Annotated in this window: 52 protein-coding genes and 1 other RNA gene (2 of these 53 only partly in view); 24 read left to right on the forward strand and 29 right to left on the reverse strand. The window is 72.0% G+C overall.

Going from position 1 to position 55,786, the window contains the following annotated elements; translation table 11 throughout:
* The 4 genes from ACIQMR_RS01515 to ACIQMR_RS01530 form a co-directional block, all read left to right on the forward strand.
* Positions 1-667: the 3' portion of an ABC transporter substrate-binding protein gene (locus ACIQMR_RS01515; protein ID WP_401381571.1), read on the forward strand. 365 nt of this gene lie to the left of the window's left edge; the window shows 667 of its 1,032 coding nt (coding positions 366-1,032); its start codon lies off the left edge, out of view; its stop codon occupies positions 665-667.
* A 439-nt stretch (positions 668-1,106) separates the two neighbouring features.
* Positions 1,107-1,922 (forward strand): Nif3-like dinuclear metal center hexameric protein, encoded by an 816-nt coding sequence (locus ACIQMR_RS01520; RefSeq protein WP_401381575.1) that lies wholly within the window; start codon positions 1,107-1,109, stop codon positions 1,920-1,922.
* A complete protein-coding gene (locus tag ACIQMR_RS01525; protein WP_401382623.1) occupies positions 1,919-2,662 on the forward strand; it encodes a zinc ribbon domain-containing protein in 744 nt (247 codons plus the stop codon). Before ACIQMR_RS01520 ends, ACIQMR_RS01525 begins: the two co-directional genes overlap by 4 nt.
* A complete protein-coding gene (locus ACIQMR_RS01530) occupies positions 2,662-3,912 on the forward strand; it encodes a bifunctional RNase H/acid phosphatase (protein ID WP_401381577.1) in 1,251 nt (416 codons plus the stop codon). The genes ACIQMR_RS01525 and ACIQMR_RS01530 overlap by 1 nt, the downstream gene beginning before the upstream one ends.
* Before the next feature lie 141 nt (positions 3,913-4,053).
* Here ACIQMR_RS01530 and eda read toward each other — a convergent pair whose 3' ends face one another.
* Positions 4,054-4,671 carry a bifunctional 4-hydroxy-2-oxoglutarate aldolase/2-dehydro-3-deoxy-phosphogluconate aldolase gene (gene eda / locus ACIQMR_RS01535; protein ID WP_401381580.1) on the reverse strand — a complete coding sequence of 206 codons (618 nt, stop codon included), beginning with the start codon at positions 4,669-4,671 and terminating at the stop codon, positions 4,054-4,056.
* Between the two features lie 564 nt (positions 4,672-5,235).
* Positions 5,236-6,018 carry a peroxide stress protein YaaA gene (yaaA, locus tag ACIQMR_RS01540; protein WP_401381582.1) on the reverse strand — a complete coding sequence of 261 codons (783 nt, stop codon included), beginning with the start codon at positions 6,016-6,018 and terminating at the stop codon, positions 5,236-5,238.
* Between the two features lie 123 nt (positions 6,019-6,141).
* Between yaaA and ACIQMR_RS01545 the strand changes: the two genes are divergently transcribed.
* Positions 6,142-7,584: an RNB domain-containing ribonuclease gene (locus tag ACIQMR_RS01545; RefSeq protein ID WP_401381584.1), complete on the forward strand. Its 1,443-nt coding sequence runs from the start codon at positions 6,142-6,144 to the stop codon at positions 7,582-7,584.
* On the opposite strand, the gene ACIQMR_RS01550 is transcribed toward ACIQMR_RS01545, so the two are convergent.
* A complete protein-coding gene (locus ACIQMR_RS01550) occupies positions 7,535-8,362 on the reverse strand; it encodes a hypothetical protein (RefSeq protein ID WP_401381587.1) in 828 nt (275 codons plus the stop codon). The two genes, ACIQMR_RS01545 and ACIQMR_RS01550, sit on opposite strands and share 50 nt — an antisense overlap.
* The gene (locus ACIQMR_RS01555; protein ID WP_401381590.1) at positions 8,359-9,144 is read right to left on the reverse strand and encodes a MerR family transcriptional regulator; all 786 of its coding nucleotides are present in this window, start codon (positions 9,142-9,144) and stop codon (positions 8,359-8,361) included. The genes ACIQMR_RS01550 and ACIQMR_RS01555 overlap by 4 nt, the downstream gene beginning before the upstream one ends.
* Before the next feature lie 208 nt (positions 9,145-9,352).
* Here ACIQMR_RS01555 and ACIQMR_RS01560 point away from each other — a divergent pair, with 208 nt between their 5' ends.
* Positions 9,353-9,922 carry a Uma2 family endonuclease gene (locus ACIQMR_RS01560; protein WP_401382626.1) on the forward strand — a complete coding sequence of 190 codons (570 nt, stop codon included), beginning with the start codon at positions 9,353-9,355 and terminating at the stop codon, positions 9,920-9,922.
* Positions 9,923-9,974: 52 nt separating this feature from the next.
* An RNA gene (gene rnpB / locus ACIQMR_RS01565) (RNase P RNA component class A) lies at positions 9,975-10,379 on the forward strand.
* Positions 10,380-10,453: 74 nt separating this feature from the next.
* On the opposite strand, the gene ACIQMR_RS01570 is transcribed toward rnpB, so the two are convergent.
* A complete protein-coding gene (locus ACIQMR_RS01570) occupies positions 10,454-10,864 on the reverse strand; it encodes a peptidoglycan-binding protein (protein ID WP_401381592.1) in 411 nt (136 codons plus the stop codon).
* A gap of 56 nt (positions 10,865-10,920) precedes the next feature.
* Complete coding sequence (locus tag ACIQMR_RS01575) at positions 10,921-11,316, reverse strand: peptidoglycan-binding protein (protein WP_401381595.1); 396 nt, start codon at positions 11,314-11,316, stop codon at positions 10,921-10,923.
* A 184-nt stretch (positions 11,317-11,500) separates the two neighbouring features.
* On the opposite strand from ACIQMR_RS01575, the gene ACIQMR_RS01580 reads away from it, so the two are divergent.
* Positions 11,501-12,550 carry a DUF2690 domain-containing protein gene (locus ACIQMR_RS01580; protein ID WP_401381597.1) on the forward strand — a complete coding sequence of 350 codons (1,050 nt, stop codon included), beginning with the start codon at positions 11,501-11,503 and terminating at the stop codon, positions 12,548-12,550.
* 87 nt (positions 12,551-12,637) lie between these two features.
* On the opposite strand, the gene ACIQMR_RS01585 is transcribed toward ACIQMR_RS01580, so the two are convergent.
* Both ACIQMR_RS01585 and ACIQMR_RS01590 read right to left on the reverse strand, forming a co-directional pair.
* Complete coding sequence (locus tag ACIQMR_RS01585; protein WP_401382629.1) at positions 12,638-14,422, reverse strand: glycoside hydrolase family 15 protein; 1,785 nt, start codon at positions 14,420-14,422, stop codon at positions 12,638-12,640.
* 406 nt (positions 14,423-14,828) lie between these two features.
* Positions 14,829-15,293 (reverse strand): hypothetical protein, encoded by a 465-nt coding sequence (locus ACIQMR_RS01590; RefSeq protein ID WP_401381600.1) that lies wholly within the window; start codon positions 15,291-15,293, stop codon positions 14,829-14,831.
* A 304-nt stretch (positions 15,294-15,597) separates the two neighbouring features.
* Between ACIQMR_RS01590 and ACIQMR_RS01595 the strand changes: the two genes are divergently transcribed.
* Positions 15,598-15,921: a nuclear transport factor 2 family protein gene (locus ACIQMR_RS01595; RefSeq protein ID WP_401381603.1), complete on the forward strand. Its 324-nt coding sequence runs from the start codon at positions 15,598-15,600 to the stop codon at positions 15,919-15,921.
* A gap of 157 nt (positions 15,922-16,078) precedes the next feature.
* Here the strand turns inward: ACIQMR_RS01595 and ACIQMR_RS01600 are convergent, their stop codons facing one another.
* Both ACIQMR_RS01600 and ACIQMR_RS01605 read right to left on the reverse strand, forming a co-directional pair.
* On the reverse strand, positions 16,079-16,936 hold the full coding sequence (locus tag ACIQMR_RS01600) for a PhzF family phenazine biosynthesis protein (RefSeq protein ID WP_401381605.1): 858 nt from the start codon (positions 16,934-16,936) through the stop codon (positions 16,079-16,081).
* A gap of 104 nt (positions 16,937-17,040) precedes the next feature.
* Positions 17,041-17,799, reverse strand: a complete 759-nt coding sequence (locus tag ACIQMR_RS01605) for an SDR family oxidoreductase (protein WP_401381608.1) — start codon at positions 17,797-17,799, stop codon at positions 17,041-17,043.
* 134 nt (positions 17,800-17,933) lie between these two features.
* Here ACIQMR_RS01605 and ACIQMR_RS01610 point away from each other — a divergent pair, with 134 nt between their 5' ends.
* Complete coding sequence (locus ACIQMR_RS01610; RefSeq protein WP_401381610.1) at positions 17,934-19,673, forward strand: alkaline phosphatase D family protein; 1,740 nt, start codon at positions 17,934-17,936, stop codon at positions 19,671-19,673.
* On the opposite strand, the gene ACIQMR_RS01615 is transcribed toward ACIQMR_RS01610, so the two are convergent.
* Entirely contained in the window at positions 19,660-20,673 is a 1,014-nt protein-coding gene (locus tag ACIQMR_RS01615) for a Gfo/Idh/MocA family protein (RefSeq protein ID WP_401381613.1), read from the reverse strand. The genes ACIQMR_RS01610 and ACIQMR_RS01615 overlap by 14 nt on opposite strands.
* Positions 20,674-20,753: 80 nt before the next feature.
* On the opposite strand from ACIQMR_RS01615, the gene ACIQMR_RS01620 reads away from it, so the two are divergent.
* Positions 20,754-22,202 (forward strand): Bcr/CflA family efflux MFS transporter, encoded by a 1,449-nt coding sequence (locus ACIQMR_RS01620; protein ID WP_401381615.1) that lies wholly within the window; start codon positions 20,754-20,756, stop codon positions 22,200-22,202.
* A 139-nt stretch (positions 22,203-22,341) separates the two neighbouring features.
* Here ACIQMR_RS01620 and ACIQMR_RS01625 read toward each other — a convergent pair whose 3' ends face one another.
* Positions 22,342-22,776, reverse strand: a complete 435-nt coding sequence (locus tag ACIQMR_RS01625) for a cupin domain-containing protein (protein WP_401381617.1) — start codon at positions 22,774-22,776, stop codon at positions 22,342-22,344.
* A 326-nt stretch (positions 22,777-23,102) separates the two neighbouring features.
* Positions 23,103-24,431, reverse strand: a complete 1,329-nt coding sequence (locus ACIQMR_RS01630; protein ID WP_401381619.1) for a hypothetical protein — start codon at positions 24,429-24,431, stop codon at positions 23,103-23,105.
* A 154-nt stretch (positions 24,432-24,585) separates the two neighbouring features.
* Between ACIQMR_RS01630 and ACIQMR_RS01635 the strand changes: the two genes are divergently transcribed.
* Complete coding sequence (locus ACIQMR_RS01635; RefSeq protein ID WP_401381621.1) at positions 24,586-25,569, forward strand: small ribosomal subunit Rsm22 family protein; 984 nt, start codon at positions 24,586-24,588, stop codon at positions 25,567-25,569.
* A 53-nt stretch (positions 25,570-25,622) separates the two neighbouring features.
* Here the strand turns inward: ACIQMR_RS01635 and ddaH are convergent, their stop codons facing one another.
* Complete coding sequence (ddaH, locus tag ACIQMR_RS01640; protein ID WP_401381624.1) at positions 25,623-26,468, reverse strand: dimethylargininase; 846 nt, start codon at positions 26,466-26,468, stop codon at positions 25,623-25,625.
* A 232-nt stretch (positions 26,469-26,700) separates the two neighbouring features.
* Between ddaH and ACIQMR_RS01645 the strand changes: the two genes are divergently transcribed.
* Complete coding sequence (locus ACIQMR_RS01645) at positions 26,701-27,306, forward strand: TetR/AcrR family transcriptional regulator (RefSeq protein WP_401381627.1); 606 nt, start codon at positions 26,701-26,703, stop codon at positions 27,304-27,306.
* Between the two features lie 127 nt (positions 27,307-27,433).
* Complete coding sequence (locus ACIQMR_RS01650; RefSeq protein ID WP_401381629.1) at positions 27,434-28,195, forward strand: bifunctional DNA primase/polymerase; 762 nt, start codon at positions 27,434-27,436, stop codon at positions 28,193-28,195.
* 109 nt (positions 28,196-28,304) lie between these two features.
* Here the strand turns inward: ACIQMR_RS01650 and ACIQMR_RS01655 are convergent, their stop codons facing one another.
* From ACIQMR_RS01655 to ACIQMR_RS01685, 7 genes are all read right to left on the reverse strand, one after another.
* Complete coding sequence (locus ACIQMR_RS01655; protein ID WP_401382631.1) at positions 28,305-29,285, reverse strand: hypothetical protein; 981 nt, start codon at positions 29,283-29,285, stop codon at positions 28,305-28,307.
* Complete coding sequence (efeU, locus tag ACIQMR_RS01660; protein WP_401381632.1) at positions 29,173-30,138, reverse strand: iron uptake transporter permease EfeU; 966 nt, start codon at positions 30,136-30,138, stop codon at positions 29,173-29,175. Before efeU ends, ACIQMR_RS01655 begins: the two co-directional genes overlap by 113 nt.
* A gap of 16 nt (positions 30,139-30,154) precedes the next feature.
* Positions 30,155-31,438 carry an iron uptake transporter deferrochelatase/peroxidase subunit gene (efeB, locus tag ACIQMR_RS01665; protein ID WP_401381634.1) on the reverse strand — a complete coding sequence of 428 codons (1,284 nt, stop codon included), beginning with the start codon at positions 31,436-31,438 and terminating at the stop codon, positions 30,155-30,157.
* A 15-nt stretch (positions 31,439-31,453) separates the two neighbouring features.
* Entirely contained in the window at positions 31,454-32,605 is a 1,152-nt protein-coding gene (gene efeO / locus ACIQMR_RS01670; RefSeq protein ID WP_401381636.1) for an iron uptake system protein EfeO, read from the reverse strand.
* A 180-nt stretch (positions 32,606-32,785) separates the two neighbouring features.
* Positions 32,786-33,619: a heme ABC transporter ATP-binding protein gene (locus ACIQMR_RS01675; protein WP_401381639.1), complete on the reverse strand. Its 834-nt coding sequence runs from the start codon at positions 33,617-33,619 to the stop codon at positions 32,786-32,788.
* A gap of 47 nt (positions 33,620-33,666) precedes the next feature.
* Positions 33,667-34,743: a FecCD family ABC transporter permease gene (locus ACIQMR_RS01680; protein ID WP_401382634.1), complete on the reverse strand. Its 1,077-nt coding sequence runs from the start codon at positions 34,741-34,743 to the stop codon at positions 33,667-33,669.
* A gap of 41 nt (positions 34,744-34,784) precedes the next feature.
* Positions 34,785-35,822 (reverse strand): hemin ABC transporter substrate-binding protein, encoded by a 1,038-nt coding sequence (locus ACIQMR_RS01685; RefSeq protein WP_401381641.1) that lies wholly within the window; start codon positions 35,820-35,822, stop codon positions 34,785-34,787.
* A gap of 167 nt (positions 35,823-35,989) precedes the next feature.
* Here ACIQMR_RS01685 and ACIQMR_RS01690 point away from each other — a divergent pair, with 167 nt between their 5' ends.
* From ACIQMR_RS01690 to ACIQMR_RS01700, 3 genes are all read left to right on the forward strand, one after another.
* The gene (locus tag ACIQMR_RS01690) at positions 35,990-37,441 is read left to right on the forward strand and encodes an HtaA domain-containing protein (RefSeq protein WP_401381644.1); all 1,452 of its coding nucleotides are present in this window, start codon (positions 35,990-35,992) and stop codon (positions 37,439-37,441) included.
* Positions 37,442-37,516: 75 nt separating this feature from the next.
* Positions 37,517-39,037 (forward strand): HtaA domain-containing protein, encoded by a 1,521-nt coding sequence (locus ACIQMR_RS01695; RefSeq protein ID WP_401381647.1) that lies wholly within the window; start codon positions 37,517-37,519, stop codon positions 39,035-39,037.
* Between the two features lie 91 nt (positions 39,038-39,128).
* On the forward strand, positions 39,129-39,791 hold the full coding sequence (locus tag ACIQMR_RS01700) for a PhzF family phenazine biosynthesis protein (RefSeq protein ID WP_401381650.1): 663 nt from the start codon (positions 39,129-39,131) through the stop codon (positions 39,789-39,791).
* A gap of 50 nt (positions 39,792-39,841) precedes the next feature.
* Here ACIQMR_RS01700 and ACIQMR_RS01705 read toward each other — a convergent pair whose 3' ends face one another.
* Both ACIQMR_RS01705 and map read right to left on the reverse strand, forming a co-directional pair.
* Positions 39,842-40,510, reverse strand: a complete 669-nt coding sequence (locus tag ACIQMR_RS01705; RefSeq protein ID WP_401382637.1) for a heme oxygenase (biliverdin-producing) — start codon at positions 40,508-40,510, stop codon at positions 39,842-39,844.
* A gap of 174 nt (positions 40,511-40,684) precedes the next feature.
* Entirely contained in the window at positions 40,685-41,542 is an 858-nt protein-coding gene (gene map / locus ACIQMR_RS01710) for a type I methionyl aminopeptidase (RefSeq protein ID WP_401381652.1), read from the reverse strand.
* Positions 41,543-41,629: 87 nt separating this feature from the next.
* Here map and ACIQMR_RS01715 point away from each other — a divergent pair, with 87 nt between their 5' ends.
* Positions 41,630-41,875, forward strand: a complete 246-nt coding sequence (locus tag ACIQMR_RS01715) for a hypothetical protein (protein WP_401381653.1) — start codon at positions 41,630-41,632, stop codon at positions 41,873-41,875.
* 19 nt (positions 41,876-41,894) lie between these two features.
* Here ACIQMR_RS01715 and ACIQMR_RS01720 read toward each other — a convergent pair whose 3' ends face one another.
* Together ACIQMR_RS01720 and ACIQMR_RS01725 are read right to left on the reverse strand one after the other, a co-directional pair.
* Positions 41,895-43,193, reverse strand: a complete 1,299-nt coding sequence (locus ACIQMR_RS01720) for an MFS transporter (protein ID WP_401381655.1) — start codon at positions 43,191-43,193, stop codon at positions 41,895-41,897.
* 104 nt (positions 43,194-43,297) lie between these two features.
* Positions 43,298-43,903, reverse strand: a complete 606-nt coding sequence (locus ACIQMR_RS01725; RefSeq protein WP_401381657.1) for a hypothetical protein — start codon at positions 43,901-43,903, stop codon at positions 43,298-43,300.
* 106 nt (positions 43,904-44,009) lie between these two features.
* Here ACIQMR_RS01725 and npdG point away from each other — a divergent pair, with 106 nt between their 5' ends.
* Together npdG and ACIQMR_RS01735 are read left to right on the forward strand one after the other, a co-directional pair.
* Complete coding sequence (npdG, locus tag ACIQMR_RS01730) at positions 44,010-44,720, forward strand: NADPH-dependent F420 reductase (RefSeq protein ID WP_266374597.1); 711 nt, start codon at positions 44,010-44,012, stop codon at positions 44,718-44,720.
* A 13-nt stretch (positions 44,721-44,733) separates the two neighbouring features.
* Entirely contained in the window at positions 44,734-44,967 is a 234-nt protein-coding gene (locus tag ACIQMR_RS01735; protein ID WP_401381659.1) for a hypothetical protein, read from the forward strand.
* Positions 44,968-44,996: 29 nt separating this feature from the next.
* On the opposite strand, the gene ACIQMR_RS01740 is transcribed toward ACIQMR_RS01735, so the two are convergent.
* Complete coding sequence (locus ACIQMR_RS01740; protein ID WP_401381662.1) at positions 44,997-45,803, reverse strand: site-2 protease family protein; 807 nt, start codon at positions 45,801-45,803, stop codon at positions 44,997-44,999.
* Positions 45,804-45,923: 120 nt separating this feature from the next.
* Between ACIQMR_RS01740 and ACIQMR_RS01745 the strand changes: the two genes are divergently transcribed.
* Positions 45,924-49,310 carry a BTAD domain-containing putative transcriptional regulator gene (locus ACIQMR_RS01745; protein ID WP_401381664.1) on the forward strand — a complete coding sequence of 1,129 codons (3,387 nt, stop codon included), beginning with the start codon at positions 45,924-45,926 and terminating at the stop codon, positions 49,308-49,310.
* Positions 49,311-49,328: 18 nt separating this feature from the next.
* Here the strand turns inward: ACIQMR_RS01745 and ACIQMR_RS01750 are convergent, their stop codons facing one another.
* From ACIQMR_RS01750 to panB, 3 genes are all read right to left on the reverse strand, one after another.
* The gene (locus ACIQMR_RS01750; protein ID WP_401381667.1) at positions 49,329-50,156 is read right to left on the reverse strand and encodes an ABC transporter permease; all 828 of its coding nucleotides are present in this window, start codon (positions 50,154-50,156) and stop codon (positions 49,329-49,331) included.
* Positions 50,153-51,151, reverse strand: coding sequence for an ATP-binding cassette domain-containing protein (locus ACIQMR_RS01755; protein ID WP_266374602.1), 999 nt, complete (start codon positions 51,149-51,151; stop codon positions 50,153-50,155). The genes ACIQMR_RS01750 and ACIQMR_RS01755 overlap by 4 nt, the downstream gene beginning before the upstream one ends.
* 276 nt (positions 51,152-51,427) lie before the next feature.
* Positions 51,428-52,291 carry a 3-methyl-2-oxobutanoate hydroxymethyltransferase gene (gene panB, locus ACIQMR_RS01760; RefSeq protein ID WP_401381670.1) on the reverse strand — a complete coding sequence of 288 codons (864 nt, stop codon included), beginning with the start codon at positions 52,289-52,291 and terminating at the stop codon, positions 51,428-51,430.
* A gap of 192 nt (positions 52,292-52,483) precedes the next feature.
* On the opposite strand from panB, the gene ACIQMR_RS01765 reads away from it, so the two are divergent.
* The 3 genes from ACIQMR_RS01765 to ACIQMR_RS01775 form a co-directional block, all read left to right on the forward strand.
* Positions 52,484-54,103, forward strand: coding sequence for an MFS transporter (locus ACIQMR_RS01765; RefSeq protein WP_401381673.1), 1,620 nt, complete (start codon positions 52,484-52,486; stop codon positions 54,101-54,103).
* Between the two features lie 23 nt (positions 54,104-54,126).
* Positions 54,127-54,813, forward strand: a complete 687-nt coding sequence (locus ACIQMR_RS01770; protein ID WP_401381674.1) for a TetR/AcrR family transcriptional regulator — start codon at positions 54,127-54,129, stop codon at positions 54,811-54,813.
* A 172-nt stretch (positions 54,814-54,985) separates the two neighbouring features.
* Positions 54,986-55,786: the 5' portion of an endonuclease/exonuclease/phosphatase family protein gene (locus tag ACIQMR_RS01775; protein WP_401381676.1), read on the forward strand. 225 nt of this gene lie beyond the right edge of the window; 801 of the gene's 1,026 nt are visible here — the first part of the coding sequence; the start codon lies at positions 54,986-54,988; its stop codon lies beyond the right edge, outside the window.

Raw genomic sequence — 55,786 nt, forward strand, 5'->3', positions numbered from 1 at the left:
CCTGGAGAAGGCCGCCGGCAGCCCCAGGAGCGTCGGCACCATCAACAACCTCAACCTCGAGGCGATCGCGCAGCTCAAGCCCGACCTGATCCTCGGCAGCCAGCTCCGGGCCGCTGACAAGTACAAGGAGCTCGCGCAGATAGCCCCGACCGTCTTCTCCATCCGCCCCGGCTTCACCTGGAAGGAGAACTACCTCCTGAACGCCTCCGCGCTGGACAGGACGGCGGAGGCGAAGGCGAAGCTCGACGCGTACGAGAAGAAGGCGGAGCAGCTCGGCACGGACATCGGCGCGGACAAGCCGACGGTCTCGATGGTGCGCTACATGCCCGACCGGACTCGTCTGTACGCCAAGGCGTCCTTCATCGGCACGATCCTCGACGACGCCGGACTGCCGCGGCCCAAGAACCAGCAGGTCAACGACCTCGCCACGGAGGTCGGCCCGGAGAAGATCGACGAGGCCGACGCCGACTGGATCTTCACCGGTGTCTACGGCGACCCGTCGAAGACCAAGCGGGACACCGCCCGGGCCAACCCGCTGTGGAAGAACCTGACGGCGGTCAAGGCGGGCCGGGCCAAGGACGTCCCCGACGAGACCTGGTACCTCGGCCTCGGCGTCACCGCGGCCGACAAGGTCCTCGACGACCTTCGCGGCCACCTCGTCAAGTAGGCGACGAACGCGGCGACCGGTCCCCGGGCCGAACGGCCCCGGGACCCGGTCGCCCCGGGACGCGGATCCCGCAGAGGGATCACGGCAACTGTCGGTCGAGCGACCCTTACGGGACCGGCCCGGCGACCGGCATGGGACCGGCCCGGCGACCGCGACGGTGAGCGCGAGGGCGACTGGCCCGGCGACCGCTATGGCGACCGTCAGGGCGACTGGCCCGGCGAGTGCCACGGCACCGCCAGGGGGACCGGCCCGGCGACCGCCAGGGGACCGGTCCGGGGATCGTCAGGGCGATCGGTCCGGCGAGTGCCACGGGAACTGGTCCGGGGACCGCCACGGGGACCAGTCCGGGGAGCGCCAAGGCGACCGGTCCGGCGACCTGCCCGCTCCGCGAGAGCGGCGCCGGTTCAGCCGCACAAGGGGGCCAGGTAGCCTTTGCTCCGTGCCCCGTCTGTCTGAAGTCACCGCCGCGCTCGACGCTCTCTGGCCCCCCGAGCGGGCCGAGGGGTGGGACGCCGTCGGCACGGTCTGCGGCGAGCCCGACGCGGACATCACCCGCGTCCTCTTCGCCGTCGACCCCGTCCAGGAGATCGCCGACGAGGCCGTCGCGCTCGGCGCGGACCTGATCGTCACCCACCATCCGCTCTATCTGCGCGGTACCACGACGGTCGCCGCCTCCCATTTCAAGGGCCGGGTCGTGCACTCCCTCATCAAGCACGACATCGCGCTGCACGTCGCGCACACCAACGCCGACACGGCCGATCCCGGAGTGTCCGACGCCCTCGCCGGCGCCCTCGACCTGCGTGTCGTCGGCCCCCTCGTGCCGGAGAACGGTCTGGGTCGGATCTGCGAGCTGGACCACCCCGAGACGCTGCGCGAGTTCGCGGCCCGCGCCGCCAAGCGGCTGCCCGCCACCGCGCAGGGCATCCGGGTCGCCGGCGACCTCGACGCCACCGTCCGCAGGGTCGCCGTCAGCGGCGGCTCCGGCGACGGCCTCTTCGACGCCGTACGGGCCGCGGGCGTGGACGCGTTCCTCACCTCGGACCTGCGGCACCATCCCGTGTCCGAGGCCACCCAGCACTCACCGCTCGGTCTGGTCGACGCCGCCCACTGGGCCACGGAATGGCCGTGGTGCGAGCAGGCGGCATCCCAGCTCGACGAGATTTCCGACCGCCACGGCTGGGGCCTGAGGGTCCATGTCTCGAAGACGGTCACCGACCCCTGGTCCTCCCACCACACCTCTGGAGCCCCCAACTGAACGCCGCGCCCGCCGACCAGATCCGACTCCTCGACGTCCAGGCCCTCGACGTCCGCCTGTCGCAGATCACGCACAAGCGCAAGTCGCTGCCCGAGCACGCCGAGATCGAGTCGCTGAACAAGGACCTCACGCAGCTGCGCGATCTGCTCGTCGCCGCGCAGACGGAGGAGAGCGACTGCGCCCGCGAGCAGACCAAGGCCGAGCAGGACGTCGACCAGGTCCGTCAGCGCTCGGCGCGCGACCAGCAGCGTCTCGACTCCGGCGCCGTCACCTCCCCGAAGGACCTGGAGAACCTCCAGCGGGAGATCGTCTCCCTCGCCAAGCGGCAGGGTGACCTGGAGGACGTCGTCCTGGAGGTCATGGAGCGCCGCGAGTCCGCGCAGGAGCGCGTCACCGAGCTGACCGGACGCGTCGGCTCCGTCCAGGCGAAGGCCGACGACGCCACGGCCCGCCGGGACGCGGCGTACGAGGAGCTCGACGGCGAGGCGGCGTCCACGGGCAAGGAGCGCGAGGTCGTCGCCGGGTCCGTGCCCGCGGACCTGATGAAGCTGTACGAGAAGCTCCGCGGGCAGCAGGGCGGAGTGGGCGCGGCCCGGCTGTACCAGCGCCGCTGCGAGGGCTGCCACATCGAGCTGAACATCACCGAGCTGAACGAGGTGCGGGCGGCGGCGCCCGACGCGGTCGTCCGGTGCGAGAACTGCCGCCGCATCCTGGTCCGTACGTCGGAGTCCGGTCTCTGATGCGCGAGTTGCTCGTCGAGGCCGACGGGGGCTCCCGGGGCAACCCGGGGCCGGCGGGGTACGGCGCGGCCGTCCTCGACCCGTCGACGGGGGAGACGCTCGCCGAGCGGGCGGAGTACATCGGCGTCGCGACGAACAACGTCGCCGAGTACCGGGGGCTCATCGCGGGCCTGAAGGCGGCGAAGGAGCTGGCACCGGACGCCATGGTCCGTGTCCGTATGGACTCCAAGCTCGTCGTCGAGCAGATGTCGGGCCGCTGGAAGATCAAGCACCCGGACATGAAGCCGCTCGCGGCGGAGGCCGGCCGGGTCTTCCCGGCCGCGCAGGTGACGTACGAGTGGATCCCGCGCGAGAAGAACAAGCACGCGGACCGGCTGGCCAACGAGGCGATGGACGCGGGCAAGCGCGGCAAGCAGTGGGAGCCCTCGGCGTCCTCCGCGGCGCTCGTGCCGTCCGCGGAGGACGTACGGGCGGCCCGGGTCGTCGGCGATGCCGCCGCGGGCGCGGCCAAGGCGCGAGCCGCACTGGCCGGAGCGGTGGCCCCCGGCGCGCAGGCGGTCCCGACGGCGCGGGCGCCGCTCGCCATGAGCACGGAGGTGCCGGGGGCCGGCTGGGGGCCGGACCTCGGGCCGCCCGCGACGTTCGTCCTGCTCCGGCACGGCGAGACGGCGCTGACCCCGCAGAAGCGCTTCTCCGGCAGCGGCGGCACCGACCCGGATCTGTCGGAGGTCGGTGAGCGGCAGGCGGAGGCCGTGGCGGCGGTGCTGGCCGCGCGCGGGACGATCCAGGCGGTCGTCTCCTCGCCGCTGAAGCGCTGCCGGCAGACCGCGGCGGCGGTGGCGGCGCGCCTCGGGCTCGACGTACACATCGACGAGGGTCTGCGCGAGACCCACTTCGGCGCCTGGGAGGGCCTGACGTTCGGAGAGGTCCGCGAGCGGTACGGGGACGATCTGGACGCCTGGCTCGCCTCCCCGAAGTCGGCGCCCACGGGCGGCGGCGAGAGCTTCGCGACGGTGGCGCGGAGGGTCGCGGCGACGCGGGACCGCCTCGCGGAGGACTACCGGGGCCGAACGGTCCTCCTGGTCACGCACGTCACCCCGATCAAGACCCTGGTCCGCCTGGCCCTCGGCGCACCCCCGGAGGCACTGTTCCGTATGGAGCTCTCGGCGGCTTCGCTGTCGGCGGTGGCGTACTACGCGGACGGCAACGCCTCGCTGCGTCTCCTGAACGACACGTCCCACCTGCGCTGAGCCCGGGTCTCTCGCGGGTGGCGGGGCGTGGTGTCCGTCCTGTGCCCCGCCGCCGCACCGCGCTGCGGCGGGGAGGGGAGGGGACGGCGGGCGAACGCCCACCGTCCCGCACCGGGGGCCCGGTTTCGCGCGGAGCCCCGGTTACGCGCGGAGCGCCGACGCCTCGCGGGCCAGGGACTCCACGCGGTCCCAGTCCCGTGCGGCCAGCGCGTCCGGCGGGAGCATCCACGTACCGCCCACGCACCCCACGTTCCGCAGCGCGAGATACGAGGGCGCCGACGCGAGCGAGATGCCGCCCGTCGGGCAGAAGCGGGCCTGCGGCAGCGGGCCCGCGAGGGACGTGAGGTACGGGGTGCCGCCGGAGGCCTCCGCGGGGAAGAACTTCATCTCGGTCACGCCGCGTTCCAGCAGCGCCACCACCTCCGACGCCGTCGAGACGCCCGGCAGGAACGGCACCCCGGACATCGCCATCGCGTCCAGCAGCGCCTCGGTCCAGCCCGGGCTGACCAGGAACCCCGCGCCCGCCGCGGCCGCGTCGGCCACGCTCCGCGGTGAGATGACCGTGCCCGCGCCGACCACCGCGTCCGGAACCTCGTCCGCGATCGCGCGGATCGCGTCGAGCGCGGCCGGCGTGCGCAGGGTCACCTCGATCGCGGGCAGTCCGCCCGCGACGAGGGCGCGGGCGAGCGGTACGGCGTCGGCGGCGTCGTCGAGAACGACGACGGGCACGACAGGGGCGAGGTCGAGGACGGAGGTCATGCCCGCCATCCTGCCCAAGCGAACCGTCCTGTGCAACGAGCGTTGCGCAGGACGCAACGTCTGGTCGGGCGGACATCGGACGTCCGCACCGGGGAGGCTCGCCGGTTCCCCGGCGTCGAACGTCCGCGCCGGGAGACTCTTCCGGTTCCCCGCAGTGATGCCCGCCATGGACCGGGCGGGACCGCGCCCGGCCCACGGCCGGACGCCGGTCCGGTGCCCCGGCGCGAGCCGCGCTGTCGCCCGCCCCGGCTCAGAGGTCTCGTGGCCCCGGCGCCGCCCGATGCGCCGCCCGGTCCGACGGCGGCAGCCTCCGGGCGGGAACGCGCCCGGCCCACGGCCGGACGGCGGTCCGGTGCCCCGGCGCGAGCCGCGCTGTCGCCCGCCCCGGCTCAGAGGTCTCGTGGCCCCGGCGCCGCCCGATGCGGAGCCCGGCCTGACGGCGGCGTCCCGGGCGGGACCTCGCCCGGCCCACGGCCCCGGACGGAGCCAGATGCGGAGCCCCGCCCCACGGCGGCCGTCCCCGACCGCCTGCACGGCCGGGCGGCGCGCCGGAGGCCGTGGCCGTCAGTGGATCTCGTTCACCAGCACATCGATCGACCACGCCTTCCCCGCCCTGCCCGGAGCCTGCGCCTCCACCACGTACCCGAGGTCCCGCAGCGCCTCCACCAGCGCCGCCGGAGTCCGCGGCGCCGCCCCCGCCTCCAGCAGGCTGCGCACGATCCGCCCCTTCGTCGCCTTGTTGAAGTGGCTGACGACCTTCCGGGTCGGCGCGTGCAACACACGCACGGTCGCGGTACGGTCCGCGACCTCGCCCTTCGGCCGCCACGCCGCGGCGTACGCGGAAGACCGCAGGTCCAGGACGAGCCCGCCCCCGGCCGCCTCGGGCAGCACGGACGCCATCGGCGCCCGCCAGAACGCGCCCAGCGCCCCGAGTCCCGGCAGCTTGACCCCCATCGAGCAGCGGTACGAGGGAATCCGGTCATCGAGGCCGACCGCCCCCCACAGCCCGGAGAACACCAGCAGCGACTTCCGGGCACGTCTGCGCGCGGCCGCGTCGAGCGTGGCGAGACCGAGGGCGTCGTACAGCACGCCCGTGTAGATCTCACCCGCCGGACGTGCCCCGGCGGTCCGCAACGTCGTGTTCTTCGCGATCTCGTCGCGCAGCCCCTCGCTCAGCCCGAGCACCTCACGGGCCTTCTCCTCGTCCCCCACGCACAGCTCGACGAGCCCGTCGAGCACCTCGGCGCGCGCCCCGGCCAGACCGGGCAGCGACAGGGATTCCGGCTTGAGCGGTGCCCCGCGTCCGGAAGCGGCCTTGCCCTCCGACGGCGGCAACAGCACGAGCACGGCGGTTCTCCTCTGCGTACGTACGGAAAGGGGGTGCGGCCCCCGCGCCAGGGTAGTCGGCCGCCGCCCACGCGAGGGCTCCGCCCGGTCGCCGCCCCGTCGCGGCCGACCTACGCTCGGCACATGCCCCGCCGTCATCTCCATGTGACCTGCGCCGCCGAGGCTCCTCTGCTCGCCGCGCTGCGTGCGCTGCGTACGACCCTCGGCGTACCGGAGGACTTTCCGGCCGGGGTGCTCGCGGAGGCGGACCGCGCGGCGCGGGAGCCGCGGCTTCCGGAGCGGGACGCCACGGACATCCCGTTCTTCACGATCGATCCGCCGATGTCCACCGACCTGGACCAGGCGATGCATCTGGAGCGGCGTGCGGGCGGCGGATTCCGGGTGCACTACGCGATCGCCGACGTCGCCGCGTTCGTGACACCGGGCGGCGCGCTCGACGCCGAGGCGCATCGCCGGGCGCTGACGCTGTACTTCCCGGACGAGAAGGTCCCGTTGCACCCGCCGGTGCTGTCCGAGGACGCGGCCAGTCTGCTGCCCGACCAGCCGCGTCCCGCGCTGCTGTGGACCATCGACCTCGACGCGGACGGCCGGGCCGTCACCACCGACGTACGGCGGGCCCTGGTGCGCAGCCGGGCCAAGCTGGACTACGCCGGTGTGCAGGCGGCCATCGACTCCGGCACCGCCGAGGAGCCGATGGCCCTGCTGAAGGACATCGGACTGCTGCGCGAGCGCCTGGAGATCGAGCGCGGCGGGATCTCCCTGAACGTTCCCGAGCAGGAGATCGTCCAGGAGGACCACGGGTACACGCTCGAATTCCGCGCACCGCATCCGGTGGACGGCTGGAACGCCCAGATCTCGCTCCTCACGGGCATGGCCGCGGCCGATCTGATGACCGCGGCCGGCACCGGCATCCTGCGGACCCTGCCGACCGCGCCGGGCGGTGCCGTCGCCCGGCTGCGAAGAACCGCGAAGGCACTGCACATCGACTGGCCGCACCACGCCTCGTACGCGGACGTCGTCCGCTCGCTCGACCCGAAGAACCACCGCCACGCCGCGTTCCTGCAGGAGTGCACGACGCTGCTGCGCGGCGCGGGCTACAGCGCGTTCAGCGGCGGACGGCTCCCCGACCCGGCGGTCCACGCCGCCGTCGCCGCCACCTACACGCACTGCACCGCGCCGCTGCGGCGGCTCGTCGACCGTTACACGGGTGAGCTGTGCGTGGCGGCGGTCGCCGGCCAGGAGCCGCCCGAGTGGGTACGGGAGGTCATGGACACGCTGCCCAAGGAGATGGCCGACGGCTCACGCCGCGCGAACACCGTGGAGCGCGAGTGCGTGAACACGGTCGAGGCGGCCCTGCTCGCGGGGCGGATCGGCGACACGTTCGACGGGTTCGTGGTCGAGGTGAAGGATCACGAACCGGACGTCGGCATCGTCCAGTTGAGGGACCCGGCGGTCGTGGCGCCCGTCGACGGCGGCGGGGCGGATCTCCCGCTCGGGGAGGTGCTCCTGGTGCGGCTCACACAGGCCGATCCGACGGCGGCGAAAGTGCGCTTCGCGCCTGCTTGAGCGACTTCAGCAGGGCGCGGGAGTCGTCGGCGTGGAGGCGCACGGTGCTCACCTCGCGCCGCTTGCCCAGCAGTCCCACCGCCGTGACAGGCTCCGACAGCCGCAGGGTGAGCGAGGTCTGCGCGCCGACGGGCACGTTCAGGACGTCGTCCTCCTTCTTGTCGTGCGTGAAGAGCAACTCGTACGAGACGGAGTCGATCCGCTCCAGCGGGATGCGGACGTCGACGTGCCCGGCCTGGCGCAGCCGCAGAACGTCCGCGGACAGGACGTGCGGGCGGGTGACCGACGCCGCGTGCAGCCCGATGATGAAGACGACGGTGTACACGTCGAGGACGAGGACGATCGCGTGCACGACCGGCCAGCCGCTCAGCAGGTAGGACATCCCGACCGTCTCCACGACGCACACGAAGGCGAAGCCGAAGATCATCGCGGCCTGGTCGCGGGCGTGCCCGAACGCCTGGTCGCCGTCGCCGACACCGTGCCGCCGCCGCGCCGCCCACAGGACGACGCTCCACATCAGCTTCAGCTCGTGGCCGATGAGCCGCAGCACGGACTCGGGCACCAGCTCGCGCACGGCCGACCGATTGCTGTGGCCCTGGCGGCGCAGTCGCACGAACACGGCGGCCTCGGCGAGGAGCAGGAGCAGCATGGCCGCCTCGGTGGCGGTGACCGCGGCAGCCGGCGGCCGTACGCCCGCCAGCAGACAGACCACCAGCGCCAGTTCGGCCGGAATCACGGTGTAGGCGACGCCCCTGAGAGCCTTGATCAGCCGCTTCACCGGGCACGCTCGGCGACGATGAGCAGCCCGCGGCGTACGGCGGCGGCCTGGGCGGGGGAGAAGTCGGCGAAGAAGGCGTCCTGGAAGGGGCCTTCGGGCAGCGCCCCGTCGGCGCCGAGTCCCTCGGCGACCACGTCGGGAACGGATTCAGCCAGCGCCCGCGCCGCCTCCTCGATCCTCGGGTCGTCCGCGGCGGTGTCCTCGTCCGCGAGCGCGTCGAGCAGCTCGTACACCTCGTAGGCGCGCTCCACGGCGCCCGGCGCCTCGGCCATCCGCCGCATCGCTTCGAGCAGCCGTTCCCGCTCGGCGTCGGGCGCGACCGTGTCCAGCAGGGCGAGCAGTTCCCGGTCCTTCGCCGCCATGGCGGACTCGGGACGCCCGGCGGGCGCCTCGGCCAGATTCCCGAAGAGCGCGGCCAGCTCCGGCGATACGGGCCCCTCGGCCGTCAGCCGCCCGGCCCGCGCCTGTTCCAGCAGTGCTCCGAGCCGCCGGCGCCGCTCGGCGAGCTGCTCCTGCTGCCGGCCCAGATCCTCGTCCAGCTCCTCCAGGACCTGGACGAGCTCCCTTCCGGCGTCGTCCGCGATCACGTCCCGGACCTCGTCGAGCCCGAGCCCCAGCTCGGTGAGCCGCCGGATCCGCGCGAGCAGCACGGCGTCCCGCACCGAGTAGTCCCGGTAGCCGTTGGCCCGCCGGGTGGGCTCGGGCAGCAGGCCCTGATGGTGGTAGTGCCGCACGGCCCGCGGGGTGACCCCGACGAGAGCGGCGATCTCTCCGATCCGCATGGCCTCAGTAGAAACCCTGACGCTGCGGCAAGGTCAAGCGCGGGCTGATGCACGGCGGCATATGCCATGCCACACGGTGAGGGGAAGCGCCCCCGCTTTCATGATCGTGTGCCACGATCGAGGGAAGGATCCCCCGATCCCAAGGACGGCCGGTGCAGTGATGTCCGAGTCTGGCGAGCGACCGAGGAAGGAGCGCGACATGAGCGCCATGCCGCACGAGCCGCTCACGCAGGCGGACGTCCTGCTGGAGGGCTTCCTGGCGCTGGGCACGCCAGAGGGCTTCCGCGCGGAGTTGATCGAGGGGGAGATCGTCGTGACGCCGCCGCCGGACGGGGACCACGAGGACTACATCAGCCGGATCGTGAAGCAGGTGATCAGGCAATCGCGTACCGAGATGGACTTTTCCGGAAACAAAGGCTTGAAGCTCGTCGACTCGCCCGGCTCCTCGCGGGATCACGTGATCCCCGACATCACCTTCGCGCCGGCGGATCTGTCCTTGTTCCGTGGAGCCGACTCGTGGATGCCTTGCGACGGAGTGGCCATGGTCGTGGAGGTGACCTCGGCTCGTGCGCAGGTCGACCGCGAGACCAAGCGCCGCTCCTATGCGCGCGGAGGAATCCCTCTCTACCTGCTCATCGACCGGGGCGCGTCGGCGCTCACCCTCTTCAGTGAGGCAGAGGGCAGCGACTACCTGCAGCAGCGGACGATCCACTTCGGCAAGGTCCTTCCGCTGCCCGAGCCGTTCGCCTTCGAGCTGGACACCGCGGCCTTCGAATGAGGGGCTCAGCCGCCGGCCCCCTTCCCTCCGGGTAGCATGTGACCACGGCAGACGAGCCGGGCGGACGGCCGCGTGAGGTCCCTTCGGGGTGCCTCCCGAGGAACGTCCGGGCTCCACAGGGCAGGGTGGTGGGTAACGCCCACCCGGGGTGACCCGCGGGACAGTGCCACAGAAAGCAGACCGCCGGGGACCTCGGTCCCCGGTAAGGGTGAAACGGTGGTGTAAGAGACCACCAGCGCCTGAGGTGACTCAGGCGGCTAGGTAAACCCCACCCGGAGCAAGGTCAAGAGGGAGCGTCCTCGGACGCTCCTGCGCGGACGATCGAGGGCTGCCCGCCCGAGTCCGCGGGTAGACCGCACGAGGCCGGTGGCAACACCGGCCCTAGATGGATGGCCGTCTCCCCGGCGACCGCGAGGTCACCGGGCGACAGAACCCGGCGTACAGCCCGACTCGTCTGCCGTACCTGCTCCGGTCAGACGGGAGCAGGCACGGCGCTCGCGAGCCGGGCCGATCAGCCGGGTGGCGAAGTGGTCAGGAGCCGGCCCGCCAGTCCCAGTAGGCGAAGTTGCGCAGCCACGGCCATGACTCCGGTCCGCACATGCCGTCCTCGGCGATGCCGGCGTCGTAGTTCCTGTTGACGAACTGCTGGAAGGCCCTCATCGCCCCCTGGGAGTTGGGGCCGAAGACGCCGTCGATCGTTCCCGGGCTGAACTCGATGCTCTTGAGCAGGCACTGGGCTTCGGCGCCCGCACTGGTCACCACGGTCTTCGAGGGTTGTGCCGTGAGCCCGGTGTAGTGCCCGGCGTAGGCGCGCTCCGTCGACTGGTTGTAGGAGTAGGAACACGTGACAGCCGCCGAAGAGGGCGCCGCCGATGTGAGCGTGAGTCCGGCACCGAGGAGCACGGGCACCAGAGCGAGGGTCAACTTTCTGCGGAACGACATGGGGAACCTTCCCGTTGACTCGGATCCTGTGGAGGCGCGGGACGCGTCGGTCGCCGTCAGTTGTAGTAGGCGTAGAACCGGAGGTGCGGCCAGGTCTCGGGGCCGGGCATGCCGTCCACCGTGATGCCCGCCCAGTACGGCGCCCCGTTCAGACGTCTCTGCACATCGCGCAGCGCGGCCTGGGACTTCGGTCCGAAGACCCCGTCGACGGTGATGCTGTAGCCGACCTCCTTCAGGAGGCACTGCGCCTCCGCACCCGAGCTGGTCACCACCGTCTTGGACGGGACGGCCGTCATACCGCTGTAGTGCCCGGCGTACACGTAACTCTCGTCGGAGTAGGTGTACGAGCAGCCGGCGGCCTGGGCGGCCGAGCCGGGGCCGGCGAGCACCAGCCCGGTACTCAGCAGCAGGGTCGCCGCCGCCGTCACGGTCTTCTTCCTCCATGCGGGCATGGATGTGCCCCTCTCCGTCCTGAGCCCCGTGGGGCGGTCCGCCGATCGGAATGGGCTGATCGTGCTGCATGGGCCGATGCCGTGGTGGACAATCGGCGAGGCGTGGGACAACGTGAGACACGCACGCCTCTGACCTGCAGGAACATTCCCTTCGGGGACGCGATCGTGAGAGGGGCGCGGGGGGATGTCACGTCGAAGACCGCTTCCTGGGGACCTGCCGCTCGAAGTACGGCATCTGGTCGAGGCGCTGCGCGAGGCGAGGGAGCGGAGCGGGCTCAGTCTGGCCGTCCTCGAGAAGAAGACCGCCTTCAGCAGGTCCTCGTGGGCCCGGTACCTCAGCGGCCAGAAGCTGCCACCGCTCGGTGCCGTCAAGGCGCTGGCCGCTGCGGTCGGAGCGGACGACGCCCGGCTGAGCGCCCTGTGGGAGCTCGCCGACCGGTCCTGGAGGCTCCACGCCACCGGGGATGCCGGAGGTCCCGCTGCCCGGCAGCCCACCGCGGCCGAGGAGCCTTCCGCTCGACCCGGAGCCGCCGGAGCTGCCGGAGCCGCCGGAGCCGCCGGATCCGCCGACGTCGCCGAACCCGCCGCACCTGACGTCGTCCCCGTGACTTCGACGACGCAGCCCGTGTCACCGCCCGGAATACCCGGGGAGTCCTCGCGGCGGTGGCTCACCCGTCGGACCGCGACTGTCGCGGCCACGGGCGCCGCGGCGCTCTTCGTGCTGGTTGCGGCGGTCGTCGCGTTCGGGGACCAGCCCGCCGGGGACGCCCCCCGGTCCTCGGCCGCCTCACCGCTCGGCTCGGCACTGCCGCCCTCGTCTCCGACGGCCGTCACCACCGCCCACACGCCGATGCAGTGCCGTCATGACGCATGCGGTGGTCAGGACCCCAAGGCGATGGGCTGCGGCCAGGACGCGTGGACGGCCGCCGCCACGTGGATCTCCGGCGCACTGGTCGAACTGCGGTACAGCCCGCGGTGCGCAGCCGTCTGGGGGAGGATCCTCTGGGTCGGTGTCGGCGACACCGTGATCGTGCGAGGCCCGGCCAACAGCGCCCAGAGTGGCCGCGTCAAGTTCGGGGAGGACGCCTACTCGTCGATGATCCCCGTCTCCGACCCGTCCCAGGCACGGGCGTGTGTCGAGCTCAAGGACGGCCGGCCGGGCGGCTGTACGGGCCTGGGGCAGTCGATGGCGGTCTCCCCGCCTCCCGAGCCCTCGCCGACACGATCGCGGTGAACCCGGCGGTCGGTGACTCGGGGCGGTCGGGTGACCTCGGCCGGTCGGTGATTCCAGGCCGGGCTCCGGCGCGTGGCGCGCGGCGGGTCAGCCCAGGGTCTTGTCCAGGTTGAACGCCGCGCTGATCAGCGACAGATGGGTGAACGCCTGGGGGAAGTTGCCGTTCTGTTCGCCGGTGTGGCCGATCTCCTCGGCGTACAGGCCCAGGTGGTTGGCGTAGGTGAGCATCTTCTCGAAGGCCAGCCGGGCCTCGTCCGGCCGGCCGGCGCGGGCGAGGGCCTCGACGTACCAGAAGGAGCAGATGGAGAACGTGCCCTCCTCGCCCCGCAGCCCGTCCGGGCTGGCCTGGGGGTCGTAGCGGTACACCAGGGAGTCCGAGACCAGCTCGTCGCCCAGCGCGTCGAGCGTGGAGAGCCACTTGGGGTCGGTCGGCGAGATGAACTTGGCCAGCGGCATCATCAGGACGGCGGCGTCGAGGACGCTGTCGTCCTGGTGCTGGACGAAGGCCATGCGCTCGGGCGACCAGCCGCGCTGCATGATCTGCCGGTAGATCGCGTCCCGTACGGCGCCCCAGCGGACCATGTCGGCGGGCAGCCCCCGGCGCCGGGCGATCCGCATGGCGCGCTCGATCGCCACCCAGCACATCAGCCGCGAGTAGAGGAAGTTCTTGCGTCCGCCGCGCGTCTCCCAGATGCCCTCGTCGGGCTGGTCCCAGTTCCCGCACACCCACTCGACGAGGCCGCAGACGTTGTCCCACTGTTCGCTCGAGATCGGCTCCCCCCACTTGTCGTAGAGGTAGATCGAGTCGATGAGCGCGCCGTAGATGTCCAACTGGAGCTGGCCGACGGCGTTGTTGCCGACGCGTACGGGTGCGGAGCCCAGATAGCCCTCCATCTCGGGCAGTTCGCGTTCCGGGAGCTCACGGCGGCCGTCGATGCCGTACATGATCTGCAGCGGTTCGGCGCCGTCGCACGAGATGCAGACGTTCTCGGTGAGGAACTGCATGAAGGCCTTGGCCTCGTCGGTGAAGCCGAGCCGGAGCAGGGCGTAGACGCAGAAGGCCGCGTCGCGGATCCAGACGTAGCGGTAGTCCCAGTTGCGCTCGCCGCCGATCTGCTCGGGCAGGCTCGTCGTCGGCGCGGCCACGATGGCGCCGGTCGGTACGTACGTGAGCAGCTTGAGCGTCAGCGCGGAGCGGTGCACCATCTCGCGCCAGCGTCCGCGGTAGCGCGACTTGGACAGCCAGCGCCGCCAGTAGCGGACGGTGGCCTCGAACAGGTCCTCCGCCATGGCGAGTGGGCAGGCCTGCGGCAGCAGTTCGCCGCCGACCCGGTCGAGCGCGAAGACCGCGGTCTCGCCCTCGTGGAGCTTGAACAGCGACCACACGTCCCGGCCGTCGCTCTCGACCGGCACGCTGGAGGTCAGCGAGAGGGTGAGCGGGGACGAGTCGAAGACCGTGTAGCCGTTCTCGGTGCGCACGGTGTGGGGCTGGGCCCCGTAGTCGAAGCGTGGCGCGATACGCGCGTGGAACGGCAGGGACCCGCGGACACAGACCACCCGGCGGATCAGCCGGTGCCGGTCGGCCTCGCGCGAGTCGTCGGTGATGGGCATGAAGTCCTGGATCTCGCCGACCCCGTCGTCCGCGAAGAACCGGGTGATGAGCACGTTGGTGTCGGGGAAGTAGAACTGCTTCGTCCGCGTCGGCACGTCCGGGGCCAGCTCGAAGGAGCCGCCCTTCTCGGCGTCGAGGATCGAGGCGAAGACGCTGGGTGCGTCGAAGCGGGGGCAGCAGTACCAGTCGATCGTGCCGTTCGTCCCGACCAGGGCCGCGCTGCGCAGATCGCCGATCAGCCCGTGCTCGGAGATCGGCAGATAGCGGGGGGTTCCGGTGCCTGCGGGGCCGCGCGCCGCACGGGCGTCCTCATGCGTCGCGGTGTCGTCCTCGGCGGTCACAGCCTCTGTGGCAGTCACGGTCGGTCCTCTCTCCACCCACCGGCAATCGCTCCCTGCCCCCGCAATTCATACTAAGTCGGTCAGGCTCCTGGGCATCCCGGGCCCGGTCCGGGTCCAGGGCATCCCGGGCGATGTCACCGCCCGTGTGCGAGCGGTGACATCGCGGGAGTGGTGGCGGGCCCCGACGGGGACAGGCCCCGGCGGGTACGGGCGGGCGGTGGAGCGCCCGTACCGGTCAGAAGACGAGGCGTGCCGTCAGAAGACGAGGCGTGCCGTCAGGGGGCGACGCGTGCCGTCAGTGCCCGCCGGTGGGCGACCCGTGCCGTCAGAAGACGAACGGGCCGGGGTTCTGCGGAGAGGTCGCGTTGCAGGTCGCCGTGATGCCGAAGACAACGACCGTGAGGGACGTCGCCTCCAGGCTGTCGCCGGTGGCGACGGTGCCGTTCAGCGGCCCGGTGGAGACGGCGCCGCCGGCCGGGATCTCCGGGTTGGCGTTGCCGGTGAACGTCGTCGTGCCGGAGCCGTTCTTGGTCAGCGTGAGGGTCGACGTCACCGAGTTCGCCGAGATGGTGAAGGGGGAGGTGATGGCGGAGGTGGAGAGGCTGATCGTCGCGGCCGTGCCGTCCTGGGTGGCCGTGAGGGTGGCCTCGCCGGAGCCGAAGGAGCCGCAGTCGAACGACAGCGTCGCCGTCGTCGGGTCGACCGCGTGTGCCGCGGGGGCCATGGCGAGCGTGCCGGCGGCCGTCGCGGCTAAGAGGGCCGTGCCGATGCCGAGTGTGCGGTGCTTCATGGGGGGTGCCGCCTTCGTGTGTGGGGTCACGGGATGGCGTCGCCGGGCTGCGGCCACCGAGGACTGGTGGGGCAGCCGGGTGACGGTTGTCATTGGGGCAGGAACTTCCCGAGAAGGCAAGGCCGTGCGCCGTGATTGTTGGCATGTAACGGTCACTTCAAGCCGCCCGGTACGGGCGGTGGGGCTGGCGCCGGTTGACGCGCCACGGGTGGGCCAAGGTCCGCGGGACGGACGGCGCGCTGGTGTACGGGTGAGGCACGCAGCCGAGTGCCGCGTGCGGCACACCCCGTACCCGGAGGCCCTCATGACCATCCGCCCCGACCAGCTCGACGACCCCGCCGTGCGCGCCTTCGTCAAGGCTCTCAACTCCGGTGACCGTGACGCCTTCCTGGCGGCCCTGACGCCGGACGCGACCATGTCCGACGACGGCTCGGACCGGGATCTCGTCGACTGGACGGACAAGGAGATCTTCTCCTCGCGCGGTCACCTCGAGGTCGAGTCGCAGTCGGCCGACGGGCGAGACCTCGTGGCCCGCTACCGCAACGAGACGTGGGGTGAGATGCGGACGAAGTGGAGGTTCACCGTCGAGGGCGAGAAGATCGCGCGTTTCGACACCGGCCAGGCGTAACCCATCGCCTCGGGGCCGGGTGCCGGCGCCGCCGGACATCTCAACGTCGCCGGACATCTCAACTCGCCTGCTGGGCGCGGCGGCACGCATGCGTTCTGCCGCCCGCGTCCTCGCCGTCACCGGCAGCGTCGGCACGACCTCCTCTGCCACTGCGGGATCAGCCGATGCGCGTACCGGCCCCGCTCACGTGGACCCGGGGGTCGCCCGCGTACAGCGTCACCGTGAGCACGCCGGGACGGCCCAGGTCCTCACCCTGGTGGAGGGTGACGACGGCGTCCTCGGGGGCGAGGCCCAGCTCGCGCAGGTACGCCCCGAACGCGGCGGCCGCGGCGCCGGTCGCCGGGTCCTCCACGACCCCGCCGACGGGGAACGGGTCGCGGACGTGGAAGACCGTGGGCGACTCCCGCCACACCAGTTGCACGGTGGTCAGGTCCAGTCGGTGCATCAGCGCTTCGAGGCGGTCGAAGTCGTACGCGAGGTCCGCGAGGCGTGCGCGGGTCGCCGCGGCGAGCACGAGGTGACGGGCGCCGGCGAAGGCGACACGGGGTGGGAACGCCGGGTCCAGATCCCCCGGGCTCGCCCAGTCGAGCGCGGCGAGCGCCTCGGCGAGATCGTCGGCGCCGATGTCCTCGACCCGCGGCTCGACACTCGTGAGCGTGGCCCGGAACGTGCCGGCCTCCTCGGCCACCTCCACCGGCACCCGGCCGGCGCGCGTCGCGAACTCCAGCCTCCCGGGCCCGATCCGCTCCGCGAGCGCGACCGCACTGGCGATGGTGGCGTGCCCGCAGAACGGCACCTCTGCCCGGGGGCTGAAGTAGCGGATGCGGTAGGTCCGCTCGTCCTCCGCGGTCAGGAACGCGGATTCCGAGTACCCCAGTTCGGCCGCGATGGCCAGCATGCCGGCGTCGTCCAGGCCGGAGGCGTCGAGAACGACGCCGGCGGGGTTGCCGCCCGAGGGATCCGTGGAGAACGCGGTGTATCGCAGTACGTCGACCCGCGGGGCATCATTCGTCATGCCCGCCCCAACACCCCACCGTCGCGCAGTGTTCCCAGGCCACCCAAGCCACCCCCCGGGTCGCCCCGGCCGCCCCCCGGGTCGCACGGTTGCCCGGAGGAGTGTCAGCCGCGGCCGATGAACGGCATCGTCGTGGCCATCACCGTCGCGAACTGCACGTTCGCCTCCAGTGGCAGGTCCGCCATCTGGACCACGATCCGGGCCACGTCCGCCGCGTCCATCAGCGGCTCGGCCGCGAGCCGGCCGTCGGCCTGGAGGACGCCCGTCTGCATACGGGCCGTCATCTCGGTGGCCGCGTTGCCGATGTCGATCTGGCCGCAGGCGATGCGGTACGGGCGGCCGTCCAGGGAGAGTGACTTGGTCAGGCCGGTCATGGCGTGCTTCGTCGCCGTGTAGGCCACGGAGTCGGGGCGCGGTGCGTGCGCGGAGACGGAGCCGTTGTTGATGATGCGTCCGCCCTGCGGGGCCTGGGCCTTCATCAGCCGGAACGCCGCCTGGGCGCACAGGAACGACCCCGTCAGGTTGACGTCCACCACGTGGCGCCACGCCTCGGGGCTGAGGTCCTCCAGCGCCACCCCGCCGGGCCCGAACGTGCCCGCGTTGTTGAAGAGCAGGTCCACGCGCCCGTAGCGCTCGCGCACCGCCGAGAAGAGGGCCGTGACCTCGTCCGGGGACGTGACGTCGGTGGGGACGGGCAGCATGTCCGCGGTACCGCCCGCGAGCGACGCCGTCGCCTGGAGCGCCTCGGCCCGCCGGCCGGCCAGCGCCACCGACCAGCCGGCGTCCGCGAGCGCCAGCGCGACGCTCCGGCCGATACCCGAACCCGCGCCCGTCACCACCGCACTTCTGCGTTCTGCGTCCATGGCGCCGCAGCGTACGGCAGAGCCCCGTACCCGGTTCTCATCCGTCCGACACGCGGATGTTGTGTACCCGACAACCAGGGGACGTCGCCTCCCACTCCAATGCGAACTGACAACAGCTGTCAGGGGAGGGGTACATGACACCCGCACAGGTATCCGCACAGGCGTCCGTATCGGCGTCCACACAGGTCTCGGCACAGGTTTCGCCACAGGTCTCGGCAAAGTCTTCGCGACAGGTCTCGGCACCGGCACCCGCCCACCGGCACCCCGACGAACTCCGCGCCGCCGCCCGGCACCTGGGCCGCCGCCGGTTCCTCACCGTCACCGGTGCAGCCGCCGCGCTCGCGTTCGCCGTGAACCTGCCGGCCGCCGGTACCGCGGCCGCCGCCGAACTCGACGCCAGGAAGATCACCGAGGACCCGTTCACCCTCGGCGTCGCGTCCGGCGACCCGCTGCCCGGCTCCGTACTGCTCTGGACCCGCCTGGCGACCCGTCCGTACGAGCCCGGCAGCGGCCTGCCCAGGGCGCGCGTCCAGGTCACGTGGGAACTCGCCCACGACGACCGCTTCACCCGCATCGCCAGACGCGGACGGGCCACCGCCCACCCCGAGTTCGACCACAGCGTGCACGTCGAGGTCGCCGGACTCGACGCCGACCGCGTCTACTACTACCGCTTCCGCGCCGGCACCTGGACCAGCCCCACCGGCCGCACCCGCACCGCTCCCAGGGCGGGCGCCCGGATCTCCGAGCTGAAGCTCGCCGCCGTCTCCTGCCAGGCGTACCACGACGGGTACTTCACCGCGTACAAGCACCTCGCCGACGAGGACCTCGACATCGTTTTCCACCTCGGCGACTACCTCTACGAGTACGCCGTCAACGCCGTCGGCGGCGCCCGCAACCACACCGACCACCGGCTGCCCGCCCACTTCAACCGCGAGACCATCACCCTCGAGGACTACCGGCTGCGCTACGGCCTCTACCGCAGCGACGAGGACCTGCGGGCCGCGCACGCCGCGCACCCCTTCGTCGTCACCTGGGACGACCACGAGACCGAGAACAACTACGCCGACGAGACGCCCGAGAACGACGTCCCGCCGGAGGAGTTCCTGCTGCGCCGCGCCGCCGCCTATCGCGCCTACTGGGAGAACCAGCCGCTGCGCAGGCCCCAGCAGCCCGAAGGGCCGGACATGCGGCTCTACCGCCGGCTGAAGTTCGGGCGGCTCGCCCAGTTCGACGTACTCGACACCCGCCAGTACCGCTCGAACCAGGCTTACGGCGACGGCTGGCAGGTCCCCGGCCCCGAGTCCGAGGACCCGTCCCGCACCATCACCGGCGCGACGCAGGAGCGGTGGCTGCTCGACGGCTGGCAGGCGTCGAACGCCCTGTGGAACGTCGTCCCCCAGCAGGTCACGTTCGCCCAGCGGCGCGACGTCCCGAGCGCCGCCTACAAGCTCTCCATGGACGCCTGGGACGGCTATCCCGCCTCCCGCGACCGGATCCTCGACGGAGCCGAGGCCGCGGGCGTCGACAACCTCGTCGTCCTCACCGGTGACGTCCACGTCGGCTACGCCTTCGACCTGAAGAAGGACTTCGACGACCCGGCGTCCCGGACCGTCGGCACCGAATTCGTCGCCACCTCGATCAGCAGCGGCAAGGACGGCGCCGACAAGCCCGCCAACTGGGACAACCTCACCCAGGCCAACCCGCACATGAAGTTCTACAACGGCCGCCGCGGCTATGTGACGGTCACGCTCACCACCGGGCAGGCCCGCGCCGACTTCAGGACGGTCGCCGCGGTGACGACGCCGGGGGCGCCCGTCACCACGGCCGCGTCCTTCGTGACGGAGGCCGGCAACCCCGGCCTCACACCGGCGTAGCGGCGGCCCGCGCCGGTTCCCGTGGATAGCGGACGCCGATGCGGTCCCGTACCGCGTCGAGCGTCCGCATCACCGCCAGCGAACCGTCCAGCGGCACCAGCGGCGACTCGGTCTCGCCCGCCCGCAGGCACCGCATCACCTCCGCCGCCTCGTACCGCAGCGACTGCCTGTCGTTGCCGGGCGCGTACTCCTCCGGGTCGCGGCCGTCCCGGTGCAGCACGAACCGCTCCGGGAAGAAGAAGCCGCGCGGCAGCTCGATCCGGCCCGCCGACCCCGTCACCGCCGCCGTCATCGGAGTGTCCGCGACGACCGAGCAGGACAGCAGCGCCGACGCCCCCGGGTCCGACCAGCCCAGCAGCATCCCCGTGTTCAGGTCGACACCCTCGTCGGAGAGCAGCGCGTGCGCCTGTATGTGATCGGGCTCACCCAGCAGCAGCTGCGCGAACGAGACCGGGTACACCCCGAGATCGAGCAGCGCCCCGCCGCCGAGTTCCGGGTCCCGCAGCCGGTGGTCCGCCGTGAACGGGCCGGCGAGCCCGAAGTCCGCCTGCACCGTGCGGACCTCACCGATCGCACCGTCGCGCACCAGCTCCGCCAGCCGCCTGACCACCGGATTGCAGTACATCCACATGGCCTCCATCAGGAACAGGCCACGCGAGCGGGCGAGCGCCACCAGCTCCGCCGCCTCGGCGGTGTTCAGCGTGAACGCCTTCTCGCACAGCACCGCCTTTCCCGCCTCCAGGCACAGCCCTGCGGCCGCGCGGTGTGCCGAGTGCGGCGTCGCGACGTACACGACGTCCACGTCCTCGTCGGCGGCGAGCATGTCCCAGTCGCCGTACGCCCTCGGTATGCCGAACCGGTCGGCGAAGGCCCGCGCCGACGTCTGTGTACGGGACGCCACCGCGACGACCTCCGCGTCCGGCATCGTCCTCAGGGCCGCCGTGAACGAGGCCGCGATCCCTCCGGTCGCCAGCACACCCCACCGCACCGTGTCAGCCATGTCCCACCTCGAAAAGGTCTCGACCACTCCGGACGAGCTGAGAGCATAGGGGGCGGCGACGTCCAGAACAGGAGCAGTTGATGCCGGAGAGCGGCCCGACCCGTACGCAAGGACACATACCGACCGTCGACCCGGCCCCGACCCCGGCTTCGGACCCGATGCAGGCACCGGCCCCGGACCCGATGCGGGCCCCCGCTTCGGTCCCGATGCAGGCCCCGGCTTCGGTCCCGATGCAGGCCCCCGCTTCGGTGCAGGCCCCGGCACAGGCACCCGGCGTCGCCGCGCGCCGCGCCGGTCTCCTCGTCACCCTCGTGCTCGGCGGGCTCACCGCCCTGCCGCCGCTGTCCATGGACATGTACCTCCCGGCCCTGCCGGAGGTCACCGGAGCACTCCACGCGTCCGCCGCGACGATCCAGCTCACTCTGACCGCCTGCCTGGCCGGCATGGCCTTCGGGCAGCTCGTCGTCGGCCCCATGAGCGACAAATGGGGCCGCCGCCGGCCGCTGCTCGTCGGCATGGTCGTGTACGTCGTGGCCACCGCGGCCTGCGCCCTCGCGACGGGCGCCGAGATGCTCATCGCCTTCCGGCTGCTCCAGGGCCTGGCCGGAGCCGCCGGAATCGTCATCGCCCGCGCCGTCGTCCGTGACCTCTACGACGGCATCGAGATGGCGCGCTTCTTCTCCACCCTGATGCTGATCTCCGGAGTGGCCCCGATCGTCGCGCCGCTCATCGGCGCCCAGATCCTCCGCGTCACCGACTGGCGCGGCGTCTTCCACGTCCTCACCGTCATCGGCGTACTGCTCACCCTCGTCGTCGCGAAGTGGCTGCACGAGACGCTGCCGCGCGAACGCCGGCACAGCGGCGGCGTCGTCGAGGCCCTGCACACCATGCGCGGGCTGCTCACCGACCGGGTCTTCACCGGCTACGTACTGGCGGGTGGTCTCGCCTTCGCCGCGCTCTTCGCCTACATCTCGGCCTCGCCGTTCGTCGTCCAGGAGATCTACGGCGCCTCGCCGCAGACCTTCAGCCTGCTCTTCGGGCTCAACTCGATCGGCCTGGTCGCCGTAGGCCAGATCAACGGCAAGCTGCTGGTGGGCCGGGTCAGCCTCGACAAGGCGCTCGGCTTCGGACTCGTGACGATCGCGCTCGCGGCGCTCGCCCTGCTGCTGATGACGACGGGGGTCTTCGGCGAGGTCGGGCTCGTGCCCGTGGCGGCGGGCCTGTTCGTGCTGATGTCCGCGATGGGTCTCGCGATGCCGAACACGAACGCCCAGGCCCTGATGCGAGCCCCGCACGCCGCGGGTTCGGCGTCCGCCCTGCTCGGTACGTCCTCGTTCCTCGTCGGCGCGATCGCCTCGCCCCTCGTCGGGATCGCGGGCGAGGCCACGGCCGTACCGATGGCCGTGGTCCAGCTCGTGTGCGCGCTGGGCGCGGTGGCCTGCTTCCTCGGCCTGTGCCGGCCGTGGCGCGCACAAAGCGCACAGATCACACAGAACACAAAGATCGCGCAGAGTGCGCAGAGCTCATAGAAACGGGCTCCGGCGTACGTGACCGTCCGCCGGTGCCGGTGCCGGTGCCGGTGCCGGTGCCGGTGCCATGTCAGGCAAGCTGCAAAGCCCGGCACCTGGATCGGTGTTCCGGACTCCGCACTCCTGTCGATCTCGCGGGTCAGCCTTCGGAGGGACGCGGGGCGCGCAGGTGCGCCCGTTCCTTCAGCTCCTCCTCGTCGACCAGCCTGAGCATCGGCTGACCCGGCGCGCACACCATGGTCACCACGAACTTGGTCGGTGCGTCCGAGAGGGCGTTGCCGTCCTGGTAGTGGATCACGTCACCGCCTGGCTCCCAGAACGTCCCACCGGCCTCGACCACACGCTCCGGCTCCCCCTCGAGCTCGAACCGGAGCGCGCCCTCCATCACGTAGCCGAACGACGGGCCCGAGTGGCGGTGCGGAGGGAGCCCGGGGTGACCGGGAGGCCAGTCGACGAGGATGGTCATTGCCGAACCACCTTCGGGAAAGAAGGGCGGAGCGACTTCCTGCAGCAACTTGACTTCGGGCGGCAAGGAGACCTCGTGGGCGCTCCCGTCCGAGTTCTTCGCTGACATGTACCACACCTCCGTAAGCCTGCCCGGAATGGACGATCTTGCGTCGGCCACCGCATTCCGGACCGGTGTACCGACCCACTTGTTCGGCGGTGACCGAGTTCGCCGGATCCCGGCTCACACAACTCGCTGCGCGATGAGGACAAGCCACAGCCCGCATCCGTGACAGGCCGTGTGCCTTCTGCCTCGCCCGGTCTCGACACCACCCTGCCTCCCGTCGGCGGCCGCCACAATCCGGGGAGGTCGCCCGAGGACTTCTACGCTGTCCGAGCGGCGCGACCAGCGCCTGCAAGCCGTCGTCCACGGGGCAAACGTTGCCCGACACGGCACTAGCTCCGGCGGACGTAACCGATCAGATGCAGCCGGTCCCTCGTGTCCGTCCAGCGGAAGACGCCCACTCCCGATGCCTCCGCGCCCGGCAGCCGCGTGTTGAGGGAGAGGGGCTCCGGCACGCCCGTCGCGAGATCCACCTCGTGCGGCACCCCGCCGCCGGCCAGTGCGTCCGCCGGGCCGCGCGTGTTCATCGCCCCGTACGCGAGGCCCTCGTCGGTCACCGTCGTCAGGGTCAGCGGTCGCGTACCGTCGGCCTCCTCGAAGCACCGGCCGGTCCGCTCCTCCAGATCGAAGGCGAGGTTCCCGGCGATCAGATAGCGCTGCGCGGGGGAGAGCACGGCCTGCGGATACTCGCCCGGCTCGATGACCGGTTTGCGGCATTCGGTCGTCACCAGGGGCTTTCCGGAGGCGGCGTCGTGCACCGCCCAGATGTCATGGGTGGCGGCACGCTTGCCGCCCTTCGCCTTGTGCCAGCGCACCAGCAGCCGGTCGGAGGCCAGGGACACCGGTACGCCGTACGCGCGGTCCGCGCCGGGCGGCGCGACGTTCCGGCTGAACCATCCGTCGCGCACCCAGAACTCCCGGGCACCGCCCACCAGTAGCCCCTTCGCGGTGAGCCCGTGGACCTCGGTCAGCTGCCGGCAGGTGACGCAGCCCTTCGGAGGGCGCAGGTCCTTCGGCGCGACCAGGGACACCTCGCCGGTGTCCGGGTCGACGACCGCGCTGCGGGCGCCCCCGTCGCCGATGAGGACGCCCGGCCCGGCGCCCGAGACCGTCGGCGCACCGGTCCACGGCACCTCGACGCGCTGCCGGGAGCCGTCCGCGGCGTCGTAGATGTCGACGGAGACGAAGGTGCCGGTGGGAGTGGGGGAGTCGCGCCCGGTCTTCCCGTAGGACCACACGACGAAGAACTGCCGGCTGTCCTTGGTGACGGACAGCAGCCGCGGGAAGTTCTCCGGGCCGGCCAGCGGGAAGAACGGCTCGCCCGACCAGTCGGGCCTGCCGCTGCGGGCGCTCAGCGTGCGCAGCCGGAAACGGTCGTCCTTCACCCGTTCGAGGTACGCGATCAGCCCGGTCTCACGGGCGAGGGCGTGGTCCGGGGAGGCGTCGGAGATCTCCCAGCCCCTGGCGGTGTCGTACGCGCCGGGGACGGTGAGCTGCGTGGCCGGGCCGCTGCTCCGCTTCACCGGCTTCTTCGGCTTCCCGCCGGGTTCGTCGTCCCCGCCGTCCCTGCCGCCGCCTCCGCCGCAGGTGGCGAGCAGCAGGATCAGCGCGAGTACGGCGATACCGGCCACCAGGGCCATGCGTACGACCCTCTGTCCCATGGTCCCCCCGATGAGCACTGCCGCCGCAGGACGGCCGTCGGACAACGGCCGTCAGGTTAGCAACTGGCGGGGTGCGCCGAGGAGTTCGGCCCTGTCGCCGTTCCGTCCCGGTTCGGCACGGGCGGGTGGGACGATCCATGCCTAGAATTTGCCGGTGAACACCACCCTCCCCGATGCCCTCGCCGACCTTCTCGACGGTCTGCCGCAGGGGCGTGCCGCCCAGGCCGTGGAGCGCCTGATCGCCAGCTACCGGGGGGACACCCCGACCGACGCGCCGGTGCTGCGCGACCGCGCGGACGTCGCCGCGTACGCCGCGTACCGGATGCCGGCGACGTTCGAGGCGGTACGGTCCGCGCTCGCGGCGCTCCGGGCGGCGGCGCCCTCGTGGGTGCCCGCGACGCACACCGACATCGGCGGCGGTACGGGCGCGGCGAGCTGGGCCGTCGCCGAGGCCTGGCCCGAGGGCGGGCACCGCACCACCGTGCTGGACTGGGCCGAGCCAGCGCTGGCGCTCGGGCGTGAACTTGCGGCGGGCGCGGACTCCGCGGCGCTGCGGGGCGCGCGGTGGCAGCGGGCGCGGATCGGCGAGGCGATGCGGCTGGAGCCGGCGGACCTGATCACGGTCTCGTACGTGCTGAAGGAACTCGGCGAGGCGGACCGGACGGCGGTCGTCGGCCAGGCCGCGGCGGCGGGGCAGACGGTCCTCATCGTCGAGCCGGGCACACCGGACGGTTACGAGCGGATCATCGCGGCGCGTGACCTGCTGATCGGGGCCGGGCTGCGGGTGGCGGCGCCGTGCCCGCACAGCGAGCGCTGCCCGATCGTGCCGGGCACCGACTGGTGCCACTTCGCCGCGCGGGTGAGCAGGTCGTCGCTGCACCGCCGGGTGAAGGGCGGGTCGCTGTCGTACGAGGACGAGAAGTTCAGCTACGTCGCCGCGACACGGTTCCCCGTGACTCCGGCGCCGGCCCGGGTGACCCGCAGGCCGCAGATCCGCAAGGGCCAGGTCCTGCTGGACCTCTGTGCCTCCGACGACACCCTCCATCGCGAGACGATCACCAAACGCCACGGCGCGCTGTACCGGGCGGCCCGCGATGTCTCCTGGGGTGACGCCTGGCCCCCGCCTCAGGCGGACTGACCGGCGGCACGGTGCGGGGGGCACGGGGTGACTCCGCACCCCCCGCGGGCGGGTCAGGGGCGCAGCTCCTGCGTACAGCACTTCACGCTGCCGCCGCCCTTCAGCAGCTCGCCCGTGTCCAGCCCGATCGGCTCGAAGCCACGGGCGCGCAGGGGCTCGAAGAGGCCCAGGGCCGCCTGGGGGAGCAGGACGTGGCGGCCGTCGCTGACCGCGTTGAGTCCGAAGGCCGCCGCGTCCGCCTCGCGGGCGATGAGCGCGTCGGGGAAGAGGTGGGCGAGGACGGCGCGGCTGCCGGGGGAGAACGCCCCGGGGTAGTACATGATCTCGTTGGTCTCGTCGTCGAGGACGGACAGCGCGGTGTCCAGGTGGTAGTAGCGCGGGTCCACCAGGTCCAGCCCGATCACCGGTCGCCCGAAGAACTCCTGCGCCTCGTCGTGGGAGAGCGAGCTGGACCGGAAGCCCCGGCCCGCCAGCAGATACGTCGAGGTCACCGCGAAATCGCCCTCGCCCTCGTTGACGTGCGAGGGCTCGTGGATCTCGGTGAAGCCGTGGCCGCGGAACCACTTCAGGTGCTCCTCGGCCTCCGCGGTCCGTTCCCGGTAGGCGAAGCGCGCGCCGAGCACCCGTCCGTCGACGACGGTCGCGCCGTTCGCGGCGAAGACCATGTCGGGCAGGTCCTCGCGGGGCTCCAGCAGTTCCACGGTGTGGCCGAGCGCGCGGTAGCGGTCGTGCAGGTCCTCCCACTGGGCCAGCGCCAGTGACAGGTCGACGGGCTTCCCGGGATCCATCCAGGGGTTGATGGAGTACGTCACCTCGAAGTGCGTGGGTGGGCACATCAGGTAGCGGCGGGATCTGGCGTCACGAGGCAATGCGGGCTCCTCACGAGCGTCTGGGCGCACAGTTGTGCTGGAGCCATGGTGCGTCGTCCGCGGCCGTCGCGCTGTGATCCGAACGGGTGGTTCATCAGACGTACGCCAGTGGTCACCCGGTCGTCACCCCGGCCCGAGCACGGGTGCTGCGGGAACCGGTCAGGAACGGGGCGGGAACCGGGCGGGAATCCGGCCGGATCCAGGCGGTACGTGGACTGACCAAGACGATACGTATCGTCGCGTTTGTTGCTAGATTGAGTCCATGGCCGAGAGCAAGAAGCCCGACTCCTCCCGCCGCAGCGAGCGCTCCCGCCGCGCCATCTACGAGGCCGCACTCTCCCTCGTCGGCGAGACCGGATACGCCAGGACGACGATCGAGGGTATCGCCGCCCGCGCCGGGGTCGGCAAGCAGACCATCTACCGCTGGTGGCCCTCCAAGGCCGCGGTCCTGCTCGAAGCCTTCCTCGACGTCGCCGAGCAGGCCGCGCAGGGTGAGCCCCTGATCCCCGACACCGGTGACCTGGAGACGGACCTCAAGCTCGTCCTCCGCGCCACCGTCGACGAGCTCAACTCCCCGACCTACGACGCCCCCGCCCGCGCCCTCGCGGCGGAGAGCGTCGCCGATCCCGGGCTCGCCGCCGAGTTCGTCGGGCGACTCCTCGAACCGCAGCTCCAGCTGTACGTGCACAGACTGCGCAGCGCCCAGGACGCCGGCCACGTACGCGCCGGCGTCGACCCCCGTATCGCCCTGGAACTCCTCGTCGGCCCCCTCGCGCACCGCTGGCTGCTGCGGACCCTCCCGCTCACCCACGAGTACGCGGACGAGGTCGTCGAGTACACGCTGTACGGCCTCGCGCCCCGGCCCTGACCAGGAAGCGGCCACTCGATCGGGGGGTGCGGCGGCCGGGCGCGCCCGATGGTGGGACGATGGCACCAGCGTCGATGCGCGGTTCCACCGCGCGGACCGGGGCGAGCATTGAGGTGTGAGGGGATAGATGGGCGACGGTATCGGCCGCTACCGCGGCACGGAGAGCAGGCTGTCCTGGGAGAACCGGCTGCCGCAGTGGCTGCGCAGACGCCCCCGGGAGGACGCCGCCGAGGACGAATCGGCCCGTCTGGACCTGCTCCTGGCCACCGCCGCCGCCGGACTGCCGCTCGCGCCCGCCGCATACCCCGCGGGCTACAGCTGTTCCTGTGAGCGCATCGGCTGTCCCACTCCGGCCCGGCATCCCGTCTCGTTCGCGTGGCAGACCCAGTCCACGACCGACCGCGACACGATCGAGCGCTGGGCGGACGACCAGCCCGAGGCCAACTTCATCACCGCGACCGGCATGGTCCACGACGTCCTCGACGTACCGCTGGAAGCCGGCAGTGCCGCCCTGGAGCGGCTGCTCGCGGAGGGCGTCGACGTCGGCCCGGTCGCCGAGTCGGGTGACGGGCGGATGCTGTTCTTCACCGCCACCCGCGGCACTCCCGAGGTCGAGGACGAGTGGTGGCCCTGTGAACTGGACTGCCATCCGGAGACGATGGACGAGCATCCCGGCCTTCGCTGGCACAGCCGTGGCAGCTATGTCCTCGTACCGCCCGCGCGCCTTGCCGACGACGTCGTCATGAGCTGGGCGCGCGGCCCCGAGCACCCGCTGCCGGACCCGCTGACGCTGCTGGAGGCGCTCGCCGACGCCTGCACGAAGTACGCGCAGGACGCGGACTCGCAGGGCCTGGACCACCACTCGGTGGCGTGGCCGCTGAGCCGCTGAGGACGATCCCCGGGCCCGCCGGCGCCGCCGGCCGGGCACCGGCCGGGGGTGTTCTGGAAGCCCCAGTACCGGCCGGGGTTCCGGAAGCCCCCGGCACCGGCCGGGGGTCCTAGGACCCCTTCGCCGACGTCACACCCTGCAGCCTGCTCACGATTCGCACCGAGGGACCGGACCCACCGCTCGGCGCCAGCATGACCGCCTGGCTGGACACCCACTCCTTCGTGAGCGTGCGGTTCACCTGTCCGGACAGCAGCGCCCGCACATCCGGGCCGACCTTCGGCCGGTAGCCCTTCGCCGCCGTCTGCTGGTCGAAGTAGCGCAGCGCGAAGAACACCAGCGCCCCGCCGTCCTCCGTGGCCAGCCCCAGCGGCGCGAAGTCCCCCGTGTCCAGCGCCTGGTCGACGTACTGCGTCTGCAGCCCCGGCCGCCGCGCGTTCTGCTCGCGCACCTGCCGCCACCCGGTCGTGTGCGTGCCTTGTGCGAAGTGCTCCGGCTTGCCGGTCTGCAGGTACGAGGCGTACTCCTCGCTCAGGTCCCGCGGCGCGACCGCCGTCCGCGCGGAGTCCGCGGCCACCGGCTGGGCCCAACCGTCCTTGTCGGTGAGGAACTTCGGCACCGAACCCGGCGACACGATCGCCAGATACGCGGCCTCCCACAGCTGGTTCTTGCCGTTCTTGACGAACACCATCAGCCAGCGGGTGTCCTGATCGCCGGAGTCGGTGTCGCGGTTGCTGTCGACGTCCGCGAGGAACCAGCGTGGCCAGCCCGCCTTCTTCGGGACGTGGAACGTCGCGTCCGTCAGCTCCAGCGGACGGTGCTGCTGATTCCCGCCCGGCGTCGTGATGCTGCGCGCCTTCAGCCCCGCCTGGTTGATCGCTCCGAGCGCACCGGTGACCCGGCCCGCGTTGAGCGCGGGATCGTATGCCTTGTCCGCCCTGTTGTACGCGTCGGTGAAGTCCTTCAGCGCCCGCGCGGCCTCAGCCTTCGTCGCGGACGGTACGACCTCCAGCTCGCCGTGAACCGTCACGCACCCGCTCGCCGCCAGCGACAGCACCGTCACCGCCGCGAGCCCCGTCGCCGCCCGACCCAGCCTGCTCATCGGTTGCCTTCTGCTCCTCGCCCCGCACTGACCGTCCGAACCCTACCGGGGCCAGGAACAGTGCGAGCGTCGGGATCAGATACAGCGCCCACACCGTGACCTGGAGGACCGTCGGGTCCGGCTGGAAGTTGAACACACCCTTCAGCAGGGTGCCGTACCAGCTGTCCGGCGGAACCGTGGCGCTGATGTCGAACGCCTTGTCCGCGAGACCGCCCAGGAACCGGGCCTCCTGCAGGTCGTGCACGCCGTACGCGAACACACCGGCGGCAACGACGACCAGCATCCCGCCCGTCCAGGTGAAGAACCTCGACAGATTGATCCGCAGCGCGCCCCGGTAGAACAGCCAGCTCAGCAGCACCGCGGACGCGATCCCGAGCAGCACCCCGGTCAGCGGGCCCGACGAGCCGCTCGCGTCCGTGGCCGCGCGCACCGACGCCCAGACGAACAGCGCCGTCTCCAGGCCCTCCCGGCCCACCGCCAGGAACGCCGTGACGACCAGCGCACCCGTGCCCATCTGCAGCGCGGCGTCCAGTTTGCCGTGGAGCTCGGCCTTCAGATGCCGCGCGGTGCGCCGCATCCAGAAGACCATCCAGGTGACCAGGCCGACCGCGACGATCGACAGGGAGCCGCCGAGCAGTTCCTGCGCCTCGAACGTCAGCTCCTGCGAGCCGAATTCGAGGGCCGCGCCGAACGCGAGCGACACGGCGCAGGCCACCCCGACACCGATCCAGATCGGTTTCAGGGCGTCCCGGCGGTCCGTCTTCACGAGATACGCGACGAGGATGCAGACGACCAGACCGGCCTCCAGCCCCTCGCGCAGGCCGATCAGATAGTTGCCGAACACAGAGGGTTCCTTCCGCTCAGGAGAACAGCGCCCGGCCCCACCAGTCGTCCTTGTCCCGGACGCCCGGCGGGATCGCGAACAGCGCCGAACCCACGTGCTGGATGTACTCGTTGAGGTCGTCGCTCGCGGCGAGACTCCGCTGCACCGGCACGAAGCCCGCCTCGACGTCCCGCTGGTAGGCGAGGAAGAACAGGCCCGCGTCGAGCCGGCCGAGACCGTCCGTGCCGTCCGTGAAGGAGTAGCCGCGGCGCAGCAGCCTCGCCCCGCCGTTGGTGTCGGGATGCGCGAGGCGCACGTGCGCCGTCGGCAGCATGGCGGGCAGGAACGGCTCGTCGCGCTCCTCGGCCTTGCCGACCGGGGCGCCCTCGCCCTTGTCGCGGCCGAAGATGTCCTCCTGCTCCTGCAGCGAGGTGCGGTCCCAGGTCTCGATGTTCATCCGGATCCGGCGGGCCACGAGATACGAACCGTCCGCCATCCAGGCCGGACCGTCCTTCCGCGACACCCACACATGCCGGTCCAGGGCCGCGGAGTCCGTGCCCGAGATGTTCCGGGTGCCGTCCTTGAAGCCCATCATGTTGCGCGGCGTCTGCTCCTCGGGCGTCGTCGACGACGTCTTGCCGAAGCCCAGTTGGGACCAGCGGACCGCGACCTTGCCGAAGCCGATCCGGGCGAGATTGCGGATCGCGTGCACCGCGACCTGCGGATCGTCCGCGCACGCCTGGACGCACAGATCGCCGCCGCTGCGCGCCGGATCGAGGTTGTCGCCCTTGAACCTGGGCAGCTCGACGAGCGCCGCCGGCCTGTGCTCCTTCAGCCCGAAGCGGCCGTCGAAGAGGGCGGGGCCGAAGCCGATGGTGAGGGTGAGCCGGGAGGGCTTCAGGCCCAGCGCCTCACCGGTGTCGTCCGGCGGCGCCTCGGCGAGACCGCCGTAGGCGCCGTCGCCGACGGCCTGCCCGGCCGTCATCCGCTCGGCGGCCCGCGTCCAGTCCTTCAGCAGCCGGACCAGCTCCGCGCGGTCCTCGGTCTTCACGTCGAAGGACGCGAAGTGCAGCCGGTCCTGCACGGCGGTGGCGATGCCGGCCTGGTGCGTCCCGTGGAACGGGACCGCCGCACCGCTCATGGCGGCGGGCACGGTCACGTCCTCACCGCCGCCCGTCACGGCCGCGACCGCGCCGCCGGCCGCGGCGGCACCGAGCGCGAGCCCGGCACCGCCCCAGCCGAGCAGGGCGCGCCGCGAGGGTGCGGCCGGGGCCGTGGCGGCTTGTGCCGACCCGGGCCGGTCCGTGGTCTCCTCGGCCATCGTGTCCCCCGCCCCTTACTTGACCACGGCCGCGGCGAGCTTGGAGAGCGGCTCGGCCAGGGCGTTCACACCGTCGGAAAGCTCCTTGCGCTGCGCCCCGGTGACCTTGTCGTACGAGGTGAAGACGTACGAGGCCTTGTCCGTACGGTACTTGTCGAGCAGCCCGTTCAGCGCGGCGAACTGCTTGTCGAGCTCGGCGACCAGCTGCGGGTCGTTCTTCGACGCGACCGGCTTCAGCAGCTCGTACGACTTCTGCGCGCCCTCGACGTTCGCCTTGAAGTCGACCAGGTCGGTGTGGGAGTAACGCTCCTCCTCACCCGTGACCTTGCCGGTGGCGACCTCGTCGAGGAGTTCCTTGGCGCCGTTCGCCATCGACGTGGGCGTGATCTCGGCGGTGCCGACGCGCTTCACCCAGTCCGCGAGGTCCTTGTCGAGCGTGTCGGCGAACGTCTTCTCCTCGGCGCCGAGCTTCTTGTCCTGCCACAGGGCCTTCTCCAGGCGGTGCCAGCCGGTCCACTTCTCGCCCGGCTTCAGATCCGCCACGCCGTCCTCGCGGAGGTCGACCTTCGGGTCGATGTCGCCGAACGACTCGGCGACCGGCTCGGTACGCTCCCAGCCGATCCGGGAGTCCGCGTACGCCTTCTTCGCCGCCTCGATGTCGCCGGCGCGGACGGCGTCGGTGAAGACCTTCACCTTCGGCAGCGTCTCGTCGGCCTGCTGCTGCACGTACGTGCGGTACGCGGCGACCGCCTCGTCCATCTCCGGGGAGCGCTTGGCGGCGTTGCCGCCCGTCGCCTTGACCTGCCGGCGGATGCCGTCGCCCTGCATGCCGGGCTTGCAGGCGATCTCGTAGTCACCGGCCTTCACCTCGGCCGTGAGGCTCGCCTTGGTGCCCGGGCCGATGTTCTCGCGCTCGGTGACGATGCGGTCGTCGGGGAAGAGGATGTAGACCTCGGTGACCTTGGAGCCCTTGTTCTCGATGTCCAACCGGACGTGCCCGGCGGGGAATTCCTTCTTGGACACCTCGCAGGAGTCGTCCTTCGCGACGACGGCGATGGCGTCGTCGCCGCCGCCCTTGGCGTCGCTCTTCTCTGCGCAGCCCGTGACGGCGGTGAGAGCGGTCACGGCGGCGACGGCGGTGACGACGGAGAGGCGGGCGGGTCGCATGGCGGGCTCCACGGAAGGACGGGAAAGTGTGGGGTGGTGGCTGGTGAGGCGGGCCTAACTTAACCGAGCCTTACCTGGTCGGTACCTGCTCGTCCAGTGATTCCGCTCTCACCTTCCGGTGGTGGAAACGAGGCGGTAACGGCTCGGCCATGGGCCTCCCTCGGGTGGGTCAAGTGCCGGTCAAACGTCACGTTTCGGCAGGACGAGCGGCGTTCCCGTGCGGGGGTGCGGCAGGACCTCGACCGGCTGCCGGTAGACGTCGCTGAGCAGTTCGTCCCGGAGCACCTCGGCGGGCCGGCCCTCCGCGGCGAGATGCCCGTCGCGGAGCACGGCGACGCGGTCCGCGTACGCCGCGGCGAGGCCGAGGTCGTGCAGGACGACGACGACCGCGTCGCCCGCGGCCGCCCGTTCGCGGCAGATGCGCAGCACCAGTTCCTGGTGGCGCAGATCGAGCGCGGCGGTCGGCTCGTCCAGCAGCAACAGCGGTGCCCGCTGGGCGAGTACGCGGGCCAGCGCGACACGGGCGCGCTCGCCGCCGGACAGCGCGGAGAACGGCCGGGTGGCGAACCCGGCGGTCTCGGTCGCCGCCATCGCGGCCTCGACCGCCGCATCGTCCTCGTCCTCGCGGGCGGTACCCGCCCAGGGCGCGCGGCCCATCCGCACGACGTCCTCGACAAGGAACGGGAACGACAGCGTGGCGGCCTGCGGCAGTACGGCGCGACGCAGCGCGAGCTCCGGCGCGGACCAGTCGGGCACGGGCCGTCCGCCGACGCGCACCTCACCCGCCAACGGCGCGACGTCCCCGGCGAGCGCACTCAGCAGCGTCGACTTCCCGGCCCCGTTGGGACCGACCAGCGCGACGACCTCCCCCGCGCACGCCCTGAGACCGACGCCGGCCACCACCTCCCGCTGCCCGAGCCTGACCCGTAGCCCACGGGCCTCCGCGAGCAGGTCTCCGGGAGAGGGACGGGGCGGCAGTTCCCGTCCCCGCCGTGGGAGAAGCACGTTGATCATGCGGAACCGCCTTGTGTACGGGGGGAGGGGTGGGCCGGTGGGAAGGGTCACGCCCAGCCGCCCTGGGTACGGCGCGTCCTGCGGAGCAGCCAGAAGAAGAAGGGGCTGCCGAACAGCGCCGTCAGGACCCCGAGCGGGAGCTCCGCGGGGGCCGCGACCGTGCGGGCGGCGAGGTCGCCCGCGACCAGGACCACCGCGCCGCCGAGCGCGCTGCCCGGGACGAGGAAGCGGTGCCCGGGGCCGTTCGCCATGCGCAGGAGGTGGGGGACGAGCAGTCCGACGAAGGTGATGATGCCCGACACCGCCACCGCCGCCGCCGTGAGCAGGGCCACCACCAGGATCAGCACCACGCGCAGCCGCTCCACGTCCACCCCCAGGTGCCTGGCCGGGCGTTCACCGAGCGAGAGGAGGTCGAGCCTGCGGGCGTACAGCGGCGCGACGATCAGGCCGGCCACCGCGAACGGCAGCACCGCGAGCACCTTCGGCCACGTCGCCTGCGCCAGCGAGCCGAGCTGCCAGAAGGTGATCTGGGTGATCTGCGCGTTGTCGGCGAAGAACACGAAGAGCCCGATCGTCGCCCCGGCGAACGCGTTCACCGCGATCCCGGTGAGGATCAGCGTCACGACCTCCGTACGGCCGCCGGAACGCGACACCGCGTACACCAGCAGCACCGTGCCGAGCCCGGACACGAACGCGCAGACCGTCACCGTCCAGCCACCGAAGAAGCTCAGTCCCAGCGCGATCGCCCCGACCGCCCCCACCGCCGCGCCCGACGAGATCCCGATGACCCCTGGCTCGGCCAGCGGATTGCCGAACACGCCCTGCATGAGCGCGCCCGCGCAGCCCAGCGACGCCCCGACGAGGAGCGCGAGGACGACCCGCGGCAGCCGGATGTTCCACAGGACGCTCTCCGCGGCCCGGTCCAGCGGATGGCCGCCGAGACCGATCCGGTGCCGGACGGAGGCGAGAACGTCGCCGAGCGGGATGTCGTACGCCCCGAGCCCGGTGGACAGCAGACACAGCAGGAGCAGCGCACCGGCGAGGCCGATGGTGAGGACGTACGCGGCACCGCGCCGGGCGCCCTTCCGCGGTGACGGGTACGGGGGTGAGTCGGGCGGCTCCAGGGGTGTCGTGCCGGCGGACGGCACCGGAGCCGTCGAGGCCGTCACTTCACGTTCCCGTACAACTGCCCCACCAGCGAACTCAGCACCTGGTCCGTGCGCGGCCCGTAGTTCAGCAGCACCCCGTCCTCGATCGAGACCACTCTGCGGTCCATTCCGGCCGGTGTCTCGGCGACCCCGGGGATCTTCACCAGGCCGTCGACCCCGCCCACGGAGTCGAGGCCCTTGCTCATGACGAGGATCGCGTCCGGCGCGGCCTTAGCGAGCGCCTCGCTGGTGATCGGCGTGAAGTCCTTCGTCAGCCCGGACTCCTTGCCCGCGTCGACCGCCCCGGCCGCCTCCAGCAGCGAACTCGCCCCGGACTCCGCCCCGCCCAGGAGATAGACCGCCGCCGAGCCGCGCACGTAGAGGAATGCCACCCGCGGCTTCTCGCCGTTCTTCGCCGGCTCCGGGATCTCCTTCTGCGCAGCCTCGATCCGCTGCTGCGTACGGGACTTCAGGGCATCGCCGGCCGGGGTCACACCGAGCGCCGCCGCGACCGTGCCGATCCGCGACCCGACGTCCGCGAGGCTCTTGGCGGGCTCCACCACGACCAGCGGGATCCCGGCGTCCCGTATCTGCGCGACGGCCTCCGCCGGTCCGGTGGAGGTGTCGGCGAGGACGACCGTCGGCTTCAGCGACAGCACGCTCTCCGCCGAGACGTCGTGCGCACGCGTCACCACCGGCAGGCCGGCGGCCTGTTCGAAGGTGGCGGTGATGTCGCGGGCCACCACCTGCTTGCCCAGACCGAGGGTGAAGACGATCTCGTTGAGCGAACCGGTGAGCGGCACGATCCGGTCGGTCGAGGCGACCGTGACCCGGGTGCCGTCCGCGGAGTCCACGGTGACGGGGAGGCGTGGCTCCGGTGCGGCGGGGAGCGGCTCGACCCGGTCGGGGGCGGTGGCCGGGGCCGCCCCGGTCTTCGCGGCGGCGGGCTCGTTCCTGCCGCCGCAGCCGGTCGCCACCAGGGCGAGTGCGAGCGCCGATACCAGCGCGCCCGCCACGCGAGATCTCCGCACCGAAGGCTCCGTCCTGTCGTCCATGTCATCGACTGTCCACTCGACAGCCCATGCGCATAAGGCCGTTGAAGAGTCACCTGGCGCGTTGTGGACCCCGGGGGAGGCCGTTGGGTGTCCCGGGGCTTCCGGCACAGGCTGTCGATAGCTTAGGTTAGCCTTACCTTGGTCGCCAGCCCTTGAAGGGGTTTCTCATGCTGCCCTCCAGACCGGCCCGCACGCTCACCGTCGTGCTCCTCGCGGCATTGCTGGGAGTCCTGCTCCCGGCGGGCGCGGCGCACGCGGAGAGCCGCACGGTCCAGGGCGGCCGGCTCGACTGGGGCTTCAAGGCCTCCTTCCAGAGCTATGTCACGGGGCCCATCGCGAAGGGCGGCTTCACCCTCACGGGCGGCGCCGCGACCACCGGCGGCGGCCGGTTCCGCTTCCACTCCGCCCGGGGCTCCTACGACCCCGGCACGGGAGCGTTCACGTCCGCCTTCTCCGGCGGTGTGCACTTCCTCGGCCATCGCAAGCCGGACGGAACGCACGAACTCGACCTCGCCATCAGCCGCCCCACCGTCCGCATCAGCGGCGGCAGGGGCACTCTCCACGTCGACATGACCAGTAAGGCCCGGGGCAGCGGCAGGGTCACCACCTCGTCACAGGTCCCGTTCGCCGCGCTGAACCTGTCCGGCATCGACATGCGGGGCGGCACGAGCCCCCTCGGGCTGGTCGACGTCCCCACCACGCTCACCTCGCAGGGCGCGACCGCCTTCGCCGGGTACTACACCGCCGGAACCTCGCTCGACCCGGTGAGCCTCTCCGTCGACGTCGTGGCCCGTGCCGGCAAGCAGCCCACCCGTGACCCCGGCCGCAAGCCGAGCGGGAGCCCGAAGCCCGCCATCACGGCGCCGGCGGGCGCCTTCCGCGACGCCGCCGTCGACTGGGGGGTGCGCCGCACCTTCCGGGAGTACGTCACCGGCTCCATCGCGCAGGGCAAGTGGACCCTCGCCGGGGGCGCCCAGGACGGCGGCGCGCTGTTCCGCTTCCCGCGCGGGAAGGGGACGTACGACCCGCGGAAGCAGACCCTCGACGCGCGCTTCGCCGGTACGGTCCGCTTCACCGGAACCCACCTCGACCTCGGTCTCGGCGCGGTCGCCGTCACCGTACGGAACGGCAGCGGCACCCTCTCCGCCGACGTGACCACCGGCGGCAGGACCGAGAAGGCCGTGCCCCTCATCACCTTCGCGGCCAAGGACTTCACCCCGAAGTCCGGACTCGCCGTCCTCTCCGAGGCCCCGGCCACCCTCACCGAGGGCGGCGCCAAGGCCTTCGGCGGGATGTACAAGGCGGGCACGGTGATGGACCCGGTCTCGCTCGCCGTCGCCGTCGAGGCCACGGCGCAACTCCCCGCCCTGCCCGACCTGGGCAGCGACCCGAGCCCGTCGCCGGCCGAGGCCACCGCCGCACCGAAGGCCTCACCCGTGGCCACCGCCTCCGGAGCTTCGTCGGGCACGGGCGGGTACATCGCGATCGGCGCGGCCGGAGCGGGTGTGCTCGTCGTCGCCGCGATCGCCGTGTACGCCGTCCGCCGCCGCCGTGCCGCGTCCGCCGCCTCTGTCCCGGCAGAGACCGGCGCCACCGCGACCACCGATCCCACCGCATAGACGGATCCCCCCGGATCCAGCGGTTTCCCGCACCAATCACCCCGGCCCACCATGCCTTCGAGGAGACCCCCGACCATGCCAGCCAATGCCCGCCCCATAGCCCTCGCCTCCGCCGTGGCCACCGCCGCCGCCCTCGGCGCAGCCGCTCTCGCCCTGCCCGCCCTCGCGGCGGAGAAAGCCCCCGCGGCGGCGGCGCCCGCGCCCACGCTGGAGCTGAAGGACGGCACGCTGGACTGGGGCTTCAAGGAGTCGTTCCGCAAGTACCTCCTGTTGCCCGTGGCGCACGGCAAGATCACCGTGGCGGACGGCGCCAAGCAGGCCCCGGGCAACGGTGTGTTCACCTTCGTGGACGGCACCGGCACCTACGACACCGGGACGCACGCCACCGCCAACGCGTTCAAGGGCAGCGTGCACTTCACCGGGCACGACGGTGCCCTCGACATCACGATGTCCGACGTGAAGCTCGCCACCAAGGGCTCCGCCGCCCCCGCCGGCGAGATCACCGCGGACGTCGTGGCGAAGAAGATGGACGGCACCGTCGAGTCGAAGAACGACATCGCCATCGCCGCGCTCGACATGACCGGCGTACGACCGGGCCAGGGCACCGGCGGCGCCATGGTCTTCAAGGACATCCCGGCGAAACTGACGAAGGGCGGCGCCGACGCCTTCGCCGGCTTCTACAAGGAGGGTGACGCGCTCGACCCGGCCACGCTCACCGTCAAGGCCGTCACCCCGCCCCCCAGCCCGACCCCGACTCCCACGCCGACCGCCACCACGCCGTCCCCGACCCCGAGCGCGACCACGAAGCCGACCACCACCCCCTCCACCACCCAGGCGCCCGGCAAGGTCCTCAACGGCAGACTGACGTGGGGCGTCAAGGAGTCGTGGCGCACCTACGTGGACAACACCTGCGGCGGAGACATCACGCCGGCCGGCGGTGCGACCAGGAACGGCCAGGTCTACGACTTCGGGTTCGGCAGGGCCGAGCTCGACCAGGCGGACCGCACCGCCGACGCGGGCTTCGTCGGCAGCGTCCTGTTCGAGTGCGCCGCGCACGGCATCAACTGGACCGTCAGCGACGTCAAGGTGAAGGCGACCGGCACGTCCGGCAAGCTCGTCGTGGACGTCACCACCCTCAAGGGCACCAAGAACGACGTGACGTTCGCCGACCTCGACCTCTCCGGGGCCGACTACAACGCCAAGGACGGTGTCGTCACGCTCAAGAACGTCCCGGCCAAGCTCACCAAGGACGGCGCCGCGCAGTTCGCCGGCCCCAACGGCGAGGAGTTCTACCCGCCGGGCACCGTCATCGACCCGGTGACGGTGGCGCTCACCCTCGACGAGGACGCCGAACTGCCCACCACGTCCGGAGGTTCGTCGAACGGCGGCGGCACGGGCGGCTCGACCACCGGTGGCACGGCCGGCGGCGGTACGGCCGGAGGTTCCGTGGGCGGTGGCTCCGTGGGCGGATCCGGCGCCCTCGCCAGCACCGGCTCCGAGGTCCCCGCGGGCGCCCTCCTCGCCGCGTCGGGCGCGATCGCCGCCGCAGGAGCGGGCTTCGTCCTCGTCGTCCGCCGCCGGGCCGCCCAGGTCTGAGTCCCACCCCTCCCGTGGCAGGGCCGCATCCGTCGCCCGGACGGATGCGGCCCTGCCGTGCACGGCCCGACCGGGATGCTTGAATGCCGGAGTGACACACGAACGACCCCGCGGCCTCGACGTCCTCCATGTCTTCTGCGCAGGCGACGGCCGCCACGGCAACGCCCTCGGAGTCGTACGCGACGGGCGCCCGTACCCCGACGAGAGGTCCCGGCAGGAGCTGGCCGCCGAACTGGGCTTCAGCGAGACGGTGTTCGTCGACGACCCCGAGCGCGGAACCGTCGACATCTACACCCCCACCCTGCGGCTGCCGTTCGCCGGGCATCCCCTCGTCGGAGTGGCCTGGCTGCTGGACCTGGAGTGGGTGAACCCGCCCGCGGGCGAGGTATGGGCCCGCTCCGACGGCGAGTTCACCTGGATCACCGCGCGTGCCGAGTGGGCGCCGCCGCGCAGCCTGCGCCGGTACGGGGCGGCCGCCGAGGTCGACGCACTGGACGTGCCGCCGCCCGGCGAGTGGATCTACGCCTGGGCGTGGGAGGACGAAGCCGCCGGCCGGGTCCGCGCCCGTGCGTTCCCCGGGAGGGGAGACGGTATCGACGAGGACGAGGCGACCGGCGCCGCGGCGCTGCTGCTCACCGCACAACTGGGCAGGGCGCTGAACATCACGCAGGGCCGGGGCTCGCAGATCCTCACGGCACCCGGCCCTGACGGCACGATCGAACTGGGCGGCCGTGTACGCCTCGCCGCCCACTGATCCGGCCGGCCGGTGACCGACCGGATGCCCCCTGGGCGACCGGACACCCGCTAGGCGATGAGCGGGCCCCTGCTGTCCGGGGCGTAGGCCTGGCCCAGCTCGCGGAACACCGCGCCGTTGAAGTCGAAGGCGCGCTTGCACTCGTCGATGATCCGCTGCTTCTCCAGGTCGTTCGCGTTCACCTGGTCGAGCAGTTCCCGGTAACCCCGCTTGAACGCGGCCGGGTTGGCGATGTGCTCGAAGACGTAGAAGCGCACGCCGTCGCCCTTGCGCTCGAAGCCCCAGGTCCGCTCCGCCTTGTCGCGGATGATCTGGCCGCCGGAGAGGTCCCCGAGATAGCGGGTGTAGTGGTGGGCCACATAGCCCGCGGGCCAGGTGCGGGCGCACTCCTCGACCCGCGCCGCGTACGCCGCCGTCGCGGGCAGCGCCTGGAGACCGTCGCGCCAGTCCGCGCCCCGCAGATGCCGCAGATCGCGCTCCAGCTCGGCCGTACGGAACAGCTCCGGCTGGATGAAGGGGCCGGCGACGGGATCCTCCCGGAGCGACTCGGCGGCGTCCTCCAGCGCCCGGTACACGAACCACAGCTGCTCCGTGTACCGCGCGAACGCGTCCACCGCGAGCCGGCCGCCCAGCAGGTCGCTCATGAAGGTCGACGTCTCCGCCTCGGTGTGCTGCTCGTGCGACGCGACGCGGATCAGGGTCGAGAAGGGCGTGTCCAGCGTGTCCAAGGCGGGCCTCCGGGGACCGATGGGGACGGGAACCAGTAGGATCCTGCTACTTAGGCTTACCTAAGTCAACTGGTTCCCGACGACCTGTCGGTAAAAACGCTACCCGCGATCCGCCTCACGGCAACGTCTGTCTTTCGGCGATGCCCGTCCAGGGCGGCGTCCGTCTCAGGGCAGCGTCAGGATCTCCGCCCCGCTGTCCGTCACCACCAGCGTGTGCTCGAACTGGGCGGTGCGCTTGCGGTCCTTCGTGACCACGGTCCAGCCGTCGTCCCACATGTCGTACTCATGCGTGCCGAGCGTCAGCATCGGCTCGATGGTGAAGGTCATGCCGGGCTGGATGACCGTGGTGGCGTGCGGGCTGTCGTAGTGCGGAATGATCAGTCCGGAGTGGAACGAGGAGTTGATGCCGTGTCCGGTGAAGTCGCGCACGACCCCGTAGCCGAACCGCTTCGCGTACGACTCGATGACCCGCCCGATGATGTTGATCTGGCGTCCCGGCCTGACCGCCTTGATGGCCCTGGCCAGCGCCTCCCGCGTCCGCTCGACCAGGAGCCGGGACTCCTCGTCCACGTCGCCGCACAGATAGGTGGCGTTGTTGTCGCCGTGCACACCGTTGATGTACGCGGTGACGTCCAGGTTCACGATGTCGCCGTCGCGCAGCACCGTGGAGTCGGGGATGCCGTGGCAGATCACCTCGTTGAGCGAGGAGCACAGCGACTTCGGGAAACCGCGGTAGCCGAGCGTCGACGGGTAGGCCCCGTGGTCGCACATGAACTCGTGCGCGACACGGTCCAGTTCGTCCGTGGTCACCCCGGGAGCGATGAGCTTCGCGGCTTCCGCCATCGCCTGCGCGGCGATACGGCCCGCGAGACGCATGCTCTCGATCGTCTCGGCGTTCTGGATCTCCGGCCCGGAGTACGGCGTCGGCGCGGGCTTCCCGACGTACTCGGGGCGCCGGATGTTTCCGGGTACGGAACGGGTGGGAGAGAGCTTCCCTGGTACGAGCAGCGACTGGCCAGACATGCCAGCGAGTCTAACCGGGGGTTCCCCGCGTCCAGGGGCGCAGGGCAAGGCGGTGGGGCAGCATGGCGTCAGAGGAAGGAGCCGACGATGGCCCTGTTCAAGAAGCGCACGGTGGGCAAGCCGGGTGAGTGGTACTACTGCCTGGAGCACAAGAAGGTGGAGGAGGGACCGGAGTGCCCGGCCAAGGACCGCTTCGGTCCGTACGCCACCCGTCAGGAGGCCGAGCACGCCATGGAGACCGCGCGCGAGCGGAACCTGGAGTGGGAGAACGACCCCCGGTGGCACGACGCCGCGCGCGGCCGGGACGCGGCGCCCGACGACGCGTCCGACTGACGGCGACCCGGCCGACCGGTCAGATCGCGGCCTCCGCCGCCGCCGTCTCCTCCTTCTGAGCGCGGCGGCGCAGTGCGTCCTCGTCCGTCGCCGCGTCGTAGGTGACGAGCTTCGGCAGCACCGCGGTGAGCAGACCGACCGAGGCCACGCAGAGCACCCCGCCGCTCCAGAACGCCGCACGGGTGCCGGTCCAGCCGGCCGCCGCACCCGCGCGGACCTGGCCCAGCTGCGGGCCCACGCTGTAGGACAGCACCTCGATGCCCGCGAGCCGGCCGCGCAGGGACTCGGGGATCGTCTGGTTCCAGATCGTGGACCTGCCGAGACCGCTGAGCATGTCGCCGGCTCCCGCGAACGCGAGGCACAGCAGCACCAGCCAGATGTTCGTGAACCAGCCGGCCGCGGCGATCGCGAGCCCCCAGCCGGCGGCGCCGAACACCACGAACAGCCCGTGCCGGCGCACCCGGGAGGTCCAGCCGCTGGTCAGGCTCAGCACGATCGAACCCACCGACCCCGCCGCGTACATCAGCCCCAGCGACCACTCCGCGTCCAGTTCGTCGGCGAGGAACGGGAAGATCGTGTTGGGGAACGCGAAGAACATCGCGGCCAGGTCGACCGCGTACGTACCGAGCAGCACCGGCCGGCTCCACGCGTACCGCGCCCCCTCGGCGATGCCCCGCAGCGACGGCTTGTCCGCGTCGTGGGCGGGCGGCGCGGGGGAGAGCCGCGAGCACATCAGCACGGAGACGACGAAGCCGAGGGCGGTCGTGGCGTACGCCGTGGCATGGCCCGCGTACGCCACGACCAGACCGGCCAGGGCCGGCCCGGCGATCGCGCCTAGCTGCCAGCGCAGGGCGTTCAGCGCGGCGGCCGCGGTCTGCTGGTCGTGCGGCACGATCCGGGCCATCAGCGAGTCCAGCGCCGGCCGCTGGAGCCCGGCCAGTGCGGAGACCCCGGCCGCGACGACGTACAGCGGCCACAGCGTGGGCTCCGGCAGCAGCGCGTTCACCAGCAGGATCACCGCCATCACGGCCATGCCGGCCTCGGTGAGCTGGAGCACCCTGCGCCGGTCGACGGCATCGGCGAGCGCCCCGCCGTACAGCCCGAACACGACCAGCGGCACGAGCTCGACGGCCCCCATGGCGCCGACCGCGAGCGGCGAGCCGGTCAGCTCCTTGATCTGCAGCGGCAGCGCGATCATCGCCATGAAGCTGCTGAAGAAGGTGACGAGGCCCTGGACCCACAGGAGCCGGAAGTCCCGCGAGGACCGCCAGGGCGACAGATCGGGGAGGAGCGTGCGCCCGTTGCGTCGTGATGCCACGACCCCTGATCCTCCGTGCGCGCCACGCCCCCCGGCAACCGGGTTTTCCCGGGACGGAGTCCTGCCCGGTTTCCCCCGGGACGGAGTCCTGCCTGCGACGCCCGCTACCAGCGCGGTGGCGGCGGAGCGGTCAGCTGGTCCGCCAGGCGCGAGAGCCGGTCGCGAAGACGGCGCCGGCCGCGCCGCGCGGACGGGAGCACGTTCTCCCCCGCCGCCGCGCTGACCAGATGCTGCACCGTGTCGAGGTCCACCTCCGCCGACCCGCTCACGGTGAGCGCCTCGTGCGCGAGCCCCAGCACCTCGGGGTCACCCGCGTCCAGCGACAGCACCGTCGCCCCGGAGCGCCTGGCGTCGTGGACCCGTTCCAGCAGCCCGGCGTCCGGCCGCTGCGGCGCCACCACCAGCAGCGTCTCCCCGCGACCGGCCGCCGCGACCCGGCCCAGCCCCACGGCCAGGTGCGCCGGGTCCCCGGCCCGCACCCGGTGCCGCACGAGCGTGGGCGCCAGCTCGGGCTGCCCCGACCAGGCGGCCTCGTCCACGAGGTGCGCGGCGAGGTGCCACGGCTCGTACTCCTCGGTCCCCACCAGCAGCAGCCCACCGCCCTGCGGGACGACGGAGGAGCGCAGCGCACCCGCGAACCGGCGGGCGGCCGCGGGCCACTCGGTCCCGGCGAGGACCTCTCGCAACAGCGCGACACGTACGGCATCCATGGCCCGGCATCCTGCCGCACGGGCACGGATCCCGGGGCCCGGTCGGCCGTACTCCACCCGTACGGGACGACGGCGCCCGGCCACTACCTGCGAGTAAGGTCGGATCATGACTTCCGAAGACAACGCCAGCGCCCCGAAGCCCGCAGCCAAGGACCCCTGGGACCTCCCCGACGTGTCCGGTCTCGTCGTCGGCGTTCTCGGCGGCACCGGTGACCAGGGCCGTGGTCTCGCCTACCGGCTCGCCCGCGCCGGACAGAAGGTGATCATCGGTTCCCGGGCCGCCGAGCGTGCCGCGACCGCCGCGGCCGAGCTGGGCCTCGGCATCGAGGGTGCCGAGAACGCGGAGTGCGCCCGGCGCAGCGACGTGGTGATCGTGGCCGTGCCGTGGGACGGACACGGCAAGACCCTGGAGGCGCTGCGCTCCGAGCTCGCCGGAAAGCTCGTCGTCGACTGTGTGAACCCGATCGGCTTCGACAAGAAGGGCGCCTACGCGCTGAAGCCCGAGGAGGGCAGCGCCGCCGAGCAGGCCGCGGCCCTGCTGCCGGAGTCCCGGGTGACCGCCGCGTTCCACCATCTCTCCGCGGTGCTGCTGCAGGACGAGTCGATCGAGGAGATCGACACCGATGTGCTGGTGCTGGGCGAGACACGCGCCGACACGGACATCGTGCAGGCGCTCGCGGGCCGGGTCCCCGGTATGCGCGGCGTCTTCGCCGGCCGGCTGCGGGGCGCCCACCAGGTGGAGTCGCTCGTCGCCAATCTGATCTCGGTGAACCGCCGCTACAAGGCACACGCGGGCCTGCGCGTGACCGACGTCTGACCGGCGCCCCGGCATGGGGGACACTGGTCCGGAAACACCCGTGACCGGACAGGAGCCGACCCCCATGCCCCGCCTCGCCCTCTACGCCCTCGTCATCTGTGTCCTCGCCGTCGCCGCGGCGGTCGTCTCGTTCGTCGAGGGCAGCTGGCTGGGGATCGTGTGGGTGCTGCTCGCCGGTGTGTCGTCGAACATGGCGATCTACTACCTCCGCCGTGGCAGGGCGTCGCGCACGACGTCCACCGGCTGACCGCTTCCGTCAGCGGCTGACGGTCTCCGTCACCGGCTGACCGCGTCCGTACAGGCCGGGTACTGCTCGGTCCAGAAGCGGTACAGGTCCTGGCCGCAGGCGACCTCCGCCCGTGAGACCCCGAGGCCGTCCATGAGGGCGAAGATCGCGTCGAAGAACGCGTGGTTGACCTCGGGGATGAAGAGGATGCCGAAGACGGCCAGCAGGCCGAACGGCGCGAACGGCTCCACCTGGCGGCGGAAGCCCGGCGACAGCCAGGGCTCGATCACGCCGTACCCGTCCAGGCCCGGGACCGGCAGGAAGTTCAGGATCGCGGCCGTCACCTGCAGCAGCGCCAGGAACGCCAGGGCGAAGCGGAACGCGAACGGAACGCCGTCGAGCGCGCCCAGCCAGAACGGTGCCGTGCACACGACCGCGAACAGCACGTTCGTCAGCGGGCCCGCCGCGGAGATCAGGCTGTGCTTCCAGCGGCCCCGGATGCGGTGCCGCTCGATGAAGACCGCGCCGCCGGGCAGACCGATTCCGCCCATGATCACGAAGAGGACGGGCAGCACGATGCTCAGCACGGCGTGGGTGTACTTGAGCGGGTTGAGCGTCAGATAGCCCTTCGCGGCCACGGTGAGGTCACCGCTGTGCAGCGCGGTGCGGGCGTGCGCGTACTCGTGAAGGCAGAGCGAGACGATCCACGCGGCCGTGACGAACAGGAACACCGTGAAACCGAGGCTGGGCGAGGCGTCCGCCCAGACCGCCCAGCCGGTGACCGCCATGATCGCGCCGATGCCGAGGAAGACGGGTGAGATCCGCCGCTCGCTGCTGCGGGTGGTGGCCGAGGTCATGGACGAGGCTCCCGGGGTGGATGGCCGGCAGGGCATGCCGACCGTACAGACCGTACAGGCGGTACGGCGGAAACGTCCCGGGTGCCGAGGAGAGTTCCGCGCGTCACGGAGAATGGGCAGGTGCGCTACTCCGTACTCGGCACCACGCAGGCCTTTCACGACGACGGCAGCCCCGCCGCGCTCGGCGGAGCGCGGCTGCGGACGCTGGTGGCCGTGCTGGCCCTGCGCGGCGGACGCACCGTCCCGGTCGGTGTGCTCGTCGACGAGGTGTGGGACGGCGACGCCCCCGCCGACGCGGTCGGGGCGGTACAGGCCCTGGTGGGGCGGGCACGGCGAGCCCTCGGGCACGGCGCCGTGGTCTCGGTGGACGGCGGATACCGGCTGAGCGCCGAACCCGACGACATCGACCTGCACCGCTTCGAGCGCCTCGCGGGTGAGGGGGCACGAGCCCTCGCGCAGCGCGACCCGGGCAAGGCCCTGGATCTCCTCGACGAAGCGCTCGGACTGTGGCGGGGCCCCGTCCTGGCCGACCTGCCGGACCGTGCGCCCGAGGTGGCCCGCTGGGAGGCGCGACGGCTGGCCGCCCGCCGCACCCGGCTGTCGGCGGCGCTCGCGCTGGGCCGGGCGGAGGAGACGCTGACGGAGCTCGCCGGGCTCTGCGACGACCATCCCCTCGACGAAGACCTGCACGCGCTGCGCATTCGCGCCCTGCGCGCCGCCGGGCGTACGGCGCAGGCCCTCGCGGCGTACGAGTCCGCCCGGCGGGAACTGTCCGCCCGGCTGGGCACGGACCCGGGTCCGGAGCTGCGCGCACTGCACGCGGAACTGCTTCGACCGGACCCGGAGGTGCGGCCTGCCGCGTCCGACGGGCGCGCCGGCAACCTGCGCGCCCGGCTCACGAGCTTCGTGGGGCGCGAGGCCGACATCGACGCCATCCGCGAGGACCTCACCCGGGCGCGCCTCGTCACGCTGCTCGGCCCCGGCGGTGCCGGCAAGACCCGGCTCTCGCTGGAGAGCGCCGATCGGGCCGTGGGCGCGTATCCGGACGGGGTCTGGCTGGTGGAACTTGCGCCCGTCGGCGACCCCGAGAACGTTCCCGAGGCCGTGCTCACCGCGCTCGGGGCGCGTGAGACCGTGCTGCGCGGCGCCAAGGCGGAGGAACTGCGCAACGCGTCCGACCGGCACGGCGACGACCCGCTCGTACGGCTCGTCGAACACTGCGCACGCCGGCGCATGCTGATCGTCCTCGACAACTGCGAGCATGTCGTGGCGGCGGCGGCACGGTTGTGCGAGCAATTGCTGGAGGGCTGCCCCGCGCTCACGGTCCTCGCCACCAGCCGTGAACCGCTGGGCGTGCCCGGGGAGGCGGTGCGTCCGGTCGGCCCGCTGCCGGGGCCGATGGCGCTGCGGCTGTTCGCCGACCGTGGCGCGTCCGCGAACCCGCTGTTCCGGATCGACGCCGGTACGGACGCGGAGGCCGGTGCAGGCACCGACACGGGCACGGGTGCCGGTACCGACGCCGAGGCGGCCGCGGAGATCTGCCGCCGGCTCGACGGACTGCCGCTCGCCATCGAACTCGCCGCGGCGCGGCTGCGGATGCTGACCCCGCGCCAGATCGCCGACCGCCTCGACGACCGCTTCCAGCTCCTGACCAGCGGCAGCCGCACCGTCCTGCCACGCCAGCAGACGCTGCGCGCGGTCGTCGACTGGTCCTGGGACCTCCTCGACGACGCCGAACGCACCGTCCTTCGCCGCCTCTCCGTGTTCGCCCGTGGCTGCGAGCTCGCGGCAGCGGAACACGTCTGCGCCACGAGACCTCCGACCACCGCGGGGGCCGCCTCCATCGACGCCCGTGACGTCATGTCCGTACTCGGCGCACTTGTCGACAAATCGCTGGTGGTCGCCGAGGTGTCGGCCGACGGCCGCATGCGCTACCGGCTGCTGGAGACGGTGAGCGAGTACGCCGCCGAGCGGCTCGACGCGGCGGGCGACCGGACGGACGCCGAGCGGGCCCATCTCACGTACTACCGGGAACTGGCACGTCGTACCGACCCGTTGCTGCGCGGTCCCGAGCAGAACGCCGCCGTCGCCCGGCTGGAGCTGGAGTACGAGAACCTGCGTACCGCGCTGCGCCGGGCGACCGCCGCCGGCGACGAGGAGGAGGGGCTGTGCCTGGTCCTCGCGCTGGCCTGGTACTGGCAGATGCGGAATCTGCGTGCCGACGCCAGGCACTGGGCACAGGCCGTCGCCGGTCTCGGGCCCGACCCGTTCGAACCGCCCCTCACTCCCGCCGCGCCACTGCACACACCCGTGACCGACACACCTCCGCCGATGGGGCCGGAACAGTTGCTGGAGGCGCGGCGCGGAGTGCGGCTGATCGGGATGGCCAGCCTGGAGCACGGGCTGGACGACTGGCTGACCCCGGAGCGGACGGCGTGGCTCCATCGGGTCACCGAGGTCTATCGCCCCGGGCTGCCGCAGACCTGCCGTTTCCCCGGGAATCTCTGGTTCTTCGCGCTCGTCATCACCGGAGACGCCGAGCGGCTCCGCCATGTGCTGGACGCCACCGTGCACGGTTGTGAGGAGTCCGGCGACGAGTGGTCGCTGGGCGCAGCCCTCCAGATGCGTGCCAACATCCTGGCCAATCGCAGCGAATGGGCCGGCGACGCGAGCGCCGACGCCGACCGCAGCCTGGAGATCTTCGAGCGGCTCGGTGATCTGTGGGGCGCGGCCGAGGCGCTGTCCGCTCGGGGCGAGGCGCGGGAACGGCGCGGTGAGTTCCGGCTCGCCGCAGAGGACTTCGCGGCGGCCGTCGACCGCGCCGAGCGGCTCGGCGCCCAGAGCCAGGTGCCGCTGCTGCGGTCCCGGCTGGCCGGCGTCCTCGTCGAACTGGACCGCGGCGAGGAGGCCGAGGCCATCCTCCGGGACGTGCTCGCCGAGGCCGGCGAGGGCGGCGCCGCCTACGAGGCCCTGCCCGCCGCCCGGCTCTTCCTGGCCCTGCAGCTGGGCCGCACCGGCCGCACGGCGCAGGCGCGCGAGCAACTGGACCTGCTCGCGGAGGAGTTCCGCTCCTCCACCCTCGCCATCTTCGAGGGTTTCCGGCTGGGCTGCGTCGCCTGGCTGGACTGTCTGGAGGGCCGGTACGAGGACGCCCTGGACCACGCACACCAGGCGCTCGAGCGCGCGCTCACCCCGCTGTCGGCCATGGTCGCTCCGCACATGCCCGCGACCCATCTGGTGAGCGCGGCCGAGGCGCTCGCCGGGCTCGGACCGGAACCGGCCGCCGACGCCGCACGGCTCCTCGGCGCGTACGAGCATGTGCTGCCGGCCGGGCATGTCGTGGCCGCCTCCCTGGAGCGGGACAACCGCGCCCGCGCGGAACGCAGCGCCCGCGCCGCGCTCGGCGACGCGGACTTCGAGGCCCGCTACGCCGAGGGCGGCGACCTCACCCTGGAGGAGGCCGCCGCCCTCGTACACGACCGGAACCGAAGGCTCAGGACCGCGTAGCGCCGGGACATCGGGGGGTCAGGACTTCGTCCGGAACTTGCGGATCGCCACCGGGGCCATCGCCGCGGTGATCACCGCCGACCAGATCAGCGTCACCCACACGTCGTGGGCGACCGGGCCGCCGTTCATCAGCCCGCGGGCCGCGTCGGCGAGCGACGACAGCGGGTTGTAGTCCGTGAACGCCTGGAGCCAGCCGGGCATGGAGCTCGTCGGCGCGAAGATCGAGGAACCGAACTGCAGGGGCATCAGCACGAGGAACCCCATTCCCTGAATCGCCTGGGCGTTCTTCATGGTCACGCCCATGGTGAGGAAGATCCACATGATCGAGGCCCCGAAGACCAGCGACAGCCCGATGGCCAAGAACAGGCCGGGGACGTCCGAGACGGACAGCCCGAGCAGGAAGCCGACCGTCAGCAGGATCGCCGTGGCGACCATCATCCGGCCGATCTCCACGACGATCTTGGCGATCAGCACCGAGGACCTGGCGATCGGCAGGGACCGGAAGCGGTCCATGACACCGGTCTGGAAGTCCTGGTTGAAGCCGGTGCCGACACCCATCGCGATGTTCATGCCCTGCATCGCCATCAGGCCCGGCACCACGTAGTTGACGTACTCCTGCTGGTTGCCCTTGCCGGCGATCGCGCCGCCGAAGACGAACACGAACAGCAGCGTGAACACGATCGGCATCAGCACGGCGTCGAACATCGACTCCGGGTCCTGCCGGATCCACAGCAGATTGCGGCGGACGAGCGCGCCGATGTGCCGCATGTTGCCGCGCAGGCCGATCCGGCCCTCCTCGTCCGGAACGAGGGACGCGGCGGATGCGGTGGCAGTGGCGGCGCTCATACCGCGACCTCCTGGGGAATCGAATCGGTGACGGACAGCGGCGTCTTCTCGCCGGTGATGGCGAGGAACACCTCGTCCAGGCTGGGCAGATCGGTGCCGATGTCGGCGATGGCGAAGCCACGGGCGCCCAGCAGGCCGACCACGGCGGTCAGCTGCTCGTCGCTGAGGATCGGGACGTACAGCACGCCCTCGTCCGGGACGGCCTGGGTGCCCGAGACGCCGTCCAGGCCCGCCTCGCGGACGGCCGCGGCCATGGCGGACAGCTGCGCCGGGTCCGCGGGCCGGATCCGCAGGGTCCGGCCGCCGACCCTGGCCTTCAGCTCGTCGACGCGGCCCTCGGCGATGACGCGGCCGCGGTCGATGACCGTCAGCTCGTTCGCCAGCTGCTCGGCCTCTTCCATGTACTGGGTGGTGAGGAGCACGGTGACGCCCTCGGCGACCATCCGCTGGACCTCGTCCCACACCTCGTTACGGGTCCGCGGGTCGAGGCCCGTCGTCGGCTCGTCCAGATACAGCACGGCCGGCTGCCCGATCATCGAGGCGGCCAGGTCCAGCCGGCGCCGCATGCCGCCCGAGTAGGTGGCGGCCGGGCGCTTGCCCGCCTCCGTGAGCGAGAACCGCTCCAGCATCTCGTCGGCCCTGCGCCGGGCGTCCTTGCGGGAGAGATCGAGCAGCCGCCCGATCATGTACAGGTTCTCCCAGCCGGACAGCTTCTCGTCCACCGAGGCGTACTGGCCGGTGAGACCGATGACGCGGCGCAGCTGTCGGGGCTGGCGCAGCACGTCGTATCCGGCGACGGTGGCGCGTCCGGCGTCCGGGGTGATCAGAGTGGAGAGGCAGCGGACCAGAGTGGTCTTGCCGGCGCCGTTGGGCCCGAGGACACCGAGGACCGTGCCCTCGCGGACATTGATGTCCACCCCGTCCAGCGCCTTCGTCTCGCCGTAGTGCTTCACGAGGCCTCGTACCTCGACGGCGTTCCTGTCGATTCGCGTCATGGCGTAACCGTCTCAGGCGCCACCGACAATCCGCCGACAAGCCGCCGACAGGGCCCCGACGGCTGTGGAAATCCGCGGCTGCGACTGCGACTGCGACTGCGGCTGCGACTGCGACTTCGACCGCGACCGCGACCGCGGAAGGCGCCGGCCGGCGGACGGCGACAGCCCGCCGACGGGGGAAGATCGGCGGGCTGTCGTTGGTGCCGCAGTGGTCTGAGGTGTGCGGTGGCGGCCCCGGTGGCCCGCGCACGGCGGGCCGGCCAGGGCCGTCGGCCGTCAGTGGAAGGTGTGCTCCTCGGCCGGGAACGCCCCGCCGACGACGTCGTCCGCGAAGGACCTCGCCGCGTCGCCGAGGGTCTGCCGCAGGTTCGCGTACTGCTTGGTGAAGCGCGGCACCTTGCCGCCGGTCAGGCCGGCCATGTCCGTCCAGACGAGGACCTGCGCGTCCGTGTCGGGTCCCGCGCCGATGCCGATCGTCGGGATGTGCAGCGAGCGGGTGACCTCGGCGGCCAGCTCGGCGGGCACGAGTTCGAGGACGACGGCGAACGCGCCCGCGTCCTGTGCCGCCTTGGCGTCGCGCAGCAGCCGGTGCGCCGCCTCGTCGCTGCGGCCCTGGACGCGGTAGCCCATCGTGTTGACCGACTGCGGGGTCAGGCCCAGATGGGACATGACCGGGATGCCGGCCTGGACCAGCAGCTCGGTCTGCGGCAGCGAGCGCTCCCCGCCCTCCAGCTTCACGGCGCCGACCCCGGCGTCCTTGACCAGCCGGGTCGCCGAGCGCAGCGCCTGCACCGGGCCCTCCTGGTACGAGCCGAAGGGGAGGTCGCCGACGATCAGGGCGCGCTTCGTGCCCCGTACGACGGCTGCGGACAGCAGGGTCATCTCGTCCATCGTGACGGGGACGGTGGTGTCGTAACCGAGATGGCAGTTGCCCATCGAGTCGCCGACGAGCATGACCGGGATGCCGGCCTCGTCGAAGACCGACGCCGTCATGGCGTCGTAGGCGGTCAGCATGGGCCACTTCTCACCGCGCGCCTTGGCGGCGGCGATGTCCTGGACGGTGATGCGGCGAGTGCCCTTGCCGCCGTACAGCGCCTTGCTGCTGTCGGCGGGCTGCGTCTGGGCAGCCTGAAGCGTCATGGTGAACGGCTCCTTCGTCATCTCGAGGCGCCCTTACGGCGTCCCCGGACCGCATCCATGGTGGCATCCCGGCGCCCGTCGCGTGAAGTGGGACCGTTCACACCCCTGCGATGTTCCGCGGTGTTTGGGCCATCCCGGTCAATTTTCTATACGAAACGGTCTCGTATCGAAATTCCGGGAAGTACTGGGATCATGTCCATATCTCCGGGGGCTCCCCCCGCCCCACCCCGTATCCCGGACATCGTGCACCGCCGCCGCTGGGCCATCCTCGGCGTCCTGATGTTCACCGTTCTCATCATGGTGCTGGACCACTCGGTCCTGAACGTCGCGGTCAAGACCATCGCGAGCCCCGCGCCCGTGGGCATCGGCGCCAGTCAGGGGGAGCTCGAATGGGCCATCAACTCCTACACACTGGTCTTCGCCGCGCTGCTCTTCTCGGCGGGACTGGTCGGTGACCGGCTGGGCCGCAAGCGGGTGCTGCTCTTCGGCATGGCCGTGTTCGGCGCCGGCTCCCTGCTCGCCGCGTTCTCCGGGTCGTCCACGGAACTCATCGCGTACCGCGCGGTGATGGGCTTCGGCGCGGCGTTCGTGATGCCGGCCACCCTCGCCGTCCTGATGAACGTCTTCGAACGGGACGAACAGCCCAAGGCCATCGGCATCTGGGCGGGAGGCGTGGGCATCGCCATCGCCCTCGGTCCGCTCACCGGCGGTCTGCTGCTCGAACACTTCTGGTGGGGTTCGATCTTCCTGGTCAACGTCCCCGTGGTGATCGTCGGCTTCGTCGCGATGGCGCTGCTGATCCCCGACTCCCGCGACCCCGACCCCGGCCGGATCGACCCGGTCGGCGTGCTGCTGTCCATCGTGGGACTCGTCCTGCTTGTGTACGGGATCATCCACGGCGGCGAGCTGGCCTCCCTCACCGACCGGACCGTGCTGTTCCCTCTGCTCGGCGGCCTGGCGGTGCTGGCGGCGTTCGTGGTGTACGAGATGCGCATCGACCATCCGGCGCTCGACTTCTCGTACTTCAGGAACCCCGCGTTCTCCGCCGCGATCACCGCGACCGCGCTCGCCTTCCTCTCGATGATGGGCGTGGCCTTCTTCTCCGTCTTCTATCTGCAGAGCGTGCTCGGCCACAGTCCGCTGGAGGCCGGGCTGCTCGTCCTGCCGCTCGCGGTGGCCCAGTCGCTGTTCGCCCCCCGTGCCCGGCTGATCGTCGCCCGGTTCGGTGCCAGGGCGACCTGCACCGCGGGCATGGTGATGATCGCGACGGGCCTCGCGTCCTTCGCCTTCTTCGACGCCTCGACGCCGTTGTGGGCGCTGGAGATCGCCTTCTTCGTCCAGGGCGCGGGAATGGGGCACGTCATGTCACCGGTCACGGTCACGGTGATGCAGGCGCTGCCGCGTGAGAAGGCGGGGGTCGCCTCCGCCATCAACAACACCTTCCGGCAGATCGGCGGTGCCCTGGGCGTGGCGGTGCTCGGCTCGCTGCTGTCCGCGGCGTACCGGGGCGGGATCGAGAGCACCCTGGAGCGGGCGCCGGGCGTGCCGGACAGTGCCAGGCACGCGGCGGGCGAGTCGCTGGAGGCGACCCTGGCCGTCGCGGAGAAGCTCGGACAGCCCGGGCAGGTCCTGATCGCACCGGCGTACGAGGCCTTCCTCGTCGCCATGCACCTCGCGGCTCTCTGCGCGGCGACGGTGACGCTCGTGGGAGCCGTGGTCGTCGCGACCTATCTCCCGGGCCGCCGCGTACCCGGCCAGGACGGGCCGCCCGTGCCCGGGGAGCGGCCGACGGCGGGCGTGGCCCAGGGGTGAGGGGAGTCCGGGAGGATCGGCGGATGCGAGGCGGCGAAACGATGGCGGCGGTGGAGACGGCGGTGGAGACGGTGGTGCGGGGCCGGACGGTGGCGCGGCGGGAGGCCGAGGGCGGTGGAACGGCCCCGCGCCGCGGCCGCCCCCGGAGCGAGGCGGCCGAGCGGTCCATCCGGGACGCGGTGGTGTCCCTGCTGGAGGAGGGCGTACCGCTCGGCGACATCTCCATCGAGCGCGTCGCCCGCACCGCGGGGGTGGGCAAGGCCACCATCTACCGTCGCTGGTCCGACAAGGAGGAACTGTTCGTCGACGTGCTCCGGGACATCGAGCCGCCGGATCCCGACCTGCCGGGTACCTCCGCCCGGGACGACCTCGTCGTCATGCTGGAGTCCGTCCGCCTCGGTGGCCTCGCCCAGCGCTCCTCCGCGCTCCTGCACAACGTCCGCGCGCAGATGAAGAGCCACCCCAAACTGTGGGACGCGTACGTCGCGACCGTGATCGACCCGCGGCGCGTGACCGTCCTGGGGATCCTGCGCCGGGCCGTCGCCGAGGGAGAGATCCGTGCCGATCTCGACATCGACCTGCTCAACGACCTCATCGTGGGGCCCATGCTCGTACGGGCCGTGATGCGGCACGACGCCCCGCTGCCCGGCGATCTCGCGGAACGCATCGTCACCGCGGTGCTGGAAGGACTGCGCCCGCAGGCCGTCTGACCGCGCCCGAGCAATATGCGCGTTCTGTCACAGCCGCCCCGTCACCGACCTTGATCGGAACCCGCCGCCGCGCCCTGCCGTCCTCGAACCCGTACGGCAGAAACCCATCGGGCATCGCCTAGGGTCATGGGACGGGCACGATGTGCACGGCAAGGCAGTGAGGACGACACACATGCGGCAGCAGGCATACATGGCGGAGACGGAGAACGGCAGCGCGGAGGACCCCCGCTCCGGTTCCCGGTTCCGGGCCCTGCGTGACCGCTGGCGGGACGATCCGGGGATCTGGCGGCGCGGTGTCGTGCTCGCCGGTCTCGCGGTGCTCCTCGGCCTCGTAATGGTCCTGCACGCCCAGATCCCCAACAAGATCGGAAACCTGGGCAGCCTCACGGAGACGTTCCTGCCGTGGCTCGGCCTGTTCGTCCCGGTGCTGCTGGTCCTCGCGCTCGTACGGCGCTCCGCGACCGCGCTGATCGCCCTGCTGGTGCCGGCGATCGTCTGGCTGAATCTCTTCGGCGGGCTCGTCACCGACAAGTCGGGCGACGGCGGAAGTCTCACCGTCGCCACGCACAACGTGAACGCCGAGAACACCGACCCGGAGGGCACCGCCCGCCAGGTCGCGGCCTCGGGCGCGGACGTCGTCGCGCTGGAGGAGCTGACGGCGGACGCGGTCCCGGCGTACGAGAAGGCGCTGGCCCCGCAGTACCCCCACCACTCGGTGCAGGGCACGGTCGGGCTGTGGAGCAAGTACCCGATGAGCGACACCCGGCCCGTCGACATCCAGCTGGGCTGGGTCCGTGCCATGCGGTCCACGGTCGCCACGCCGGCGGGCGACGTCGCGGTCTTCGTGGCACATCTGCCGTCGGTACGGGTCAAGATGAACGCCGGCTTCACCGCCAGCCAGCGGGACACCAGCGCCGACGCGCTGGGCGAGGCGATCGCCCGGGACCAGGTCGGCAGGACGGTCCTGCTCGGC

The organism is Streptomyces sp. NPDC091376 (genome assembly GCF_044757085.1).
In the GTDB taxonomy this organism is placed as follows: domain Bacteria; phylum Actinomycetota; class Actinomycetes; order Streptomycetales; family Streptomycetaceae; genus Streptomyces; species Streptomyces pratisoli.

Coding starts and splice junctions, on each gene's coding strand:
- ACIQMR_RS01530 (WP_401381577.1), top strand. CDS start 2,662: ATGCGCGAGTTGCTCGTCGAGGCCGACGGGGGCTCCCGGGGCAACCCG.
- eda (WP_401381580.1), bottom strand. CDS start 4,671: ATGACCTCCGTCCTCGACCTCGCCCCTGTCGTGCCCGTCGTCGTTCTC.
- ACIQMR_RS01545 (WP_401381584.1), top strand. CDS start 6,142: ATGCCCCGCCGTCATCTCCATGTGACCTGCGCCGCCGAGGCTCCTCTG.
- ACIQMR_RS01555 (WP_401381590.1), bottom strand. CDS start 9,144: ATGCGGATCGGAGAGATCGCCGCTCTCGTCGGGGTCACCCCGCGGGCC.
- ACIQMR_RS01560 (WP_401382626.1), top strand. CDS start 9,353: ATGCCGCACGAGCCGCTCACGCAGGCGGACGTCCTGCTGGAGGGCTTC.
- ACIQMR_RS01570 (WP_401381592.1), bottom strand. CDS start 10,864: ATGTCGTTCCGCAGAAAGTTGACCCTCGCTCTGGTGCCCGTGCTCCTC.
- ACIQMR_RS01575 (WP_401381595.1), bottom strand. CDS start 11,316: ATGCCCGCATGGAGGAAGAAGACCGTGACGGCGGCGGCGACCCTGCTG.
- ACIQMR_RS01580 (WP_401381597.1), top strand. CDS start 11,501: ATGTCACGTCGAAGACCGCTTCCTGGGGACCTGCCGCTCGAAGTACGG.
- ACIQMR_RS01590 (WP_401381600.1), bottom strand. CDS start 15,293: ATGAAGCACCGCACACTCGGCATCGGCACGGCCCTCTTAGCCGCGACG.
- ACIQMR_RS01595 (WP_401381603.1), top strand. CDS start 15,598: ATGACCATCCGCCCCGACCAGCTCGACGACCCCGCCGTGCGCGCCTTC.
- ACIQMR_RS01600 (WP_401381605.1), bottom strand. CDS start 16,936: ATGACGAATGATGCCCCGCGGGTCGACGTACTGCGATACACCGCGTTC.
- ACIQMR_RS01605 (WP_401381608.1), bottom strand. CDS start 17,799: ATGGACGCAGAACGCAGAAGTGCGGTGGTGACGGGCGCGGGTTCGGGT.
- ACIQMR_RS01610 (WP_401381610.1), top strand. CDS start 17,934: ATGACACCCGCACAGGTATCCGCACAGGCGTCCGTATCGGCGTCCACA.
- ACIQMR_RS01615 (WP_401381613.1), bottom strand. CDS start 20,673: ATGGCTGACACGGTGCGGTGGGGTGTGCTGGCGACCGGAGGGATCGCG.
- ACIQMR_RS01620 (WP_401381615.1), top strand. CDS start 20,754: ATGCCGGAGAGCGGCCCGACCCGTACGCAAGGACACATACCGACCGTC.
- ACIQMR_RS01625 (WP_401381617.1), bottom strand. CDS start 22,776: ATGTCAGCGAAGAACTCGGACGGGAGCGCCCACGAGGTCTCCTTGCCG.
- ACIQMR_RS01630 (WP_401381619.1), bottom strand. CDS start 24,431: ATGGGACAGAGGGTCGTACGCATGGCCCTGGTGGCCGGTATCGCCGTA.
- ACIQMR_RS01645 (WP_401381627.1), top strand. CDS start 26,701: ATGGCCGAGAGCAAGAAGCCCGACTCCTCCCGCCGCAGCGAGCGCTCC.
- ACIQMR_RS01650 (WP_401381629.1), top strand. CDS start 27,434: ATGGGCGACGGTATCGGCCGCTACCGCGGCACGGAGAGCAGGCTGTCC.
- efeB (WP_401381634.1), bottom strand. CDS start 31,438: ATGGCCGAGGAGACCACGGACCGGCCCGGGTCGGCACAAGCCGCCACG.
- efeO (WP_401381636.1), bottom strand. CDS start 32,605: ATGCGACCCGCCCGCCTCTCCGTCGTCACCGCCGTCGCCGCCGTGACC.
- ACIQMR_RS01675 (WP_401381639.1), bottom strand. CDS start 33,619: ATGATCAACGTGCTTCTCCCACGGCGGGGACGGGAACTGCCGCCCCGT.
- ACIQMR_RS01685 (WP_401381641.1), bottom strand. CDS start 35,822: ATGGACGACAGGACGGAGCCTTCGGTGCGGAGATCTCGCGTGGCGGGC.
- ACIQMR_RS01690 (WP_401381644.1), top strand. CDS start 35,990: ATGCTGCCCTCCAGACCGGCCCGCACGCTCACCGTCGTGCTCCTCGCG.
- ACIQMR_RS01695 (WP_401381647.1), top strand. CDS start 37,517: ATGCCAGCCAATGCCCGCCCCATAGCCCTCGCCTCCGCCGTGGCCACC.
- map (WP_401381652.1), bottom strand. CDS start 41,542: ATGTCTGGCCAGTCGCTGCTCGTACCAGGGAAGCTCTCTCCCACCCGT.
- ACIQMR_RS01715 (WP_401381653.1), top strand. CDS start 41,630: ATGGCCCTGTTCAAGAAGCGCACGGTGGGCAAGCCGGGTGAGTGGTAC.
- ACIQMR_RS01725 (WP_401381657.1), bottom strand. CDS start 43,903: ATGGATGCCGTACGTGTCGCGCTGTTGCGAGAGGTCCTCGCCGGGACC.
- npdG (WP_266374597.1), top strand. CDS start 44,010: ATGACTTCCGAAGACAACGCCAGCGCCCCGAAGCCCGCAGCCAAGGAC.
- ACIQMR_RS01735 (WP_401381659.1), top strand. CDS start 44,734: ATGGGGGACACTGGTCCGGAAACACCCGTGACCGGACAGGAGCCGACC.
- ACIQMR_RS01740 (WP_401381662.1), bottom strand. CDS start 45,803: ATGACCTCGGCCACCACCCGCAGCAGCGAGCGGCGGATCTCACCCGTC.
- ACIQMR_RS01750 (WP_401381667.1), bottom strand. CDS start 50,156: ATGAGCGCCGCCACTGCCACCGCATCCGCCGCGTCCCTCGTTCCGGAC.
- ACIQMR_RS01755 (WP_266374602.1), bottom strand. CDS start 51,151: ATGACGCGAATCGACAGGAACGCCGTCGAGGTACGAGGCCTCGTGAAG.
- panB (WP_401381670.1), bottom strand. CDS start 52,291: ATGACGCTTCAGGCTGCCCAGACGCAGCCCGCCGACAGCAGCAAGGCG.
- ACIQMR_RS01765 (WP_401381673.1), top strand. CDS start 52,484: ATGTCCATATCTCCGGGGGCTCCCCCCGCCCCACCCCGTATCCCGGAC.
- ACIQMR_RS01770 (WP_401381674.1), top strand. CDS start 54,127: ATGCGAGGCGGCGAAACGATGGCGGCGGTGGAGACGGCGGTGGAGACG.